The 57671-nt window shown below is 38.1% G+C and carries 47 protein-coding genes and 1 tRNA gene (1 of these 48 only partly in view); 30 read left to right on the plus strand and 18 right to left on the minus strand.

The window, feature by feature from the left end; all coding sequences use genetic code 11:
• Positions 1-408 precede the first annotated feature (408 nt).
• The 3 genes from H7R46_RS05140 to H7R46_RS05150 all read left to right on the plus strand — a co-directional run bounded on the left by H7R46_RS05140 (position 409) and on the right by H7R46_RS05150 (position 5035).
• A complete protein-coding gene (locus H7R46_RS05140) occupies positions 409-1782 on the plus strand; it encodes a diaminobutyrate--2-oxoglutarate transaminase (protein WP_002118718.1) in 1374 nt (457 codons plus the stop codon).
• A gap of 2 nt (positions 1783-1784) precedes the next feature.
• The gene (locus H7R46_RS05145; RefSeq protein ID WP_005067945.1) at positions 1785-3317 is read left to right on the plus strand and encodes a pyridoxal phosphate-dependent decarboxylase family protein; all 1533 of its coding nucleotides are present in this window, start codon (positions 1785-1787) and stop codon (positions 3315-3317) included.
• Positions 3318-3604: 287 nt separating this feature from the next.
• Entirely contained in the window at positions 3605-5035 is a 1431-nt protein-coding gene (locus H7R46_RS05150; RefSeq protein WP_005067947.1) for an aldehyde dehydrogenase family protein, read from the plus strand.
• Between the two features lie 71 nt (positions 5036-5106).
• Here H7R46_RS05150 and H7R46_RS05155 read toward each other — a convergent pair whose 3' ends face one another.
• Positions 5107-5592 (minus strand): Lrp/AsnC family transcriptional regulator, encoded by a 486-nt coding sequence (locus tag H7R46_RS05155; RefSeq protein WP_004700117.1) that lies wholly within the window; start codon positions 5590-5592, stop codon positions 5107-5109.
• Positions 5593-5726: 134 nt separating this feature from the next.
• On the opposite strand from H7R46_RS05155, the gene H7R46_RS05160 reads away from it, so the two are divergent.
• From H7R46_RS05160 to blp2, 8 genes are all read left to right on the plus strand, one after another.
• Complete coding sequence (locus H7R46_RS05160) at positions 5727-7448, plus strand: alpha-keto acid decarboxylase family protein (protein ID WP_005067948.1); 1722 nt, start codon at positions 5727-5729, stop codon at positions 7446-7448.
• Between the two features lie 141 nt (positions 7449-7589).
• A complete protein-coding gene (locus tag H7R46_RS05165; protein WP_005067949.1) occupies positions 7590-8969 on the plus strand; it encodes an amino acid permease in 1380 nt (459 codons plus the stop codon).
• Between the two features lie 477 nt (positions 8970-9446).
• Complete coding sequence (locus H7R46_RS05170; protein WP_002118975.1) at positions 9447-10478, plus strand: substrate-binding domain-containing protein; 1032 nt, start codon at positions 9447-9449, stop codon at positions 10476-10478.
• 99 nt (positions 10479-10577) lie between these two features.
• Positions 10578-11957, plus strand: coding sequence for a phosphate ABC transporter permease subunit PstC (gene pstC, locus H7R46_RS05175; protein ID WP_005067951.1), 1380 nt, complete (start codon positions 10578-10580; stop codon positions 11955-11957).
• On the plus strand, positions 11954-13351 hold the full coding sequence (gene pstA / locus H7R46_RS05180; protein WP_005067953.1) for a phosphate ABC transporter permease PstA: 1398 nt from the start codon (positions 11954-11956) through the stop codon (positions 13349-13351). The genes pstC and pstA overlap by 4 nt, the downstream gene beginning before the upstream one ends.
• A gap of 13 nt (positions 13352-13364) precedes the next feature.
• Complete coding sequence (gene pstB / locus H7R46_RS05185) at positions 13365-14267, plus strand: phosphate ABC transporter ATP-binding protein PstB (protein ID WP_005067963.1); 903 nt, start codon at positions 13365-13367, stop codon at positions 14265-14267.
• A gap of 148 nt (positions 14268-14415) precedes the next feature.
• Positions 14416-15378: a protease SohB gene (gene sohB, locus H7R46_RS05190; protein WP_005067965.1), complete on the plus strand. Its 963-nt coding sequence runs from the start codon at positions 14416-14418 to the stop codon at positions 15376-15378.
• Positions 15379-15632: 254 nt separating this feature from the next.
• The gene (gene blp2 / locus H7R46_RS05195) at positions 15633-17822 is read left to right on the plus strand and encodes an Ig-like repeat protein Blp2 (RefSeq protein ID WP_005067967.1); all 2190 of its coding nucleotides are present in this window, start codon (positions 15633-15635) and stop codon (positions 17820-17822) included.
• A gap of 39 nt (positions 17823-17861) precedes the next feature.
• Here the strand turns inward: blp2 and H7R46_RS05200 are convergent, their stop codons facing one another.
• From H7R46_RS05200 to H7R46_RS05245, 10 genes are all read right to left on the minus strand, one after another.
• Positions 17862-18500, minus strand: coding sequence for a DUF2238 domain-containing protein (locus H7R46_RS05200; RefSeq protein WP_005067969.1), 639 nt, complete (start codon positions 18498-18500; stop codon positions 17862-17864).
• A gap of 79 nt (positions 18501-18579) precedes the next feature.
• A complete protein-coding gene (gene purB / locus H7R46_RS05205) occupies positions 18580-19968 on the minus strand; it encodes an adenylosuccinate lyase (protein ID WP_002118712.1) in 1389 nt (462 codons plus the stop codon).
• A 55-nt stretch (positions 19969-20023) separates the two neighbouring features.
• Positions 20024-20755 (minus strand): high frequency lysogenization protein HflD, encoded by a 732-nt coding sequence (gene hflD, locus H7R46_RS05210; RefSeq protein WP_002118587.1) that lies wholly within the window; start codon positions 20753-20755, stop codon positions 20024-20026.
• Positions 20756-20768: 13 nt separating this feature from the next.
• Positions 20769-21902 carry a tRNA 2-thiouridine(34) synthase MnmA gene (gene mnmA / locus H7R46_RS05215; protein WP_005067972.1) on the minus strand — a complete coding sequence of 378 codons (1134 nt, stop codon included), beginning with the start codon at positions 21900-21902 and terminating at the stop codon, positions 20769-20771.
• 4 nt (positions 21903-21906) lie between these two features.
• The gene (locus H7R46_RS05220; protein WP_005067975.1) at positions 21907-22395 is read right to left on the minus strand and encodes an NUDIX hydrolase; all 489 of its coding nucleotides are present in this window, start codon (positions 22393-22395) and stop codon (positions 21907-21909) included.
• Between the two features lie 99 nt (positions 22396-22494).
• Complete coding sequence (locus tag H7R46_RS05225; protein WP_005067982.1) at positions 22495-23253, minus strand: DUF4262 domain-containing protein; 759 nt, start codon at positions 23251-23253, stop codon at positions 22495-22497.
• 71 nt (positions 23254-23324) lie between these two features.
• Positions 23325-23867 (minus strand): gamma carbonic anhydrase family protein, encoded by a 543-nt coding sequence (locus tag H7R46_RS05230; RefSeq protein WP_005067983.1) that lies wholly within the window; start codon positions 23865-23867, stop codon positions 23325-23327.
• A 90-nt stretch (positions 23868-23957) separates the two neighbouring features.
• Entirely contained in the window at positions 23958-25106 is a 1149-nt protein-coding gene (dacC, locus tag H7R46_RS05235; protein ID WP_002118558.1) for a D-alanyl-D-alanine carboxypeptidase PBP5/6, read from the minus strand.
• 126 nt (positions 25107-25232) lie between these two features.
• The gene (locus tag H7R46_RS05240; protein WP_002118406.1) at positions 25233-25655 is read right to left on the minus strand and encodes an MCR_0457 family protein; all 423 of its coding nucleotides are present in this window, start codon (positions 25653-25655) and stop codon (positions 25233-25235) included.
• Positions 25656-25809: 154 nt separating this feature from the next.
• A complete protein-coding gene (locus H7R46_RS05245) occupies positions 25810-26181 on the minus strand; it encodes an MCR_0457 family protein (RefSeq protein WP_005067984.1) in 372 nt (123 codons plus the stop codon).
• A gap of 101 nt (positions 26182-26282) precedes the next feature.
• Here H7R46_RS05245 and surE point away from each other — a divergent pair, with 101 nt between their 5' ends.
• From surE to H7R46_RS05260, 3 genes are all read left to right on the plus strand, one after another.
• Positions 26283-27053, plus strand: a complete 771-nt coding sequence (surE, locus tag H7R46_RS05250) for a 5'/3'-nucleotidase SurE (RefSeq protein ID WP_005067986.1) — start codon at positions 26283-26285, stop codon at positions 27051-27053.
• Positions 27054-27164: 111 nt separating this feature from the next.
• Positions 27165-27992, plus strand: coding sequence for a peptidoglycan DD-metalloendopeptidase family protein (locus H7R46_RS05255; protein ID WP_005067987.1), 828 nt, complete (start codon positions 27165-27167; stop codon positions 27990-27992).
• 102 nt (positions 27993-28094) lie between these two features.
• Positions 28095-29024, plus strand: coding sequence for a LysR family transcriptional regulator (locus tag H7R46_RS05260; RefSeq protein ID WP_005067988.1), 930 nt, complete (start codon positions 28095-28097; stop codon positions 29022-29024).
• A 52-nt stretch (positions 29025-29076) separates the two neighbouring features.
• Here H7R46_RS05260 and H7R46_RS05265 read toward each other — a convergent pair whose 3' ends face one another.
• On the minus strand, positions 29077-31695 hold the full coding sequence (locus H7R46_RS05265; protein WP_005067989.1) for a Lon protease family protein: 2619 nt from the start codon (positions 31693-31695) through the stop codon (positions 29077-29079).
• Between the two features lie 165 nt (positions 31696-31860).
• On the opposite strand from H7R46_RS05265, the gene H7R46_RS05270 reads away from it, so the two are divergent.
• The 4 genes from H7R46_RS05270 (at position 31861) to rpmE (ending at position 35986) form a co-directional block, all read left to right on the plus strand.
• On the plus strand, positions 31861-34035 hold the full coding sequence (locus H7R46_RS05270) for an AmpG family muropeptide MFS transporter (protein WP_005067990.1): 2175 nt from the start codon (positions 31861-31863) through the stop codon (positions 34033-34035).
• A gap of 22 nt (positions 34036-34057) precedes the next feature.
• Positions 34058-34459 (plus strand): lactoylglutathione lyase, encoded by a 402-nt coding sequence (gene gloA / locus H7R46_RS05275; protein WP_005067992.1) that lies wholly within the window; start codon positions 34058-34060, stop codon positions 34457-34459.
• A gap of 133 nt (positions 34460-34592) precedes the next feature.
• Entirely contained in the window at positions 34593-35564 is a 972-nt protein-coding gene (locus tag H7R46_RS05280) for a bile acid:sodium symporter family protein (protein ID WP_014207306.1), read from the plus strand.
• Between the two features lie 197 nt (positions 35565-35761).
• Complete coding sequence (rpmE, locus tag H7R46_RS05285) at positions 35762-35986, plus strand: 50S ribosomal protein L31 (RefSeq protein ID WP_001200845.1); 225 nt, start codon at positions 35762-35764, stop codon at positions 35984-35986.
• Between the two features lie 62 nt (positions 35987-36048).
• Here the strand turns inward: rpmE and H7R46_RS05290 are convergent, their stop codons facing one another.
• From H7R46_RS05290 to epmB, 3 genes are read right to left on the minus strand one after another with little or no spacing between them, the layout of a single operon-like run.
• Complete coding sequence (locus H7R46_RS05290; protein WP_005067996.1) at positions 36049-38160, minus strand: EAL domain-containing protein; 2112 nt, start codon at positions 38158-38160, stop codon at positions 36049-36051.
• A complete protein-coding gene (locus tag H7R46_RS05295) occupies positions 38157-39902 on the minus strand; it encodes a hypothetical protein (protein ID WP_005067998.1) in 1746 nt (581 codons plus the stop codon). Before H7R46_RS05295 ends, H7R46_RS05290 begins: the two co-directional genes overlap by 4 nt.
• A 15-nt stretch (positions 39903-39917) precedes the next feature.
• A complete protein-coding gene (epmB, locus tag H7R46_RS05300; RefSeq protein ID WP_005067999.1) occupies positions 39918-40934 on the minus strand; it encodes an EF-P beta-lysylation protein EpmB in 1017 nt (338 codons plus the stop codon).
• A gap of 73 nt (positions 40935-41007) precedes the next feature.
• Between epmB and efp the strand changes: the two genes are divergently transcribed.
• From efp to H7R46_RS19495, 8 genes are all read left to right on the plus strand, one after another.
• Positions 41008-41577 (plus strand): elongation factor P, encoded by a 570-nt coding sequence (gene efp / locus H7R46_RS05305; RefSeq protein ID WP_002118666.1) that lies wholly within the window; start codon positions 41008-41010, stop codon positions 41575-41577.
• A gap of 164 nt (positions 41578-41741) precedes the next feature.
• Positions 41742-43838 carry a carbon starvation CstA family protein gene (locus H7R46_RS05310; RefSeq protein WP_005068001.1) on the plus strand — a complete coding sequence of 699 codons (2097 nt, stop codon included), beginning with the start codon at positions 41742-41744 and terminating at the stop codon, positions 43836-43838.
• Complete coding sequence (locus H7R46_RS05315) at positions 43838-44143, plus strand: YbdD/YjiX family protein (RefSeq protein ID WP_000980869.1); 306 nt, start codon at positions 43838-43840, stop codon at positions 44141-44143. The genes H7R46_RS05310 and H7R46_RS05315 overlap by 1 nt, the downstream gene beginning before the upstream one ends.
• Before the next feature lie 167 nt (positions 44144-44310).
• Positions 44311-44387 (plus strand) — tRNA-Val (locus tag H7R46_RS05320).
• 470 nt (positions 44388-44857) lie between these two features.
• On the plus strand, positions 44858-45919 hold the full coding sequence (locus tag H7R46_RS05325; protein ID WP_005068002.1) for a NucA/NucB deoxyribonuclease domain-containing protein: 1062 nt from the start codon (positions 44858-44860) through the stop codon (positions 45917-45919).
• A gap of 54 nt (positions 45920-45973) precedes the next feature.
• Positions 45974-47380 (plus strand): hypothetical protein, encoded by a 1407-nt coding sequence (locus H7R46_RS05330; RefSeq protein ID WP_005068003.1) that lies wholly within the window; start codon positions 45974-45976, stop codon positions 47378-47380.
• 695 nt (positions 47381-48075) lie between these two features.
• Positions 48076-48630: a TetR/AcrR family transcriptional regulator gene (locus tag H7R46_RS05335; protein WP_005068004.1), complete on the plus strand. Its 555-nt coding sequence runs from the start codon at positions 48076-48078 to the stop codon at positions 48628-48630.
• Positions 48631-48735: 105 nt separating this feature from the next.
• Positions 48736-48981 carry a hypothetical protein gene (locus tag H7R46_RS19495; protein WP_078225176.1) on the plus strand — a complete coding sequence of 82 codons (246 nt, stop codon included), beginning with the start codon at positions 48736-48738 and terminating at the stop codon, positions 48979-48981.
• Between the two features lie 34 nt (positions 48982-49015).
• Here the strand turns inward: H7R46_RS19495 and H7R46_RS05340 are convergent, their stop codons facing one another.
• Together H7R46_RS05340 and H7R46_RS05345 are read right to left on the minus strand one after the other, a co-directional pair.
• Complete coding sequence (locus H7R46_RS05340) at positions 49016-49702, minus strand: pirin family protein (protein WP_005068005.1); 687 nt, start codon at positions 49700-49702, stop codon at positions 49016-49018.
• A 189-nt stretch (positions 49703-49891) separates the two neighbouring features.
• On the minus strand, positions 49892-50752 hold the full coding sequence (locus tag H7R46_RS05345; protein ID WP_025469793.1) for a siderophore-interacting protein: 861 nt from the start codon (positions 50750-50752) through the stop codon (positions 49892-49894).
• Between the two features lie 393 nt (positions 50753-51145).
• Here H7R46_RS05345 and H7R46_RS05350 point away from each other — a divergent pair, with 393 nt between their 5' ends.
• Complete coding sequence (locus H7R46_RS05350; protein WP_182924246.1) at positions 51146-52993, plus strand: AMP-binding protein; 1848 nt, start codon at positions 51146-51148, stop codon at positions 52991-52993.
• Positions 52994-53063: 70 nt separating this feature from the next.
• Here the strand turns inward: H7R46_RS05350 and basB are convergent, their stop codons facing one another.
• Entirely contained in the window at positions 53064-55094 is a 2031-nt protein-coding gene (basB, locus tag H7R46_RS05355) for an acinetobactin non-ribosomal peptide synthetase subunit BasB (protein ID WP_082247756.1), read from the minus strand.
• Positions 55095-55725: 631 nt separating this feature from the next.
• On the opposite strand from basB, the gene bauD reads away from it, so the two are divergent.
• The 3 genes in view from bauD to bauE are tightly spaced (each overlapping or abutting the next) and all read left to right on the plus strand, a layout consistent with a single transcriptional unit that may run on beyond the window.
• Complete coding sequence (gene bauD / locus H7R46_RS05360; RefSeq protein ID WP_005068019.1) at positions 55726-56667, plus strand: ferric acinetobactin ABC transporter permease subunit BauD; 942 nt, start codon at positions 55726-55728, stop codon at positions 56665-56667.
• Complete coding sequence (bauC, locus tag H7R46_RS05365; RefSeq protein WP_005068023.1) at positions 56667-57614, plus strand: ferric acinetobactin ABC transporter permease subunit BauC; 948 nt, start codon at positions 56667-56669, stop codon at positions 57612-57614. Before bauD ends, bauC begins: the two co-directional genes overlap by 1 nt.
• Positions 57611-57671, plus strand: partial view of a ferric acinetobactin ABC transporter ATP-binding protein BauE gene (gene bauE, locus H7R46_RS05370; protein ID WP_005068026.1) — the 5' end (the start) only. Its footprint extends 710 nt past the window's final position; 61 of the gene's 771 nt are visible here — the first part of the coding sequence; the start codon lies at positions 57611-57613; the stop codon falls past the right edge of the window. Before bauC ends, bauE begins: the two co-directional genes overlap by 4 nt.

A 57671-nucleotide genomic window follows, 5' to 3' on the forward strand; every position in this document is an offset into this window, starting at 1 on the left:
TAACTTATGCATAACTTTTGCAGATTTTGTGGCGTATTTGTAATATTCAGATCAGGTTTTTTTAAATTTTGGTAAATATAAAGTCTTTAAAAATTAAAAGCTTAAAATTAAAGTGTTTCAATGTAACTTAAAAAATCAAAGTAATATAAAAAAAGAATATTTTCTTTAGGTTGTCACATAGTATGATGATAATTCATCATAACTATTGGGATGATACATTTTTTCAATAAGATTAGATGAGTAAAGTACATAAAAGACGTTTTTTTTCTTGTAAAATTAGGTATCATCGCGCTCCTAGTTACAAGATATAAAATAAGTGTCTTTACTAGTTCTATAAAGCACCGAGTCAAAGGACCAATCGTCACCAGACTTATTTCTTTCTACCCCTATCAGAGATGGTAATCCGATATGAGCGTTACTTCCGTTAACCCTGCCACTAATGCTACTAACGAATATTATTTGACTCGCCAAAGTCAAATGGAATCAAATGTTCGTAGCTATCCACGTAAATTACCGTTAGCGATAGCGAAAGCACAAGGATGCTGGGTTACTGATGTTGAAGGTACACAGTACCTTGATTGTTTAGCTGGGGCAGGTACATTGGCTTTAGGTCATAATCATCCTGCGGTGATTCAAAGTATTCAAGATACATTGGCAAGTGGTTTGCCATTGCATACTTTAGACTTAACCACACCTTTAAAAGATGCATTCACTGAAGCATTGTTAGCATATTTACCTGGTGGTAAAGAAGAATATTGCTTGCAGTTCTGTGGTCCTGCTGGTGCAGACGCAACTGAAGCAGCAATTAAACTTGCTAAGACTTACACTGGCCGTAGTTCAGTGATCAGTTTCTCAGGCGGTTATCATGGTATGACCCATGGTGCGCTTGCTATGACTGGTAACCTAAGTGCAAAAAATGCAGTTAACGGTTTAATGCCAGGCGTACAATTCATGCCATATCCGCATGAATACCGCTGCCCACTTGGTTTAGGTGGTGAAGCTGGTGTTGACGCTTTAACTTACTACTTTGAAAACTTTATTGAAGATGTAGAAAGCGGTGTAACAAAACCGGCTGCTGTGATTCTTGAAGCGATTCAAGGTGAAGGCGGCGTAGTTACAGCTCCAGTAAAATGGTTGCAAAAAATCCGTGAAGTGACTGAAAAGCACAACATCGTTTTAATTTTAGACGAAGTTCAAGCTGGCTTTGCACGTTCAGGCAAAATGTTTGCATTTGAACATGCAGGTATTGAACCTGATGTTGTTGTAATGTCTAAAGCAGTAGGTGGTGGTTTACCACTTGCAGTATTAGGTATTAAACGTAAATTTGATGCTTGGCAGCCTGCTGGTCACACGGGTACTTTCCGTGGTAACCAACTTGCTATGGGTACTGGTCTTGTCGTATTAAAAACGATTAGCGAACAAAATCTTGCTCAAAATGCGCAAGAGCGTGGTGACTTCTTACAAGCTGAATTTAAAAAATTAGCTCAAGAATTCCCATGTATCGGTAACGTACGTGGTCGCGGTTTAATGATCGGTGTTGAGATCGTTGACGAGCGTAAACCAGCTGATCGTATTGGTTCGCATCCTGCTGACTCACAATTAGCTGCTGCAATTCAAACTGCTTGTTTCAACAATAAATTATTGCTTGAAAAAGGTGGTCGTAACGGTACAGTAATTCGTTTACTTTGCCCGCTTATCATCACTCAAGACGAGTGTGTTGAAGTAGTTGCTCGCTTTAAGAAAGCAATTGCAGAAGCATTGGTTGCAGTACGAGGCGCATAAGTATGGTGGATTTTGCAGAACATCGTAAAGCGTTACTCTGCAATGATGCACAATCCATTGCTGACTATGAGTCAGCAATGGGCGAAGCGGTAAAAGCCGTTTCAGCATGGTTGCAAAACGAAAAGATGTACACTGGTGGTAGCATTAAAGAATTGCGTTCAGCAATTTCTTTCCAACCTTCAAAAGAAGGTATGGGTGTACAAGAATCTCTTCAACGTATGATTGAGCTTTTCTTGAATAAAAGCTTGAAAGTACATCATCCACATTCATTAGCACATTTACACTGCCCAACCATGGTGATGAGCCAGATTGCGGAAGTGTTAATCAATGCAACTAACCAATCTATGGACTCATGGGATCAAAGCCCGGCAGGTTCATTAATGGAAGTTCAGCTCATTGATTGGTTGCGTCAAAAAGTAGGTTATGGTTCTGGTCAGGCTGGTGTTTTCACTTCTGGCGGTACTCAATCTAACTTGATGGGTGTGTTACTTGCTCGTGACTGGTGCATCTCGAAAAACTGGAAAGACGAAAATGGTAACCCATGGTCTGTACAGCGTGATGGTATTCCTGCCGATGCAATGAAAAATGTCAAAGTCATTTGTTCTGAAAATGCACATTTTTCTGTGCAAAAGAACATGGCAATGATGGGCATGGGTTTCCAGTCAGTTGTGACTGTTCCTGTGAATGAAAATGCACAGATGGATGTAGATGCTCTCGAAAAAACGATGGCGTATCTTCAGTCTGAAGGTAAAGTTGTTGCTTGTGTCGTTGCGACAGCAGGTACGACTGATGCCGGTGCAATTGACCCATTGAAGGAAATCCGTGAAATTACCAATAAATATGGTTCATGGATGCATATCGATGCGGCATGGGGCGGTGCATTAATTCTGTCAAATGACTATCGTGCAATGCTTGATGGTATTGAGTTGTCTGACTCAATTACTCTCGACTTCCATAAGCATTATTTCCAAAGCATTAGCTGTGGCGCGTTCTTGTTGAAAGATGAAGCGAACTATCGTTTCATGCACTACGAAGCTGAATACTTGAACTCTGCTTATGACGAAGAGCATGGTGTACCAAACCTTGTGTCTAAGTCGTTACAAACGACTCGTCGTTTTGATGCATTGAAATTGTGGATGACAATCGAATCACTAGGTGAAGAACTTTATGGTTCAATGATTGACCATGGTGTAAAACTGACTCGTGAAGTTGCAGATTACATCAAGGCAACTGACGGTTTAGAACTTTTAGTTGAACCACAGTTTGCTTCGGTATTGTTCCGCGTTGTTCCACAAGGCTACCCAGCTGAGTTTATCGATAGCTTGAACCAAAACGTAGCAGACGAATTGTTTGCACGTGGTGAGGCAAATATCGGTGTAACAAAAGTTGGTAATGTACAGTCATTGAAAATGACAACATTAAGCCCTGTTGTGACATTCGAAAACGTTAAAAACCTTTTAGGTCAAGTATTGGCTGAAGCTGACCGTATTAAAGATGCAATTGCTTCTGGTAACTATGTACCACCAATCGACTAATTGAGTTGATAACAAAAAAAGCTCGGTTTATTACCGGGCTTTTTTATTGCAGATTGTTTTTATTTGAATTGTGTATGAAGAAAAGAATACATGCACAAATCATGCATATTTTCACAAAACAAAAATAATTATGCATGATTTATGGGGAACAAATTTCTTATTGTATTGGTATGTCCCCAATATTTTTGGTCACATTGATATATCAATATCGTACTTACTTTAAATAATCCCGCTTTAACTGAAAAAAAGTAAGTGGCTGTAATTACAATTAAGACAAGGAAGAAGAAATGCAACAAGCGAATATGCTCAATGAATTTAAACTCATTATTGGCGGTCAACTTTGTTCAGGTGAGCAAGGCGAGCTAGAAATTCTTAACCCCGCTACAGGTTTAACTGCTGCACGTTGTACAAAAGCATCGGTTGCGCAAGTAAATCAGGCTGTGAGTGCTGCTAAACAAGCATCTAAAGCTTGGCAACAAGTTTCACACGAAGAGCGTAAGTCAATCTTGAACAAGATTGCAGATGGCATTGAAAAGCACGCTGAAATGCTTGCAGAGTTGGTTGTGCTTGAACAGGGTAAGCCACTGGCACTTGCTCAAATGGAAGTGCAGGGCGCAATTGGCTGGACGCGTTACGCGGCTACTATGGATTTACCCGTAGAAGTAATTGAAGACAGTGAAACCAAGCGTATTGAGCGCCATCGCCAACCATTGGGTGTAGTGGCTTCAATTACTCCTTGGAACTGGCCACTGATGATTGCGGTTTGGCACATCATGCCTGCCTTACGAGCGGGTAACGTTGTGATTAGCAAACCTTCTGAATACACGCCACTCTCAACTTTGCGTTTATGTGAAATCATTCAGCAAGAAGTTCCTGCTGGCGTAATTTCAATTTTAGTTGGTGCTGGTGAGATTGGTGAAGCATTATCTTCTCATCCAGATGTGCAAAAAGTCGTGTTTACGGGATCAACGCGAACTGGTCAACACATTATGGCTGGTGCAGCTCAGCAGCTAAAACACTTAACTTTAGAACTTGGGGGTAATGACGCTGGTATTGTATTACCAGATGCAAATATTGATGAAATTGCAGCTAAGATTTTTAATATGGCGTTCTTGAACGCTGGTCAAACATGTGCAGCCTTAAAGCGCTTATACGTGCATGAAAGCCAATATGAAGCTTTATCTCAAAAGTTAGCTGATATTGCCAATGCTCAAGTTGTGGGTGACGGAATGACGTCTTCTACAACATTTGGTCCAGTACAAAACCAAATGCAATATAACAAAGTGAAAGCACTTATTGCCGATGCCATTTCTCAAGGGGCAAAAGCACTTTCTGGGCAACAGCAGTTACCAGAGCAGGGCTACTTTATTGCACCAACTATTTTGACTGAAATTTCTGATTCTTGCCGCGTGGTGCAAGAGGAGCAATTTGGCCCTGTGTTACCTGTTTTAAAATATACCGATATCAACGATGCTATTGCTCGTGCCAATGATAGTGAGTTTGGTTTAGGTGGCTCAATTTGGTCTTCTGATATTAAAACCGCTCAGACTTACGCTAGTCAGCTTCAATGTGGAACTGTTTGGATTAATACCCATGCAGAAGTTCTTCCTCATGCGCCTTTTGGTGGCTGGAAAATGTCTGGCCTAGGTGCTGAATTTGGTCTGGAGGGCTTGCTTGAAAATACGATTGGGCAAACAGTTCATATTAGTAAAGTCTAAATATTAACTTTAAGGCGGATCTAGTATCCGCCTTTTTATTTTTATCTATATGGAAGAAAAGCTTCGCTTGCTTATTGGGAGTGATGGTAGCTCATGCTTTTAGGTTTGATTAAAAAATGATTCTGTTCTTTAATTTTTTTAAGAACAATGTAAGACTTTATATGGCCAATAAAATTATAAGAAAGCAATCTTTCAGTCACAAATTGAGAAAGCTGTTCTAAATTTTCAGCAACGACTTTTAAAATAAAATCAGCATCACCACTAATTGAGAATGCATCCTGAATGTTGTCTTCAGCTTCAATGAGCTCTTGAAAAGCCTGCTGTGATTTTGCCTCGTGTGTCCTTAAATTAATATGAATCATTGCTGTAACTTCCAATCCTAGCGCCTGCTGCTGGATGCGTGCAGTGTATCCTAGAATAATACCTTTTTGCTCAAGTAGCTGCCTTCTTCTTGAACATTGTGAAGCAGATAAACCAATTAAATCTCCTATTTCCTGATTGGTGAGCCGTCCATTCTTTTGTAGTGCCTGAATGATTTGCCAGTCGAACTTATCCATTGCATAAAATCCTTTTATGATACACAAATCATGTATTTTTATTAAAATGCGTTTTCATTATGCACGAAATCTAAAAGATAGATGAAATATTATTTTTCTATGGAATAAAAATTGGTCTCAAAGGATATAGAGCAATGTTCATAGAAATCGGTGACTTTTTAAATCTTCGTTTAAAACAAATGGGTATCCAACATCTCTTTGGTGTACCTGGTGATTTTAACCTCTCATATCTAGAACAAGTTGAAGCAGACCCACAACTCGAATTTATTGGAAATTGTAATGAATTAAATGCTGCCTATGCAGCAGATGGCTATGCACGAATTAACGGTTTTTCTGCCTTGGCAACCACTTATGGTGTAGGTGACTTAAGTGCGATTAATGGTATTGCAGGCGCTTATGCAGAAAATGTACCTCTTATTCATATCTCAGGTATTCCGCCTTTACATGCGGTTCAAAAGGGCACACTAATACACCACACGCTTGTCGATGGCAACTACGACAATATTATGAACTGTATGAAAGAGTTCACAGTTGCCCAAACACGTTTAACTCCAGCAAATGCAGCTTTTGAAATTGACCGTGTATTACGCCAGTGTTTCCTTGAACGCCGTCCTGTACACATTCAACTACCAGGCGATATTACTCACGTTAAAATTGAAGTATCTGAGCGTCCGCTTGACTTAAGCTACCCAGCTGTTGAACCTGAATTATTACAAACTGTGGTAAGCAAACTCTGTGACATTATTGAGAATGCTCAAAGTCCTGCACTTCTTATTGATAATGAAGCTTCAGTTTTTGGTGTAACTTCACTTTTAAATGATTTATCTCAAAAATGCTCAATTCCATTTGCAGGTATGAATACTGCAAAAAATATTATGGATGAAGGCTCACCTCGTTACATTGGAACTTATGTGGGTGGGGCAAGCCAACCTCATGTAAAAAATATCATTGAGCAATCTGACTGTTTAATTGGTATTGGCGCACGCTTTACCGATGTAGGCTCAGCTGTATTTACTCATCAAATTGAGACCAAGAACTACATCGAAATTAAATCTTATGGCCTAAATATTTTTGGTCAGGATTTTCCGGGTATTGAAATTGGACAATTACTTGTCGAGTTAAATAAAAAAGTTGCTCCACGTAAATCAACAACACCTCTTCTTGAAAAACAACCTCAGAAAGTAATTGAAGCTCCAGCTCAACAAAAGTTAAGCCAAGATGTGCTTTGGAACTACATTTCAGGGTTTTTAAAAGAAGATGATGTGATTATTGGTGAAGTAGGAACATCAAACTCTGCTTTGTCAGGTATCAAACTTCCTGCCACAGCTAAATATATTGCTCAGCCGCTTTGGGGTTCTATTGGTTACACCTTACCGGCTTTGCTTGGTAGTTTGTTGGCTGCTCCTGAGCGTCGTCAAATTCTATTTATTGGTGATGGTTCATTCCAGCTTACGGTACAAGAGCTTTCTACGATTATCCGTCACGGTTTAAAACCAATCATTTTCTTGCTGAACAATGGCGGCTACACCATTGAGCGCCTAATTATGGGTGAAAACGCGGCCTATAACGACGTGCAAAACTGGAAATACACTGAAATTCCTGCGGTATTTAACGGAAAAAAAGGCCATACAACTTATGTTGTTGAAACCGCTGGACAGCTTAAGAGTGTTTTAGACAACGTTCAGCAAAATGATCAGTTAACTTTCATTGAATTAAAACTACCAGCAATGGATGCGCCGGTAAGTTTGAAAAAATTTGCTTCTGTGATTGCTCGTTTTGACTACGGTGATCGCGGTTACGAAATTTTAAAGGAGCGTTCCCAACCGATTAGATGTAAGGATGCAATCTCTTTTTAAATAGAAGACAGGACAAGTCTTCTCAAAAATTAAATGGACTCACATTACAGCAAACTTATGTCCGAAGATCGGTTCCTGATCTTCGGATGTGGTGCTGAATAAAGGTGTACAGGAAGTGACACCAACATTGGAGATAATGTTATGGATGCAAACAATAAGCACGAGTTAAAACAAGGCTTATCCAATCGGCATATTCAACTCATCGCACTCGGAGGGGCGATTGGTACAGGATTATTCTTAGGTCTTTCACAAACAATTAAATTGGCTGGTCCTTCAATTTTATTAGGATATGCAATTGCAGGAATTATTGCCTTTTTAATTATGCGCCATTTAGGTGAAATGGTTGTTGAAGAGCCGGTCAGTGGTTCTTTTAGTTATTTTGCGAACAAGTATTGGGGCAAAATGGCGGGTTTTATGTCTGGCTGGAACTATTGGGTATTGTATGTACTCGTCAGTATGGCTGAATTGAGTGCGATTGGGACATTTATGCAGTTTTGGTGGCCTGAAATTCCGACATGGCTGACTGCTTTATTTTTCTTTATTTTAATTAACGGCATTAACTTGGTAAATGTCCGCTTTTTTGGGGAATCCGAGTTCTTATTTTCCTGCATTAAAATTGTTGCGATTTTAAGCATGATTGGTTTCGGTGCTTATCTTTTACTTTCAGGCTCAGCAGGTCCGCAAGCGGGTGTTGCAAATTTATGGCAACACGGTGGTTTCTTCCCGCACGGGATTCACGGTTTTGTCATGGCTTTAGCTGTCATTATGTTTGCATTTGGCGGATTGGAATTAATTGGTATTGCAGCAGCTGAAACGAAGAAACCTGAAACGACTATTCCTAAAGCAGTAAATCAGATTGTGTACCGTATTTTAATTTTTTATATCGGTGCGATCGGTATCCTTTTATGTCTTTATCCATGGAACATGGTGGCAGAAGGCGGCAGTCCATTTGTTATGATTTTCCAGTCACTCAATAGTAACGGTGTTGCGAACGTTCTGAACTTTGTGGTCTTGATTGCTGCTATTTCAGTTTATAACAGCTGTATCTATTGTAATAGCCGGATGTTGCATGGTTTGGCAGAGCAGGGTAATGCTCCTGCAATTTTGAAAAAAGTAAATAGTCGCGGTATTCCGGTTCCAGCAGCAGTTGTTTCTGCATCTATCACAGCAATATGTGTGGTCGTGAATTATCTGATTCCTGGTCAAGCTTTTCAGCTATTTATGATGTTAGTTGTGGCTGCACTTGTTATTAACTGGCTCATGATTTCAGTGACGCATTTGAAATTTACTAAAGCAATGAAATTGCAAAGACGCCAAACTAAGTTCCAAAGTATTATGAGTCCTTGGAGTAATTATTTAACCATTAGCTTTGTATGCTTTATTCTTATTATTATGGCAATGACTCCAGATATGAGATTGGCAGTTATTTTAGGGCCAATCTGGCTTGCTGTTTTAGCTGTGATGTACTTCTTAAAATATCGTAAAAAAATGGTTGTTCTGCCAGAAGTACAATCGAATTAATCCTCTAAATTGACAATGATATTGCGGTTATCAGCCTTAGGGTCGGTAACCCTTTATCTTTTGTCATATTATTTTCATGTTACAAAGAAATTGTTTTTTTCTAGAAATTTTTAATAATAATTTTAATGACAGAAAATATTTAAATAATAAAATTAATAAATCACTAAATTACCGTTTTTTAATATATTTATAATACCTTTTGTTTTTATATTTTATAAAAAATAAAAATTTAATATTTTTAGTTAATGTCATAATATAGATTGATAGAGAGGGTAAAATAATCTCTATATTTAAAATAACTAATTGATAGTACATAAAAAATATTAATGTGACAGTTAACAATATCGAAATCATTAAAGCGTCATCATACTGTAACTTAATTGTCATATTTTCTATTCACAATGCAGCTATCGAAGAGCGTACAAGCACTCAACAAAAAGTGACGTACAACCTATTGCATTAATGAGAGAGAACAGAATGCGCTTAAATCCACGTCAAATCGCAATTGCGTTAGCAGTAACTGGGGCAGCTGTAACAACGACTGCAAATGCAGCTCGTGATACGATTCAAATTGCTGGTTCTTCAACTGTATTACCGTTTGCCAGCGTTGTAGCTGAAGAGTTTGGTAATACTTTCCCTCAATTTAAAACTCCTGTAGTGGGTTCTGGCGGTTCTTCTGCTGGTTTGAAACAATTCTGTCAAGGTGTTGGCGATAACACGATCGACGTTGCTAACGCTTCTCGTAAAATTAAAAGCACTGAAATCGAAGCTTGTAACAAAGCTGGTGTAAAACAAATTCAAGAAATCAAAATCGGTTACGACGGTATTGTATTCGCGTCTAACTCACACAAAGCAGCTTATAAATTAAAACCTTACCATGTGTTTGCTGCTTTAGCTGCACAGTTACCATCAAAAGGTAAATTGGTTCCAAACCCATATACAAACTGGAATCAAATTGATAAAACACTTCCAAATGAACCGATTACTCTTGTAATCCCTGCATCTAACCACGGTACTCGTGAAGTTTTCCAAGAGAAAATGGTTGAAGCTGGTTGTGAAGCATATGAATACTTCAAGAGCTTAGATAAAGATGCTCAGAAGAAAGCATGTTCTACTTTCCGTAAAGATGGCCGTGTAATTGAAATCGCTGGCGACTATACAGAAACATTGGCTCGCTTAAAGACTTCTCCAAGCGCAGTAGGCGTGTTTGGTTTAAGTTTCTATGACATGAACCGTGACAAGTTACGTGTGGCAACAGTAAACAACGTTGTTCCATCTGAGAAGACAGTATTGAATGGTACATATCCTGTATCTCGCCCATTGTACTTCTACGTGAAAGGCGAACACTTAAAATCAGTTAAAGGCTTACCGCAATATGTAGAATATTTCGTAAGCAAGAAAGCAACTGGTAAAGGTTCTAAAGCTGAACGTGATGGTTTAATCGCGATGTCTGATGCTGAACGTGCAAAAGTTTTGGCTGACTTTAAAGCAGGTAAAACTGTTAAATAAGTTAGTTTGAATGAAGGCTGGTGATCTTAAGAGTTCATCAGCCTTTTTGTCTAACTTGTTTTTCCAAATTATGACAATTGAGAAAACAGTGGAGAGTACATGAATCTGCTACTTATCGGTGTGTTGTTAGCCCTCGTGGCAATTGCATATCAACTTGGGCTGAGAAAGAGCCGTAACATAGCAGGTAAGGGAAGCAACTCGGCGACGTTACATTCTCGTCCTGGTTATTATGGCGCACTGGTTGGTCTTTGGTGCGGTATCCCTGCTTTTTTAATTTTGATCATTTGGAACTTGGTTGAACCAAGTATTTTAAATCATATTATTTTTAATAATATTCCGGCGTCTGTAAGTGCTTCTCTTGATGAAGCGGGTAGAAGTGTATTGGTTGATCGTGTTCAATCAATTGCTTCAGGTTTTGGGGTGAGCGATAAACCGGCAGCCTACGAATTAGCTGCTGCTCAACAGTTTGCAAAATTTCAAACCATTGGCTCTTTTGCCAAATTTGCTGTTGTAATTTGTGCTGCTTTATTGGGGGTGGTTTGGGCAAAGAAAAAAATCAGCCAACAATATCGTGCTCGTAACCAAGTTGAACGTGCCATTAATGTTGGTTTGATTTTATGTTCTGGTGTTGCGATTTTGACAACCATCGGTATCGTTATGTCGATGTTTGGCGAAGCAATGCACTTCTTCCGTTTTGTCAGTCCAATGGACTTTTTCTTTGGTACAGAATGGAATCCGGGCTTTAGTACTTCTGGTAATGCTGAAGGCAGTTATGGTTTATTACCATTGCTATGGGGTACGCTCATGGTCAGTGGTATCGCTCTACTCGTTGCTGTACCAGTTGGATTAATGATCGCAATTTATTTAGCTGAATATGCTTCACCATGGTTCCGCTCATGGGCAAAACCGACAATTGAAGTCTTAGCTGGTATTCCAACAATTGTTTATGGTGTATTTGCCATGATGATTATTGGACCATTCTTTAAAGCAGCGGGTGCATATGTTGGTTTAGAGATTAATGCGACGAGTGCTTTAACTGCTGGCTTTGTAATGGGAATTATGATTATCCCGTTTGTTTCATCTTTGTCAGATGACATTATTACTCAAGTCCCGCGTGCACTACGTGACGGTTCTTTAGGACTTGGTGCGACTAAGTCTGAAACAATTCGTCAAGTCGTATTACCAGCAGCTTTACCGGGTATTACAGGCGCTTTCTTATTGGCAGTCTCTCGCGCTGTTGGGGAAACCATGATTGTGGTTTTAGCAGCAGGGAACAGTCCACTTTTACACGCAAATCCATTTGAAGCTGTTTCGACAGTGACAGTAACTATTGTAAAACAGTTGACTGGAGATACAGACTTCTCAAGTCCACAAGCATTGGTTGCATTCGCGCTAGGTTTAACACTATTTGTTATTACCTTGGGATTAAATATTGTAGCACTGTACATTGTGCGTAAATACCGTGAGCAATACGAATGAGTACATCAAATACATCGTCTCCTATGGATCAGAACGTATTTGATCCGAAAACTGCTGCCGAAACACGTGAACGACGTAAACAGGTTATTGAAAAATCTTTGGCTAAACGTCATCGCAAAGAAAAAGCTTTCCGTTTTGCGGGTTTCTCGGCAGTCATTATTGGTCTTGCATTCGTTGCTCTCTTGTTCGGTAGTATTTTGGCAAAAGGTTTACCTGCTTTTTGGCAAACCAGTATGAATGTTCCAATTTACTTTGACCCTAAAGTGATTGATGCAGGACCAGTACCAGTGCGTACTCAAGGTGAAACACCTGCGCATTACCAAGAACGTTATGTTGATTGGCAAACTAAAATGGGTATGGTCGATTGGGATGGCATCATTGTAAATGGAATGATTGCTAAAGATCCTGCACTTGCATCACAACGTGACTACCTAAGCAGCTTATATGCAAGCTCGGAAGCTTATCGTCTACGTGATATGGTTTTTGCAGATCCATCACTCATTGGTAAAAAAGAAAATATTACCTTCTTAGGTGATGCGAACGTCGATGTTTGGTTAAAAGGTAATATTGACCGTTCATTACCAGATGATCAGCAACAACTTGATCCAGAAGTGCGTAAGCTTGCCGATGACTTAAAAGCAAAAGGCGTTCTTGAAAGTACTTTTAACTTGAACTTATTTAAGAACCCTGACTCACGTAGTTCACCAGCAATTAGTGGTCTTGCAGGTGCATTCATGGGTTCATTATTCATGATGCTCATCGTGATCATCATTGCGATTCCAATCGGTGTTGCCAGCGCAATTTATCTCGAAGAGTTTGCTCCAAAAAATGTTCTTACCGACATTATTGAAGTTAACATCAATAACCTTGCTGCTGTTCCTTCTATCGTATTTGGTTTACTCGGTGCTGCAATTTTCATTGGTTGGATGCATTTGCCTTTATCAGCTCCGTTGGTGGGTGGTTTGGTTTTAAGCTTAATGACACTGCCAACAGTGATTATTACCACGCGTGCTTCATTAAAAGCAGTGCCACCTTCTATTCGACAAGCGGCACTTGGTTTGGGAGCTTCTAAGTTCCAAACGATTTTCCACCATGTTTTACCGTTGGCATTACCGGGCATTATGACAGGTGCAATTATTGGTGTTGCGCATGCGCTTGGTGAAACCGCACCTTTACTTTTAATCGGGATGAGTGCATTCGTTGCAAGTATTCCAACAACACCATTTGATCAAGCAACTGCTTTACCTGTACAGGTTTATTTATGGCAGGGTAATGAGTTGCGTAACTTCTTCGAAGGCCGTACTGCTGCTGCGATTATCGTACTACTTGCATTAATGATTGGTTTAAACAGTCTTGCAATTTGGTTACGTAAAAAGTTCGAAGTGCGTTGGTAATAGAGGATAAATCATGAATACTATTGATATTACGAATTCCTTAGAAAAGGATAAGTTAGTGAATACTGAACAATCTCAATTTACAGATAAATCGCTGAATCATGGCACTTCGTATGTTTCTCATTTTGAACCACATACTTCAAAAAAGCAGAACTCAAACGAAATCAAAATTAGTGCACAAGATGCCCATGTTTACTATGGTGATTTTGAAGCTATCAAAGGTATTGACCTAGATATTTATCAAAATGAAGTGATCGCATTTATTGGTCCTTCAGGCTGTGGTAAATCAACGTTTCTTCGTACGTTAAACCGTATGAACGATACGATTGATGGTTGCCGCGTAACAGGTAAAATTACCCTTGATAACCACAATATTTATGACCCAAATCTAGACGTTGTATTATTGCGTGCTCAGGTTGGTATGGTGTTCCAAAAGCCAAACCCATTCCCTAAATCTATTTTTGACAACGTGGCTTATGGTCCTAAACTTCACGGATTAGCGCGTGATAAATATGACCTAGAAGAAATTGTTGAAAATAGCTTACGTAAAGCTGGTTTGTGGGATGAGGTTAAAGACCGTTTGAATCAGCCAGGTACAGGTTTATCAGGTGGTCAGCAACAACGTTTATGTATTGCACGTACCATTGCTGTTAGTCCTGAAGTGATTTTAATGGATGAGCCGTGTTCTGCACTCGATCCAATTGCAACAGCAAAAGTAGAAGAACTCATTTCTGAATTGTCAAATCAATACACAATTGTGATTGTGACTCACTCAATGCAACAAGCGGCACGTGTTTCTGATCGGACTGCTTATTTCCATTTAGGTGATTTGATTGAAGTCAACTCAACTGAAAAAGTCTTTACTCAGCCTGACCATCAGTTAACGGAAGCGTATATTACTGGTCGCTTCGGTTGATTAATAAACAATAAAAGAAAAAGAGCCATGTGCTCTTTTTTTTATTTTATAAATGAAAATGACTCTATTTTGCAAAATCGCTATTGAATTTTAATCAAAAGGACCACATCTTAAGGCTATAAAGATAAACTTATGAGCTTAGAATTTTATGTTATTCCATTTGCCTAAACTCCCTGCGGAAATACGTGTCAGCCATTTAAATGCACGTGTCAATGAACAGAGAAAAAAAATTGCGCAAACTACGGCAAGCCGTTTAGAACTTTTACAATTAGCTCAACAACTTGCTAAAGAAGCTAAAATTCGCCGTAAAAATAATCAGAAGATTTTTGTTTTAGATTTCAAAGGTGATATTCAAGCTTCAGCAGTTGAAAACTTGCGTGAAGAAATTACCCTGATTTTAGCAACTGCTAAAGCTGGACGTGATCGTATTGTAGTTCGTCTTGAAAGCCCAGGTGGTATGGTCCATGGTTATGGTCTAGCAGCAGCTCAGTTAGTGCGTTTACGCGATGCAGGTTTTCATTTAACGATTTGTGTGGATAAAGTCGCTGCAAGTGGCGGCTATATGATGGCATGTATTGCAAATGAAATTATTGCAGCACCGTTTGCTATTGTGGGTTCAATTGGCGTGGTTGCTCAAGTTCCAAACTTTAATCGTCTTTTAAAAGAACACAATGTGGATTTTGAGCTTTACACAGCAGGGCAGTATAAGCGTACAGTCACCATGTTTGGTGAAAATACGCCTGAAGGTAAAGCGAAGTTCGAAGAAGAGTTGCAACAAACTCATGTGTTATTTAAGCACTTTGTAGAAAAATATCGCCCACAGCTTAATGTCGATAAAGTGGCGACAGGTGAACATTGGTATGGTGAAGATGCGCTAGATCTGAACCTTGTTGATAAATTACAAACATCTGATGAGTATTTATTAGCTTTATTGCCGCAACATGATGTGTATGTGATTAATACACGTAAGAAAGCAACCTTAGGTGAAAAGCTAGGTTTACAAGCAGCGCAAATGGCAGATAGTTTGATTCCTACTGTAATCGGCAAAGTTATGGAAAGCCTAGCAAAAGCGAACACGACGCTTGTACAAGTACGTGATCCAAAACTATAATTTTATCTAATTCAAATGTTATAAAAAGACCAGCTTAAATGCTGGTTTTTTTATAAAGTTAATATTCAAATTTGTCTTATTAAATAGGTTTAGATTTTTAATGGAAAGTAAAAAATAAATGTTGATAAATATAATTTTTAAATTGTGATAAACACATGGTTTTGATATTTTAAACAGCAATAAAATAGCTTTTAAATGAAATATTTAAAAAGTTAGACATTTAAAAATATAACTGAAATTTAGGACAGGAAATAATGACAAGAATAATTGTAGCATCCAAAGAGGGTTTGGACGTTCTGCAAGATGGTCAGCTCAATAAGGTCGTGTTAAGTAAACCTTCTATTATTCAAATTGGCGTAAGTCAAAAAGATATAGCATCGGTGGAAAAACAAGGTGGAAATCTAGTCGTCCATTTAAAAAATGGAGAGACTATTGTTTTAGAAAATTTCTTTAATGGAGCAACGAATACAACAGAACATTCACTTGTTCTTCCGACTGAACATGGAAAATTTGTTGAAGCACAATTTGACGCTCAGGGTAAGGTGATCGACTATACAGGTTTAAACCATGTCACAGATTTAGCCTATACCAGCACGAGCCAACCAGCTTCAACAATGGCGGTTGATGATTCCCCAACTTTTTCGATGGGTAACGTGCTAAAAGCAGGTTTGGCTGTTTTAGCTGCTGAAGGTTTATATCTTTGGGCTTTTGATAATGATGACAAAGATGATTCTTCAGGACCTGTAGATATCTTAGCTCCTGCTGCACCGACTGCTACTGTTGCGGATGATACCGTTACGGTTACTGGTAAAGCAGAAGCAAATGCAAAAATTTATATTAAAGATGCTGCTGGTAATACGGTCGCAAAGGGAGTTGCAGATGCAAGTGGAAATTTTACAATTAAACTCGATAAGCCTTTAGCAAATGGGAATAAATTAAATGTTTTAGCTGAGGATGCTGCTGGTAATATTTCTAAACCAGGTGTTGTGACTGGTAGTAAAGACACAATTGCTCCAGATGCTCCCCAAACTCAGCTGAGTGATGATGGCTCATTGGTAACTGGTAAAACTGAAGCAAATGCAAAAATCACTGTTTATGATGCTAGTGGTAATGTACTAGGCACTGTAACTGCGAATAAAGATGGTATTTTTTCTTTAAAACTTACTCCTCCATTGACGAGTGACGCGGGTGGAAAAGTTATAGCTGAAGATACAGCGGGTAATAAATCTGAACCAACTAAAATTATTGCCGGAAAGGATACTTTCGCTCCAGATGTTCCTTTAGTTGAAGTCAATAAAGAAGGTACCACGGTTGAAGGACAAACTGAGCCTAATGCAAAAGTTCAGATAAAAGATGCTGATGGTAAAGTAATTGGTACGGGTACCGCAAACGCTCAAGGCGAATTTCAGATTACGCTTTCTCCAGCATTAAAAGAGTCACAAAAGGCAACAGTTGTTGTTGAAGATGCAGCAGGTAATACCTCTAAACCTTTAGAAGTTTCTCCAAGTTATGACTCTATTGCACCTGATAAACCTGTTGCTCAAATTAATGCTGATGGAACAACCGTAACAGGTACAACCGAAGCAAATGCAAAAGTTGAAATTAAAGATACGACAGGTAAGGTCATTGGTACGGGAACGGCAGATGCAAATGGAAAATTTACAATTACGATTTCGCCTGCTTTAACTGATAACAAACATGCTTCAGTTTCGGCTATTGATAGTGCAGGAAATAAATCTGATGTTCTTGATATTATTGGTACTAAGGACACAACACCACCTGCAAAACCTGTTTTAAACAGTGTGGATGATGATGTTGGTGCTCTAAAAGGTGCGATTACTGCTGGTTCAGAAACTGACGATGCAAGACCAAAGCTCACAGGTTCAGGTGAGGCAAATGCAACTTTAACCATTTATGATAATGGTGTTGCTATTGGGATTGTAAATGTAAGTAGTAGTCGATCATGGAGCTTTACACTCGATAAAGACTTAGCAATTGGTAAACATACTATTACTTTAACTCAAACAGATGCAGCAGGCCTTACAAGTGAAGTGAGTTCACCATTTACGTTTTATGTGGTCGCTCCAAAGGCTGCCAGTTTAAGTGAGGTAGCTGTTGATACTGCTCATACAGAAACTGTGTCTGTTGCTGATAGCGTTGGGTTAAATACATTAAAGTTAGTACAAAGCACAACAAATGAAACGGATAGCCAGCAGCTGAAATCTGTGCCATTAGATGATTTGTTAAAAAGCTCTACGTCTAGTGAACCAGACCCAATTGAAACTCTTTTGTCTTCAGCAGCAGTAAAGCCTACGCAAGTAAATGATCAAAGTGATGTAACTACGAACGCTAGTAATATCACAGGCAATCTTGAGCATGTTTTACCTGATACGACTTCTTCGGTTTTACAAAGCCTTTTAGAACAAACCTATCCTGTTGTCTAAAGTGATCTTAAAAAAAGCGCTCATTGAGCGCTTTTTTATTTATGAGTTATTTGTTTTAGATGGAAGTATCAGTGCAAGAAGTCCATAGAAAATTGCCCCAATAGTTGCTAACAGCATATCTTTATGGGCATCCCACATATCGCCTTGTTGCCCATTATAATTTTCGGCTTCTTCGGGAGATAATCCAATAGCAATTGCCCATTCAATAAGTTCATATAAAACACTTGATGCCATTACAAATTGAACTACTAATAAAAAAAGACTGAATGGCTTTACTGATGGTAACCACACTTGAAACACGCGATAAGTAAGAGGGTAGAGAAAAATACCATAGGCAAGATGAACCAAACGATCATACATATTACGGGACCAACCCATGTATTGATCTAAATTAAAATTGAATACCTGTTGTATCCAATCATTGTATGGAACGTATGAATACAGGTAATGTGCGCCAACAATATGGATGAGCAAAAACAGCAGATAGAAAGTAAAACTTAAAAAATCGAGTCCAATCTTCTTAAAAATAACAAAGAGCAAAATCAACATAAACACTGTGCCCGCTTGATGAAGTAAATAGGCTTCAAATTCAAGAGGCTGAATAGCTGAAATGACAATCGCAATCAAAAGCAAGCCAAGAGCAATATAGTGTTTAAGTTTGAATTGTTTTTCGATCATTTTATGAAGTCTTTATTGTGATTTATATGAGTGTAATAAAAAAGCGAAGCCTAAGCTCCGCTTTTTGTAAACTTTTTAATTAGATTTTGCTAATTAAATCGTTAATTTGTTTCGCTTGTTCAGCTGCATTACCTGTGTAAGTTGCAGGCGTAAGTTCAGCTAAGCGCGCGCGTTCTTCGCTTGGTACTTGAGAAAGTTCATCACCATTTACGAAATTAACCATCATGTCACGCGTCATTGCTTGACCACGAGTTAATGCTTTTAATTTTTCGTATGGTTTTTCAATGTTGTAGCGACGCATTACAGTTTGAATTGGTTCAGCTAAAACTTCTTGAGCTTGGTCTAAATCTTCATTTAAACGGTTTGCATTTAACTCAAGTTTACCAACACCTTTTAAGCACGCATCGAAAGCAATTAAGCTTTGTGCAAAACCAACACCCATATTACGTAATACAGTTGAGTCAGTTAAGTCACGCTGCCAGCGAGAAATTGGTAATTTTTCACCTAAGTGAGCTAATACTGCATTTGCAATACCTAAGTTACCTTCAGAGTTTTCAAAGTCAATTGGGTTAACTTTGTGTGGCATTGTTGATGAACCAACTTCGCCTTCTTTCAATTTTTGTTTGAAGTAACCTAAAGAGATGTAACCCCATACGTCACGGTTAAAGTCGATTAAAATCGTATTGAAACGACGTAACGCATCAAACAACTCTGCCATGTAGTCATGTGGTTCGATTTGAGTTGTATAAGGGTTGAATGTTAAACCTAAAGATTCAACAAAAGCTTGTGCGTGAGCAGCCCAATCAACATCTGGATAAGCAGAAAGGTGAGCATTGTAGTTACCTACAGCACCATTGATTTTGCCAAGTAACTCAACGTTTTCAAATTGTTTGATTTGACGAGCTAAACGGTATGCCACGTTCGCCATTTCTTTACCCAAAGTTGTTGGGCTAGCAGTTTGACCGTGTGTACGAGACAACATTGGTTGTTCTGCGTGAGTCGTTGCCAAAGCAGAGATCGCATTAAGGATTTGCTTCATGCTTGATACTAAAACTTCACGACCGTTTTTAAGCATAAGCGCGTGAGACAAATTGTTGATGTCTTCAGAAGTACATGCAAAGTGAATGAATTCACCCGCATTTTGTAATTCAGCGATACCGGCAATTTTCTCTTTTAAGAAATACTCAACTGCTTTAACGTCATGGTTAGTCGTACGTTCAATCTCTTTAATACGATTTGCATCTTCTTCAGAGAAGTTGCTAACAATTGCATCTAAAGCTGCATTTGTTTCGTTTGAAAAAGGTGCAACTTCAACAATTTCCGGACGGTTAGAAAGTGCTTGTAACCAACGCACTTCTACAGTGACACGAGCATGGATTAAACCAAACTCAGAAAGAAAAGGGCGTAGCGCATCACATTTGCTGGCATAACGTCCATCTAATGGTGATAGTGCGGTTAAAGCGTTCATAACGATTCCTTAATGTTGGAATAAACATAAAACTAAAAAAATCTCGTTTATAGTCTTAAACGACTTGGTACTGTAAACGAGCAAGTGCTTGAATATCCTGTAGCAATTTACGTTTGCTAAAAATCATGTTCCATGAACTACCGCCGAGTTGTCGCCATAAATGGGCCATTTGCAAGCCAGTAAACAGACAAGCACGGATGCGGTTAGTATGGTTGGTATCTTTAAATGCTTCTGCATTACCACGAACTAAAATGCGTGGATTAATCTGGCCAGCCGTATCAACATAAGTTTGCGCCAAATTAGCTAAAATGCTCGGGTGTAAGTAGTTATTATCAAAAAAAGACAGCTGTTTTAAAATTTTCTGCTGAGCTTTTTCAATGATTGCGACATATTCAGGGTTGCTATAAACCTTTTTTTCTAGCTGCAAAAGCGACATCGCGTAGGACATTGGCAATTTGGCCGTTCCCATTTTTGGAAGGCGAGACTTAGGCATGTTCGAAAAAGGTTGAGTAATACAATTTTCGAGTGTTTTAAGCCCTAAAGAGATATCTGCTAATTGATTAAAAAAATCTAAGGTTTGAACACCATTGTTGGCTGTAGGGCGAATATTTAAACTTGCTTTGATTAATAGTTCAAAATAGAAGTTACCACTTTCACCAATACTTTGCTGACCCGTCATGGCTGTCATATGGGTGAGCTGAGTGGCCTGAAATACCCCAGCCAAGGCAAGGGCACGGTTTTGGCGAACATTCAAGGCTTGTGATTGTTGAAATGGTAACTCCACCATGCCATTCATTCCCTTAAATAAAATTTGGTGTAGGGGCATTTGTATGGTGAATGACACCCCCGCCTAAGCAAACTTCATCTGAATAAAATACAACGCTTTGACCCGGTGTAACAGCACGCTGCGGTTCATCGAACTCAACGCGAACACCGTGTTCAGTGTTTTCATCAATAAAAATTGTACATGCCTGATCAGGTTGGCGATAACGCGTTTTAGCTGTACAGCGTAATCCTTCAACTGGAATATTTTGTTCACCAGCTACCCAGTCAATTGACTCACTCCACAGTTGAGTACTTTGCATGAGTGGGTGTTCATGTCCCTGACCAACAACGAGGCGATTATTATCAAGATCTTTATGTAGTACGAACCATGCACCTTCAGCTGCACCTTTCAAACCACCTAGACCAATTCCGCCACGTTGACCGAGCGTATAGTACATCAGACCGTGATGTTCACCAACTTCTTTACCTGTATCAAGTACAATTTTCCCAGGCTGAGCGGGTAAATATTGTTTAAGGAAGTCATTAAAACGACGTTCCCCAATAAAACAGATTCCTGTTGAGTCCTTTTTCTTGGCTGTAGCAAGATCAAGTTCTTCAGCAATTCTGCGAACTTCAGGTTTTTCGATTTCACCTACTGGGAATAATGTTTTATTAATTTCTCTACCATGAACGGCATGTAAGAAATAGGTTTGGTCTTTATTGTTATCTACACCACGTAATAATGGTGCGTATGCTTCGCCTTTAGAGTTATATGCGGTTTCACCACGGCGTGCATAATGACCAGTCGCAATAAAGTCTGCACCTAAAGTCATGGCATGATCTAAAAATGCGCGGAATTTAATTTCTTTATTACATAAAATATCTGGGTTTGGCGTGCGACCAGCAGCATATTCAGCTAGGAAAAGTTCAAACACTCGATCCCAATATTCCATAGCAAAGTTTGCTGTATGCAGCTTAATACCGATTTTATCAGCTACTGCTTGGGCATCGGCTAAGTCTTCCATTGCCGTACAGTATTCCGTGCCGTCGTCTTCCTCCCAGTTCTTCATGAAAAGACCTTCAACTTGATAACCCTGTTGAAGTAAAAGTGCTGCAGAAACAGAAGAGTCTACACCACCAGACATACCGACGATGACACGTTGTTGCATAGGACTAAGCATCCAAGTGAGAAGTTAATGAGGGAGAGAAGGGGTGCTCATAAATAAGCGATAAAGGATAATGGTGGCCTTTCATAGCATCTTCAACTGCTTTTAGCACAAGAGGACTACGGGCACGGGCAGATTCTTTGAGTTCATCTGGTGTCATCCACACAGCAGCGATAATACCTGTGTCGAGTTGAGGATCACTTTCAATCTGAGTTACATGTGCGAGAAAACAGAAACGGTAATAAGTGCGATCTGGAAACATTGGCGGGGTATAAGTATAAATACCAAGCAAGGCATCAATTTCAACATGATGACCTGTTTCTTCAAGTGTTTCTCGAATGGCAGCTTCTGTTAATGACTCTCCACATTCCACATGACCAGCAGGTTGGTTAAATACTGTGTGTACAAAACCTTCGCTATGCTCTTCTACAAACAGATAGCGTCCGTCTTTTTCTACGACTGTAGCAACAGTGACATGAGGAGTCCATGCGGCCATAAAAAAGCACCATGATTTAAAAGACGTATAATACGAAATTTAGGAGTTTTTGGCTACGATAAGATTTTTATAGATTAGAGTATTATTTTATAAATCTTTTTACTCATCAAGATTTGTTATTTGCCATGAATTATTAATGGAGTCTCTCTCAGCAGTTTGGCCGTAGTCAAGATCAAAAACTTCATTTAAGCTCGAATCTATTAATATCATTTGTTCTAAGGCGACAAGACGAATATCTTCAGGTTCTTGATTACCTGTCAAAAATTGCCAATCTCCATCATGATCATGTACAACTCTTAAAATAGGTTGATTGAACTCCAGACACTGTCGAGTGGTGAAAACCCCTAAATTTTTGGCCTCTCTAAATTTAAAATCAGCATTTCGATCTAGTAAAGGCTGATCATAAATAAACTCTTCTTGATAGCCATCTTCCCAAGGAAACTTGTCATTGCGATCAGTCCAGACTAATTGTAAAGCCGAGAATTTATTATGTTGGTAATAATTTAACGCCCCACCAAAATAATCATCAATATTCCTGAAGTCTACAGGTAAAAACTGAGCACGACTTTCTTTAAAAAACTGATCATCATAATCTTGATAGGAGATAATTTTTTCGCCATTTTTAATTAGGTTTGCTACATCATTAATAATGAGATGAGCTAGATCCGTAGGTAATCCAAAACAAATAATTTCAGGATGCTGATAACTCTCATATAAACCCACACTGTAACTGAAAGAAGGTAAATAGTTCGTTGCACTAATTCCCATAACTTGTAATCCATATTTTTCAATATTGATTTTGATTTGGTTTATTAGCTCATGTTCAGTAGGGCAATTATGGGTATTATCTAAGCTCATTATTTATTTCTCAAAGGTTTCTTATTTTTGTAAGTGCAATATACGTATCAATTAAACTAAAAATAGCAAAGTTAGACTTCACTATTTTTATGATTATTTTGCACTTTTACATAATGTCTTGCTGAATAAGGAAGAAACGCCAGTTCTTTTTCAGTCAATGGCCGCACTTGTTGTACAGGGCTTCCTACATAGAGATAACCGCTTTTTAAGACTTTGCGTGGTGGAACTAAACTTCCTGCACCAATCATCACATCATCTTCAATAATTACGTCATCTAGAATAACGGTGTTGATTCCGACTAAAACACGGTTGCCAATGGTACAGCCATGCAAAGTCACATGGTGTCCAACCGTTACATCTTCACCAATAATCAGAGGTGAGCCATTCGGTTTGGCATCATTTTTATGGCTTACATGCAACATACAATGGTCTTGTACGTTACTGTTTTTGCCAATTTGAATACTATTTACGTCACCACGGATGACTGCAAAAGGCCAGACAGAAACATTTTCAGCTAAGCTAACGTCACCAACCACAACAGCCATTTCATCGATATAACAGGTTGTATCTACTTGAGGGTGGTGTTCAAGATAAGGACGAATGTTCTTTGCCATAAGAAGTATCAAAATAAAATTTAGTCGAATTATAAAATAAAAAAGCACTCAGGCTAAATAGCATGAGTGCTTAATTCAACTATTCAAAAATTAGAATAAGTTGCTGAAGAATTGTTTGATATGATCGATTAAACGAGCAAAGAAACCTGCTTCTTCAACTGGCTTTAATGCAACTAACGGCTTTTCAGCAATTACTTTGCCGTCTAGGCTAGCAACAAGTTTACCGACAACTTGACCTTTTTGAAGTGGTGCATTTAAGTTAGGTTGAACGACTAACTGAGTTTTAATGCCATCAGCTTTACCTTTAGGCATAGTCACACTAAAGTTTTCAGCTAAACCAACTTGAACTTCATCTTCTTTGCCAAACCAAACTTTTGCTTTTGCAAGAACCTGATTGGCTGGTTGAACATTTGCAGTTTCAAAGTTTGCAAAGCCCCAAGCCAGCAATGTACGCGTTTGATCGGCACGTTCAGACATGCTTGGAGTACCAAAAATCACTGAAATTAAACGCATTGGACCGCGTTTACTTGAAGTAGTTAAGCAGTAACCAGCTTCATCTGTATGACCTGTTTTTAAACCATCTACACTTGGGTCGGTGTAAAGCAAGGCATTACGGTTACCTTGTTTAATACCATTAAAAGTAAATTCTTTTTCAGAGTAAATTGGGTAGTATTTTGAGCTGTCTTTAATAATATGTTGTGCTAACACAGCCATATCTTTTGCAGTTGAATAGTGGCCTTCAGCTGGCATACCAGTCGAGTTAATAAACTGGGTGTTTACCATGCCGATACGTTTTGCTTCCTGATTCATCATATGAGCAAACGTGCCTTCATTTCCAGCAATATGTTCAGCCATTGCTTTTGATGCATCATTACCTGACTGGATAATAATACCGCGGAGCATTTCTAGAACTGTCGCTGTACCGTTTAAAGGAACATACATACATGATTCAGAGCTACTTCCTTTACACCATGCAGACTCGTTCATACGAACCTGCTCATTTTCAGTCAGTTCACCTTTTAATAATTTTTGTTCAATGATGTAACTGGTCATCATTTTTGTCATAGACGCAGGTGCAAGCTTTTCGTTTTCATTTTTAGAAGCGAGAATTTGGCCTGTCTCATAATCCATTAATACATAAGACTTATTATTTAATTCTGGCGGAGCTGATAAGACAGTTGCTGCATAAGAAAAACTTGGTAAGAGGAGTAGTGCAGCAATAGCGCTTTTTCGAGTCATTCTAGGTAATTCCAATATCTTGTATGAAGCAGAAGAGCCTAGCATTTTAGGATAAAGCAAAGCCGACTTCTACGGGAGAAGTCGGCTTTTTCAAACAGTATTGTAACTCAAGAGTTTTTTACTAATTTAGTTTTGCGATTGATATGCTTTCACGTCTTGGCAAACTAATGTGTTTTGTTCATCACCAGCAGCTTTCGCATCGCTACGTGCTTCTTTTAAGTATTTCTTGAAAGCTTTGTCTTTACTACGTTTTTCTAATGCAGAAACAGCATCGGTTTCATTTGGTAGGTAGTCTTTAACTAAACGTTCATAGCCTTGAGCAAAATCAGCGTCTTTTTTACCAATCAAACTTGGACAAATTTCAGAAAGCACTTGAATTGCAGCTAATTCTTCAGGAGTTGTGCCTTGTTGCGGAGTGACTTCAACAACATTTTCATTTTCGGTTTTCTTTTCAGTTGTTTTCTTCTTATCAGCAGCAAAACCAGCTGTTGCCATGCTCATAAGTAAAACCAAAGAGAGCGATTGAACTAAGCTTTTCTTCATAAACATCGATAACCCAAAATAAAATTTCTAAATATGCCGTTAGCTTAACCAATTTAGAATTTAAAAAAATGGAAAAAATGTATTGTTATGTTGGTTTTCTGCTTAATGGCAAACAGAAAACCCAAAATGAATAAGTTTCTAGATCACAAAAGAGTAAGATCTATTCTTTATAATTAACGATCTCTTCACAGAGCTCATGTTGTTCATGATGGTCCATTTGTTTTGCCGCAAGACGTGCTTCATTTAATAAAGTTTTAAATTCAGCATCATTTTGTAGAGTCGCTAAGGTCATTGATTTATTTGAATAACCACTTAAATACATCGCAATAATCTTTTGAGCGTTTGACTCAAGTTTTTTATTTGTTCCGACAAAAGCTGGGCAGATTTCCTGCAAAACTTGCGTTGCGGCAATGTCATCTTTAATTAAGCTATCAGCCTCTTGTGTTGAGATATCCTCATCTGCAAGAACCGCTTGCGTACACAATGTGATACTGATCCCCAATACCTGAAAAAAAGGAGCGAAAGTTTTCATTTTTTCACAATTTTATAATGCTATGGAGGCATAAATATATATAATTCAACAAATAATTCAATTGTGAAAACCTTTAGGTTTATTTGTAGAGAAAGATTTTAGTGAATATTTTAATTGCGAATGATGACGGTGTTTTTGCGCCAGGTATACAGGCTTTAGCTGAAGCATTAAGACCACTTGGACGCGTGGTTGTGGTTGCACCAGAAAGTGAAAGAAGTGGTTTCTCAAGTGCATTAACATTGGATCGACCATTACGCCCCATTCAAATTGCCGAAGATGTTTGGGCAGTGAATGGTACACCAGCAGATTGTGTTTATTTATCCATGAATGGATTGTTTGATTTTGAGTTTGACTTGGTCGTGAGCGGAATCAATAGTGGCGCGAACTTAGGTGATGATGTTTTATATTCGGGAACGGTAGGGGCCGCATTTGAAGGTCGTTTAATGAAACAACCTGCAATCGCTGTGTCTTTAGCGGGTCCTGATGTGCGTGCCTATAACAATAAAGAAGATTATGCTCAGGCTGCTAAATGGGTACATGATTTTATTGCAAGCGGATTACCAGCTTTGCCTCCGCGACATATCTTTAATATCAACATTCCTGATGTACCGCAGTTAAAAGGGGCGCAGATTACATATCAAGGTCGCCGTGCTCAATCTAAGCCTATTACCAGTCATGTCGATCCACGAGGCCGTCAGGTTTACTGGATTGGATTAGCAGGTGAGGCGGTTACAGATCCGCAGCGTGTTTCAAGCCAGATTCAATCTGATTTCTTTGCGGTTGCAAATGGCTATGTAAGCGTTACACCGATTCAAATGGATGCAACAAATTACGCCGTTTTAGAAGATTTACAGCTCAGTTTGAGTCAATAATCTGCTTCGAATGTTATAACTTTGTGAATAAAGAAAAAGAGGAACGTGTTTCCTCTTACTTTTTTGGTACTCTTAGCCGAAATGATTTGTAGCATTTAGTGAGGGAGATCAATGCATTTAATTGGGCAACAAAGCAGAGTGCATATCCAAAAAGACAAAATAATGAAAATTATGATGTTGTCTGTAGCAGTAGGCTTTACTGCGGTTATGGCTGGATGTGCTTCTAAACCACAAATTAATAATAGTTCTCGCTATGCAATGGCCCCTAACTATTACACAGTTCGTTCAGGTGATACTTTAAGTGGTATCGCAATGCGTTATGGCCTCGACTATATTAGTATTGCCGAAATGAATGATATTGCTCCGCCATATCGTATTTATGTTAATCAGTCTTTGCGTTTGAAGAAAGGTTCTTCACCAAGAACAGTATCTACGCAAGTCATGGCACAACCTGAGCAAATCAAACGTCAAACAATTGCTCTACCAACCACACAACCTGTTACGCCAGTAACTCAGCCTACAACGACCGCGCCGTCAACGAATACGACAGTGACTTCGGTTGCACCAAATTCTAGTTTACGCTGGATAAAACCGAATAATGGGCCAGTGATTCAAGGGTTTAATTTGGCAAATAATGTCAAAGGAATCCGTTATGGTGGAAATCAGGGTGACCCTATTTATGCTGCAGCAGATGGTCAAGTTGTTTACGCGGCAGATGGCTTAAAAGAATACGGCAATTTGGTTTTAATTAAGCATATTGACGGTTATATCAGTGCCTATGCCCACAATAGCAAGATGTTGGTGAAAAGCGGTGACAATGTAACTGCTGGACAAAAAATTGCCGAAATGGGCTCTACAGGAGCATCTCAGGTTATGCTTGAGTTCCAGATCCGTTTGGATGGCAAACCAATTAATCCTGTAAATCTTTTACCAAAATAGCTAATGCATAAAACTTAGGTTTCCTCGTATAATATAATTGGTTGCTTTCATTACAACAATAAGCATTTTTTTATAAATTTAGAATTAGATTTGAGGAAACCTATGTTAGATCAGCTTCGTGCGATGGGTGTTTTTGCTTGTGTGGTTGAAAAAAGTTCATTCAGTGGTGCGGCACGTGAATTAGGAATTACAACAAGTGCAGTGAGCCAGCAGATTCGCTCCCTCGAGTATGAAATGGATGTAATTCTATTACATCGCTCCACTCGTAAACTTAGTTTGACAGAAGCCGGACAGGCTTTTTTTTCAAGCTGTCAAGAGATGTTGGCGGCGGCTGAAAGGGGAAAAATCAGAATTAATGAGTTGAGGGATGACTTAATTGGGGATTTGCGTATAGCAACAACTCCTGATTTAGCAGTTCAGCACATTATTCCTGCATTATCTCACTGGATGTCAGCTCATCGCGGTTTATCTGTGCATTTTGAGGTTGGACATCGTTATATCGATTTGATTGAAGAGCGAATAGATATTGCAGTACGTATGAGCTCTACTCCAGTAGAAGAGAGTAGCTCTGTCATTCCAATGGCTTTTGTAGATCAAATTTTAGTAGCTTCTCCAAGTTATCTAAATCAGTCTAGTCCAATTGTGCATCCTAATGATTTAAGAGATCATGAGTTATTGTCGATCAATGTCATGAATGACGCACATCATTTCCATTTTCACCATGTAAAAACAGGTGAAACACTTAATGTTGAAATGCAGAGCCGTTTGCAGAGCAATAATTTACAAGTTGCAAAGGCGTTATGTCAGCAAGGGCATGGTATTGCACGAATTCTATATTTAGATGCTCAAAAAGAGTTAAAAAATGGTTCTTTGATTGAACTCATGCCAGATTGGAAATTACCAACATTTACTTTGTATGCAGAAGTTGCCAAACATGATCAACAACCAATGAAAATTCAGCGCTGTGTTGAAGCACTTAAACAATATTTTAGTCAGTTAGCAGGAGGACGAGCGATCCAAATCGTTCGCTAATTTTGCCACTCTAAAAGTAAAAAGGGCCTGTATTTGACAGGCCCTTTTTTTATTATTTCTGTTTTAAGGTTGCAACTTCTTCTACACTTTCTTGCGGCAGATCTTCCGCCGTAAGCTCTTCATGCTTCTTAATTTTTTTCTTATTTTTCTTTTTCTTCTTTGGCTCCTCTTCAATTTCTGCGCCATCTTCAATGGCTTGCCAATATTCGAGTTGCTCCATTACAGCAGCATAAATAGAGTGTTTACTGTACTTACCTTTTTTGTCGAGTGTACCGACAGGGCGGGCCATTAAAATCTCAAGCGCTTGATCAATGGTATCAATCGCATGGATATGGAATTGACCACTTTGTACTGCATCAATTACATCTTGGCGTAACATCAAATGCTGCATGTTTTGACGAGGAATAATGACACCTTGTTTGCCAGTTAAACCTTGTAATTTACAAGCATCATAGAAGCCTTCAATTTTTGCATTTACACCACCAATTGGTTGAACTTGGCCTAACTGGTTCATAGAACCTGTAATTGCCCATGATTGATCAATTGGTATTTGGCTAATTGCAGAAATTAATGCAGAAAGCTCGGCAACTGTTGCACTGTCGCCATCTACTTGCCCATAACTTTGTTCAAATGCAAGCGCAGCAGAGAAATGTAAAATCTGTTCACGACCAAAGTGAGCTTTTAAGAAGCTCGACATAAGTAATACGCCTTTGGCATGTAGTGAACCACCAAGCTCTACACTACGTTCAATATCAAGAATATCGCCGCCACCTTGATAGACTGATGCAGTCAAACGTGAAGGTAAACCAAACTCAACATCTGCATAGTGAATAACAGAGAGGGCATTAATTTGACCTAAACGATGACCAGAAGTTTCGATTAACTGAGTTCCACGTGACAGATCTTGCCAGTAAAGTTCTCTTAAATAGCCTAAGCGATACTGTCTGTGTTGTAGTGCCAAGTTAATGTGCTGGTCAGTTACAAGCTTTTCATTGGCTTTAAAAGCATGGTGATGTGCTTCTCGAATGAGGTCGCCCAAAGTTGAAGCATGTAATGACAGTGAGCTTTGGTCTTCTGCCTGACGACTTGAGTCGGTAAGTAAAGCTGCTAAAGCACTGCGGTCAAACGGAAGTAATTTATCCGCTTGTACATAATCAGCAATTAGCTGCATGTAGGCTTGTTCATTTTCGTCATTACGTTGTAATGTATCGGTAAAATCTGCACGAATTTTAAAGACACTACCAAGCTCTGGTTCTACTTCTAAAATTTCATAATAAATTTCAGGTTCTGCCATAAGAACCACTTTAATATCAAGCGGAACAGCAGCAGGTTCAATCGAGATAGAGCCTGTTAACGTCAGCATATGTTCAAGAGAAGAAAGCTTGAGTTGGCCTGATTTTAAGGCGCGCTTTAAGCCTTGCCATGCATAAGGCTGTTCGAGTAATTGCTCTGCCTCAAGCATTAAAAAGCCACCATTCGCTTGATGTAGGGCACCTGGACGAATGAGCGTGAAATCTGTGGTAATTGTACCGTTGTGAGTAAGTTGTTCAACATGACCAAGCAAGTTGTAGTGCGTTGGGAAATCTTCAAAAATAACCGGTGCACCACTGTTTGGTTTGTTTGAGACAATTACATTGGCCTGATAACGTGCTGGCACACGATTAAACATTGCCGGAGCAAAGTCATCTTCTTCTTGCTCTAAAATGAGTTCAACATTATCAATTACATCTTGAGCATATTGTTTTAAATAATCTTCAAGGCCTTTGACTTGACCGTATTTATTTAAAATCAAATCCATGCGTGGCTTAACCACTTGGGTCGCGATGTCTCGATTCAACACAGAGACTTTGTCACGTGCGTCATCTTCTAAATCACCTAAATGCAAACCAAGACGCTCGAGCTTTTTATCCATGTAGCGAACATTCGCTGCAATTTCAGCACGTTGCTTAGTATTTAAAGCATCAATTTCTGTTTGAGTCAGTTCTTGCACCTGATCATCTTTTACTTGCACAGGTACAAAGCCATGCTTTTCATTGCGAGAGATGAGTTTTAAGTCGAGCTCTTCGCCTTCTTTGGTTAACTCGACAAGCGCTTGTTGCTGCTCATCTCCAGTTTCCTCACGGATACGCTCAATACGGTTATGATAGGTCTCGGCACTAAAACGGCGTTCAAGCTGTTTTAAAATAATTTGCCAAGTTTGATGAAGGGCATGTTGAAACTTTGTCCCTTGTCCAGCAGGGAAGCGTAGAGCAAGTGGTTGGCGTGCCTGCTTAAAATTATAGACATATACCCAGTCATCTGGAGTAGGCATTGTTTTCGCATGTTGTTGGAGTAAACGCTTAATCATGGTGCGTTTACCCAAGCCTGCTGTTCCTACCGCAAAAATGTTATAGCCAGAGTAGGGTAAAGAAATCCCTGCTTCTACCGATGCTTTGGCACGATCTTGCCCTAAAAAGTTATTAAGCGGTTTTATACGTTTTGTAGAAGCTGGAATTTTTTCAAAATCTGGAATATGTGTTAGTTGTTCGGGTTTTAAGGCTGTTTTATCCAAAGTCATTTTTATATCAGGTTGCTCAAAAGCTGAAGGAAATGCATTTATTGTGACGTTTGTGGTGTTTGTTTTAGCGAGTGATAAAGTTGAGATGGTCACTTGATCAAGTTTTTGTGTCACTGTTGATATCCAGCAAAAGAAAACGAAGGTTGAAGCTTAAAGGTATACAGGTTTAGCATAAAATATCAAGCAAACTTGCCGTTTTTATCGCCAAAACAAAATTGATTGCATAAAGAATCTTGAAAGGAATTGTAAGAAGGGTTTGAATAGGCACATTTATAATTTATGGAAAATAAAAAACGAATGAGTGCTGAATCAAAAGGGTGGAAAAGTTCCTTTATGGCCTTCTTGGATCGCCGAGCAATTATTATGTTGTTTTTAGGCTTTTCATCAGGAATTCCCATATTTCTAATTTTTTCAACCTTATCATTTTGGTTGACTGAAGCTGGAATTAACAGAAGTACTATCACCATGTTCTCTTGGGCAGCTTTGGCTTATTCGTTCAAGTTTATTTGGGCACCTTTGATAGATAAATTACCACTTCCTTATTTAACAAGAAAAATGGGGTTAAGACGTAGTTGGCTATTAGTTGCACAAATTTTGGTTATCTGTGCAATTTGCTTAATGGCATTTACAAATCCCTTACCGAATACTTCTGATTTTGGCTCATTTTCAAATCTGACCATTATGGCAGCTGCTGCTATTTTCCTTGGCTTCTCTTCAGCTACTCAAGATATTATTGTTGATGCTTATCGTATTGAATTAACTGAAGATCCTAATGTGCAAACTGTTTTAGCTTCAACGTATAATGCTGGATATCGTACTGCTACAATCATTACACAATTAGGTGCGTTATTATTTGCGGCTTCACTGGGTACAGCTGTTGGTAATTATATATATGAAGCTTGGCGAACTACATATTTATTAATGGCAGGCCTCATGGGTATAGGAATAATTACAACATTATTTATTCATGAGCCTGAAGTTAAACGTATTCAACATCACTATCAAGCTAAAGACTATTTTCAGTTATTCTCGGTTTTTGTTATTTCAACCATCGTTTTTGGGATTAGCTTTTACCAAATTGGTTTAATTTTTGATTCGCTTTCTATCGAAGATGCTTTTTTAAACTTTCTACTTTTAGTCATTAAATTTTTAATTAGTATATCAATTGCGGTTATTGTAATTTTTGGGTTAATTAAGTTTGGTCTAATTAATAAGAAAATTGTTGTAGAAACATGGTTGTCACCTTTACTAGATTTTTTTAAGCGATATGGATTAAAAGTTGCTTTAGCAATTTTATTGCTAATAGGTTTTTATCGTATTTCAGATGTCGTTGCTGGTGTAATGGCTAATTTATTCTATTTAGACTTAAATTTTGATAAAGAGGAAATTGCTTGGTTTAATAAGTTTTTTGCAATCTTCTTTGTCATATTGGGTGGTTTTCTCGGAGGAATGTTAGCGCAACGCTATAATGTAATGAAAATGATGTTGTTAGGAGCAATTTTAGCAAGCACTACCAACTTGATTTTTGTTGGATTAGTTAAATCTGGCGCTACTATGCAAAATGTTCAAGTTCATATAGGGGATCACACTTATATTACAAGCCCTGATGAAGTGGGAAATTGGTCACTAAAATTTCCGAGTAATACTTTGACGTCAGCTCAGAATGAAGTCTCAATTAATTCTCAGCCTGTAGGATATGCTGAACCTTTAAAGATAAACCTTCCATTAAAAGTATTTAACTCAGAATCCCAACCAGATATTTATGTTCAAGCAATTGGTGGAGATAATCTTTTATATAAAGATGAGCTGAAAAAAGATGTAATTCTTCATGGTAGTTTATTGAATCTACCTAAAAATGGTGAGCTAAAGTCCGTTAGTATTTTATTGAATTCACAAAATAAAATAGAAGGTAAGATTAAAGGTAGTGATTGGAATGTTATTATTCCTGGAAATGATCTTGCTAAACTTAATTCAATACAAGTAGAAGCAAATTATGAAGCCAATAAGCAAATACATACTTTAACTTTAAACCATTCTTATCAAAAACAGCTAGAAGAGAATCAACCTCGTTATCGTATGAGTTTATCCGATATTCCAGCGATTCCGATTGATAAAAATATGGATATCGAATTGAAAGGAAAAGTAGTTGTTCCTTATAGCAAAGTTTGGTTAGTAATGGGCATCATATTTGATAACTTAGCCTCTGGATTAGCTGGGGCAGTTTTTATTGCATTTCTTTCTAGTTTAACAAGTGTGTCATTTACTGCTATGCAATATGCTATTTTTAGCTCGCTAATGCTGTTGTTACCAAAAACGATTGGTGGTTACTCAGGTACAATAGTGAATCATATCGGTTATTCAGGCTTTTTTACGGCTACATTTTTGATGGGATTACCAATTTTATTACTCGTGATTTGGGTGGGTAAGTTGTTGGCTAATCAATCATCAAAATGAAAGTTTCCTAGGAGATAAATATATGCGAATGCTTCATACAATGTTGCGAGTAGGCAATTTAGAACAATCTTTAAAGTTCTATACTGAAGTATTAGGGATGAAGTTACTTCGTAAGCGTGATTATGAAGAAGGGCGCTTTACACTAGCATTTGTTGGCTATGGTGATGAAGAAACCAATACCGTGCTTGAGCTTACCCATAACTGGGATACATCAAGTTATGATTTAGGCAATGCCTATGGTCACATTGCCATTGGTGTTGACGATGCCTATAAAGCGTGTGAAGAAATTAAAGCACGTGGTGGCAAAGTTGTGCGTGAAGCGGGGCCAATGAAAGGTGGTGTTACTGTTATCGCATTTGTTGAAGATCCAGACGGCTATAAAGTCGAATTGATTCAACAAGATGCTAATGCGACAAATAACTAAAAATTGACTGTGATGCTTTAAGAATTAGTTCTTAAAAGCCTAGCTTTATTTTTTTAGCCCAGTATGATGAACGCTTGACCAAATGGTCAATTTATCAACTGGGTTTTTTATTTATCTAGAATAATCATAGGATATGGCTATGCTGAAGTTATTGGCTCTTGATCGATTTACAGTTTTGTTAGTTGGAATGGTACTACTAGCAACATTTTTTCCAGTCAGTGGTCAAGCAGCTCAATATTTCAATACACTGACCACAGTCGCGATTGCAATCTTATTCTTTTTGCATGGCGCGAAACTATCACGTGAGGCTGTAATTGAAGGTATTTTGCATTGGAAAATGCATTTACTGGTCTTCGCATTTACTTTCTTTATTTTCCCTGTGATTGGTCTGTTGGCTAAGCCAATTTTATTACCTCTGTTAGGTCAACAGCTGTACTGGGGTTTTTTATTTATGTGCTTTTTACCCTCTACAGTTCAATCTTCTATTGCATTTACGTCGGTTGCAAAAGGGAACGTGGCGGGAGCGGTGTGCAGTGCATCTTTTTCAAACTTGATTGGTATGTTTATTACACCAGTCTTGGTGAGCTTCTTTATTTTAGGCCAAAGCCAACATGGATTTGACCCGACGACTTCAATTATACAAATTACATTATTACTGTTAGTGCCATTTATTTTAGGTCAATTATTACGTCCTTATATTTTCCCTTATATGGCAAAAGTTCCGAGTATTGTTAAAGCATTTGATCAAGGCTCGATTTTGATGGTGGTGTATGGCGCATTTAGTGGAGCAGTAGTGGCAGGGCTCTGGCATCAAGTAAGTTGGAAAACTTTACTCATTCTAACAATTGCGTGTTCAGTACTTTTAACGATCATTATGCTGTTAGCACTTTACCTACCGCGTGCTTTAGGTTTTAACCGAGCAGATCAAATTACAGTTTTCTTTTGTGGCTCCAAAAAGACCTTGGCAAGTGGTGTTCCGATGGCGCAAATCTTATTTATTGGCCAACCTTTAGGCATGATCGTGTTACCTATTATGATTTTTCACCAAATACAGTTAATGGTGTGTGGGGTGATCGCAAATTACTTGGCTAAATCCCAAGATTAATTCGCAAAAGAAAATTATTTGACGTATAATGTTGCCCACTTGTTGTGCTTAGCTCTAACCCTAGAGGTTTCGGTGGGCCAAAAGAATGGTCTGTTGTGGTGTTGATCTGCTCATTTTGAGCCTGTCCTCAACTTAAGTTGAGAGTGATCAATTGCGATGACAGCTTAAGCCTTTCTTCCAATTAGGAGTAATCGACGATGCGCGCCGATATTCACCCAAAATATGAAAAATTAGTTGCAACTTGTTCTTGCGGTAACGTAATCGAAACTCGTTCTGCTTTAGGTAAAGAAACTATCTACCTTGACGTATGTTCAGCTTGCCACCCATTCTACACTGGTAAGCAAAAGAATGTAGACACTGGTGGTCGTATCGACAAATTCAAACAACGTTTTGCTGGTATGTCTCGCTCTATCAAGCGTTAATACTGCAACACGAAACAAAAAACGGGCTTTATGCCCGTTTTTTGTTTTTCAGCACAAGACCATTATTGGTCTTGTACGTCTGTTAATCGATCAAGTTTTTTCTGGAAATAGCGACCTTGCAAGAAACGCGTTTCCACATTCCATGCGTTAGCAAATAAGTTCATATCATCTAGATCACTCAGTAAAATCCCTACAGGTTTTACAGTTAAATAGTTCAAAACCTTTTCTTGTAAGCGTGCTAAACCATCATCTGAGTTTAATAGCTCAGTTTTCTTCGATTGCAGTTTTAAATATTGAACGTCTAGTTGCTGCAATATTGATTCGCTATACATAGAAGAGCTGAAATCCCGAATCGAAATTTCTGCGCCGTGTTGACGCAGGCGAGCTATGTGTTGCTGAGCAATTGCAAGATGAGGCTGAATTGCTTGTTCTGAAAATTGTAAAACCAGTGGGCTTTCAAGCTTACTACCAATAATGGTGAGTAGTTTTGAAATTAGCTCGGGGAAGGATTTATCTTTGAGTAAGATATCAATATTCAGGTTAATAATCAGTTTAGCTTTCGGGTACTGAGTAATAAAGTTATGTAGTTGCTTACATGCCTCAACCAAAATCCAGCGATCTAATTGAATAGAAAGGTCACTGTCTTCTCTTAATTCAGCCAAGTCATTTATGTCATACCATTGTTCATCGCTAATAAAACCGCTAGTCACCTCATAGTTATGGGTTTCTTGATCGTGTTTATCGTAGATCTGTTGATATTTTAAATGAATTTCACTTCGAGCTAGCTGCTGCTTTAATTGCTGCAATAATGAAGATTGCAAAGGAGCATCGACTTGCTCAAGACTTAGATCAAGCGATATAGAGGATTTGACAGGCTCAGGAGCGATAATGTCGATAGTTGGTGCCAACTCAATTTCTGCCTGCGCCTTAGGTAACTCTTGTTGACTTGTTTGGGCCAGTAAGCTTGTAAAGCTATCTTCATTTAAAGGTTCAGTAATTGGGGCATAGCTAAGCTTAAATTGGATCGAGTAATTAAGCTCATTAATCTTTAATAAATGCTCTTTTTGCAAACTTTGCAGACTAGTCAGTTGGGAGTTAAGGACTGTGCTGTTTTCAGCTTGTAAAATGCCAACATATGCACCAAGTTCAATATTAAAAATCGGCATTTGCGCGTGTTCTTTTAAGAAACTGTGCAGCTGATTAAAATATTGTGCAGGAGTTTGCCATTCTTGTTGAAATACTCGCTCTGGGCACTGATTTACTTTAAATAAAATTAATGCGTTGGCTTGAGCAGGGTAGGTCGATAGTTGTCGATTAATTTGTTGCCAAGGCGTTTGTACACCATAACTCTTTTCTGAAAAAAGTGTATTTGCAGATGTTTTAAAATCCAGTTGATAGTCAATGGTTAGCTGTACTGCATCTTCTTCCTGACTAGGAATAAACTCTAGTTTTAGAGCATTGTTACCTGCGATTGCTGCATGTTGACTCTGAATTTCAAAACGTGCCTGATCGAATTGGCCTAATGAAATTTTCTTAAATCTTTGTTTAAAAACATTTAAATCATCAGGTTGTAAAACATCTAAGATTGGCAGGCCAATAATCTCGTCTTCTTGCTTAAATCCAAAAAGGTTGAGGTATTCTGTATTTGCCTTAACATGCATCCCTTCTTGAAAAAGGGCAACAGCTTTATGGCTATTGTTGACCAATGTTTGTGTATGGGAGTGAATTGTTTCTAACTCATTTGTCAGGCGTTGTTCAGTCTGCAATAAGTGGCTATACGACAAGGTCCGAATAAGAGTGATATAAAAATAATCTAATGGTTCTAATGGAACTACATCATAAATACCTTTTTGAATATAAGCCTGATATTGCTGAGGCTGATAATCGTCGGGCTGTAATAATAAAACAGGTAAATTTGGCTGTTCAGATGCTTGAATGAGGGAGAGAGTTTGTTCAATTTTTAGGTCATAAGCACGACCAAAAATAATAGCATCCCACGGCGTATTTAACTGTTTTTCAAAACTTTTTAAATCATCAAGTAATAATGCCTGAACTTGATAATCATTCCCCAATAATAAATTTAAAATCTGGTTATAACGTAGCTGGTTGTCATCAATAATGAGTAAACGTGTTTCAGTACGTTTTAACTTTTTAGATAATAAAGAGTTTCTCACTTTAGTGCTTCCCATAAATCTTGAGTGCTAGAGTTATTACCCTTTTTCATCATGAACTGATCAAGCAGACCTTGTTGCTGCTCATTCAAAAGCTCGAAATGAAATTGAATAAAACTTTGCGTAATGAGCTGTGCTTTGAGTAGATACACTTTGATTTCTTCTGTCCCCAATCGTAAATGAATTGTTTGTTGCTCTCTAAAAATTTGAGAGCCCGGTAAAATAAGCGTATTTTGTATTTCTTCTAGATTTTGTGTTTGTAGTAGTAGTGCGGGATGATAATTGCGAGTATGGCGCTCAGCTTGAATATGCACTGAACAAGGGAACATGGCTTGCGACAAAATCTCTAAACCTAACTCTAGGGATTTTTCGGTCGATTGCTTAATCCAGCGAATTACACCGCCGCGCCATTGCCCATGCAAAGTTTCTTTAACTAAAATGTATTCACCAGTTCTTAAGTTTTTCGGTGCTTCGCCAGACCATTTAATACGATATCCATTGACACTAATATCGAGAACGGTGGTTTGATAAATGGTTTTGCTTTCACGACTCAAGCGTTGATAAGAGCTTGTTTGTTGTTCTTTTTTCTCTAAGTTGGATAAAACTTTAGATTCGCTTTGTAAGTTATAGTTATGGTTAAGCTGTAGCGTTTCTTCAAAGTTTTTTGCTTTTGATAAATAGAAATGAGCTGTGCTTAAACCAAAACAAATTTGAAGCTCTGCATTGTACTCATAACGTTCATGACGACGTTGAGCCGTGGTTCCTAAAATCGTTTGAACATGAAATTTTAAAGCTGGGCTTAAATAAAACTTTTCATTCTTAGAAATATATTGAGCATTTTTATGCATGGTTGCAGTGACATGCTCAAGTAAAGCTTGCGTACCGATGAAGATGCTAGGGTTAAAGTTAGAGCTACGCTTTGTATTATAAACAGGCGGATGGTCCTTATTTGGATCGACCACATATTTCGTTAAAGCAGTATCTTTCGGCAAAATATGAATCATTCTTGCCCAGTCAAAACTACATTGAAACAATGCCTGAATTTCTGACTGACGAATCTGGTTCGTATTTAAAATATCCAGCAAAATCAACTGAGCATAAGCTTGTGTAATATTCGCTAAAGGGTGTTGTATGCCCTGAATATGGTTAATATTGATGAGATGGTATTTGTATTGAACTGCGGTTTCATACAGCTGATGCGCTATTAACCATTGACCTTTAAGAGGCTCGCTATAAAGCATATGCTGCTGATAAAGCAGACTCGTTAATTGTTGTAGCGCATGAAACGTCGATAAAGTACGCGCCGTTTGCAGATTCTTTTTTTGCTTATAGGCAAAGAGTGAAAACTTTTGATGCTGTAGTTGCTCATGACTATTTTGCGCAATATTTAAATAAATACTGGCGAAATAGCAGCGGAGCAACATCGCTAATTCAATAATGTGCTCATTACGATCTGTACTAATCACGCCTTGGTTAAAGAAGTTTTTCTCTAGGCTGGCGAGTACATTGTTAATGGTCGGATGAAGCGTTTGTATGAGGTCGAAACGTAAGGTTTCACTACATTTTAATTCATTGAGCTCTAAAATAGCTGTGAATAATGCTTTTGACGTATCACCGAGTTGCATAATAGAAAGGGTAGTGACCCATTCATTAAGATCTTTAATATTGGCTTCACAAAAGCTTAACCGTTCACGAGAGAGTTCGGTTTGATTGTGAAAAATGTCCGACAGCGCATTATTCATCATCACTTATTATATAACTCAAAAAGTTGTAGCCCCAAAAAGCGGTGTTTTATTCTTTTCGCCCGCAATTTCCCTGACGAGTTTAGGAACCAAATACCCCGGTAGGTTCGCTAACACGTCACGATAGATATCATCTATCTTGGATGATTCTAAATCAAAATGTTGTGCACCTTTTACTTTATCTAAAACATGTAAGTAATAAGGCATAACGCGAGCTTCAAATAAACGATAACTTAAATCAATTAACGTCTGTGCAGAGTCATTGACACCTTTCAGCAATACTGCCTGATTTAGTACAGTAATGTGATGGTCAGATAACTGCAACAATTTTGAACAAGTAAAGTCATCGAGTTCAGAAGCATGGTTTGAGTGTACCACCAGAACTATACGCAGCCTACTGTTTTTTAATAAAGAAATCAGCTGTTCGTCGATCCGGTTAGGAATAACAATTGGGACCCGTGAGTGAATTCTCAGAATCTGGATTTGTTTGAGAGATGATAGGCGTTCTAACCAAAGTGCTAATTTACGGTTAGAAAGCGTAAGCGGGTCACCACCACTTAAAATGATCTCGTTAATGTTCGGGTTTGCTTCAATATAGTTTTTAATATTTAGCCAATCTTCATTTTTTGGCAAATTTTCTTGATAGGGGAAATGTCGACGGAAGCAATAACGGCAATGAACGGCGCAAGCACCCGTCAAGGTTAATAAAAAACGCGATTTATATTTATGCAATACACCTGGTAATTGATTTGCTGCTTCTTCGCCTAATGGGTCAGTAACAAACTCAGGATGTTCTTCGAGTTCTAAATGATGGGGTAATACTTGTAGCAAAAGCGGGTCAAGCGGGTTTTTAGCGTTCATTTTTCCGACGAACGCACGAGGAACACGCAATTTAAACTTTTCAGAAGCCAGAATCGCACCCGATAATAGCTGTTCTGAGGATAACTCGAGTAGGCTTAGCAATTCCGAAGGATCAGTAATAAGGTCACTCAGTTGAGATTGCCAGTTTTGCTCTTGGTATAAATAGTTTATCATTTGACACGATTAAGATAATGCAACAACGCATTATATCGCATAGTTGACTTGTTAAGTTTGGAGTGTGCCTTTCATGGCCTATTATTCTACAAATGATTTCAAAGCAGGCCTTAAGGTTATGCTTGATGGTAACCCATGTTCAATCATGGAAAACGAATATGTAAAACCAGGTAAAGGTCAAGCGTTCAACCGTGTAAAATTACGTAACCTTAAAACCGGTAAAGTATTAGAAAAAACTTTCAAATCAGGTGACTCTTTAGAAGCAGCTGACATCGTTGAAGTTGAAATGGAATACCTATACAACGATGGTGAAATGTGGAACTTCATGGATCCTGTATCTTTTGAGCAAATCGCGGCAGACAAAATTGCTATGGGCGATGCTGCTAAATGGTTAAAAGACGATTCAAATGAAAAATGTACAATTATGTTGTTCAACGGCGTACCTTTAACAGTAAGCCCACCGAACTTCGTTGTATTGAAAATTGTTGAAACTGATCCGGGTGTACGTGGTGATACATCTGGCGGTGGCGGTAAACCAGCTAAGCTTGAAACAGGTGCGGTTGTTCGTGTTCCGTTATTTGTTCAGCAAGAAGAAAGCGTTCGTGTAGATACTCGTACTGGCGATTATTTAGAGCGTGCATAATAGTTAAAAAATACACTATTATCGAAGGGATGATGTAAATCATCCCTTTTTTTATGCGAAAGTATAAGAGGAAAAAAGAAAAAGGAGGAGTAGAGTCACAGGGATTAAGAGAAACAGTACATAACAATATAAAAATGCTGTAGTTATTTATTGAGAGGTTAAGAATGGACACAATGCAAGCGAAATCTACGCTTCCCTCCAAGCTGGTCTGGAGCCTAGTGGCAATAATAGGTGCAATTTCTTTTGGGATGCTGGCACTCAGTCGTGGTGAACATGTCAATGCGGTTTGGCTTGTACTTGCTGCAGCATGTGTATATAGCATCGCATATCGATTTTATAGTCTATTTATTGCAACTAAAGTATTTGAATTAAACCCAAGACGTTTAACCCCAGCACATCGCTTGGCCGATGGTCTGGATTATGTTCCCACCAATAAATACGTGCTTTTCGGTCACCACTTTGCTGCAATTGCAGGAGCGGGGCCATTAGTCGGACCAATTTTGGCTGCACAAATGGGCTTTTTACCAGGAACGATCTGGTTATTGGTCGGTGTGGTTCTGGCGGGTGCGGTACAAGACTTTTTAGTTTTATTTATTTCAACACGTCGAGACGGTCGCTCACTTGGTGAAATGGCAAAACAAGAACTCGGTTCTTTTGCCGGTATTGTGGTCATGCTTGGTGCGCTTGGGGTAATGATTATTATCCTTGCGGTACTGGCATTAGTTGTGGTGAAAGCACTTGCCCATAGTCCATGGGGTGTTTTCAGTATTGCAGCGACGATTCCAATTGCATTGTTTATGGGCGTTTACATGCGTTTTATTCGCCCGGGACGTATTGCCGAAGTTTCTATTATCGGCTTCGTTTTAATGATGCTTGCCATTGTTTATGGTGGACAGGTTGCAGCAGATCCTTACTGGGGTGAATTTTTCACTTTAACAGGAACACAGCTTACATGGTGCTTAATCATTTATGGATTTATCGCATCAGTTTTACCAGTCTGGTTATTGTTAGCACCACGTGATTATCTATCAACCTTCCTTAAAATTGGCGTCATTCTTGGCTTGGCCGTTGGTATTGTGATTGCATTACCTGAACTAAAAATGCCAGCAGTGACTCATTTTATTGACGGTACTGGCCCTGTATTCTCAGGTAGCTTATTTCCATTCCTATTTATTACTATTGCCTGTGGTGCCATTTCTGGTTTCCATGCGCTTGTATCAAGTGGTACAACACCAAAACTCGTTGATAACGAAGCTGACATTCGTGTGATTGGCTACGGCGGCATGCTCATGGAATCTTTCGTCGGTATTATGGCGATGATCTGTGCAACTGTCTTAGACCCAGGTGTGTACTTTGCAATTAATGCGCCTGCGGCTGTACTCGGTACAACTGTAGAATCTGCGGCAGAAGCCGTGCGTAATTTAGGCTTTGTCGTTACGCCTGAAATGCTAACCGTATTGGCTCAAGAAGTAGGTGAAAGCTCGATTCTTTCACGTACAGGTGGTGCGCCTACCTTTGCGATTGGTATGGCACATATCATTTCTGAAATTTTCAATAGCCGCCAAATGATGGCGTTCTGGTACCACTTTGCGATTTTATTCGAAGCATTATTCATTTTAACTGCTGTCGATGCGGGTACTCGTGCTTGTCGTTTCATGGTACAAGACACTGTGGGTATTGTTATTCCTGCGGTTAAATCTTCAAGCTCATTCTTTGGTAATTTGCTAGGTACTGCTGTTGCTGTAGGTGGATGGGGCTTCTTCGTCTATCAAGGTGTGATTGATCCGTTAGGTGGTGTCAATTCACTCTGGCCTTTATTTGGTGTGGGTAACCAGATGTTGGCTTCAATGGCACTCATTTTGGGTACAGTTATTCTGTTTAAAATGAAAAAAGAAAAATATGTATGGGTAACGATTTTCCCAACAATTTTCTTGTTCATTACCTGTATGACTGCGGGCTGGCAAAAGATTTTCCACGAAAATCCAAAGATTGGTTTCTTAGCACAAGCGAATAGATTTTCAGATGCGATTGCGCGTGGTGAAATTCTTAAACCAGCAAAAACACTTGAAGAAATGCAGACGATTGTGATGTCAAACCAAATCAACGCTGCGCTTTGTGGCTTCTTCATGATCGTTGCGATTGTGATGGTAATTGCTGCAATTGGTATTGTGCGCCGTGCATTAGCAAGCCCGACACCAACTGCTCATGAAGCACCAGCTGTATATGCTGATCCGAAAGTGGTCACCCCACGAGGAGAGTAATGATGAATTTTAAATTTGCAAAAAATGGAACTGTTATTATTGCGAAAATCATCAAAATGACAGTGCTCTCGCAAAAAGAGCTATTACTTTCTCCAAAGAACTGGTCGCGTATTGCAACCTTATGGCAGCGTTTGCAGCAAAGCTTTCGACTGATGGTTGGGGTTCCAGACTATCAAACTTATCTGGAGCACATGAAAGCGCATCATCCTGATTTAACCCCAATGGATGCGACGACTTTCTACCGTCATTGTGTTGATTCGAGATATCCATCGGCAGGTGGGAATTTAAAGAAATGCCCTTGTTAAGTTGAGATTAATAGTCAACTAAAGAAACGGTATGTGGTTAAACCATGTACCGTTTTTCTTTTTTGGAAAAGGAAAAAGAGTTTGCTTAAAGTCTGCTCATTTGTATTTTTTTCGATGGTAAATCACTTGTTTTGCTTTTGAAAAATGAATATTATGCTTTCCATTCTAGGTGTATAGCTCAGTTGGTTAGAGCGCTACGTTGACATCGTAGAGGTCTCCAGTTCGAGTCTGGATATACCTACCAAGATTTAAAGTCATATAAACTCGAATAGCTTTATATGACTTAAAAAGCCCTAAACTATAATGGTTTAGGGCTTTTTTTTATTGGTTTAATAAATTTCTTAACCGAGATTGCTTCTAAAAAAATAATAATTAAAAAGTAAATCCTTCTTTTTGTAAGACCAAGCTAAGGGAGTTAAAAATAATGATATCTAAGCTTTTGAATATAATTTCTTATTTGAATACATTGAAATAAAGCTTAATAAAATAGTTGAAATAAAATGTTTTAGTAAAATTTTTGACCAGTAATTACGTGAATAGTATTTTAAATTTTTTATTGGTCATAATTTAAAAAATACCAATTGGTAAATGTAAGCTATCAATTATAATCAATAAATTTACTTATTTTTTAATTATGTTATTATGCGCCCTCATTTTGGTAAGCCAAAATGGCTTATTAGAATGATTTTTTAAATTTATAAAATTGGAAACTTCATGTTAAATATAACTAAATATATAATAGCTTTAGCTTCAATATTCATGGTAACAACTAGTTATGCTGCTAGTGCTTTGGATGTATCGCCAATTTGTAAAAAAGTTGGTAAAGATCTAGATAGCTATATAAATAGAGGGGCGCATTGTTTAGAGTCAGAACCATTTGAAATTCCATTGACTGATGCAAAAGGATTAAATGTAGGTACTGCGAAAGTAGTTGCATATGTTTATTCTGATAATCCAAAAAATGCATTAACTTGGACATTCAAGTATAAACTGCGCACAAAAATTATAGGGCAAACTGGTGATTCTCTAAAAGTACGACCTGAGTTGTACTGTTATAACTGTACAACAAAGACTGTCTACGGCAATCCAATTAATTTAGTAAATGGTTTATCTTTAGAATCTACCACTACTTTCACCCCATCTAGCACTGAATTGGCTTCTTCAAATCCCTTATTTTTATCTCCAAGTGTATCTTTTCAAGTTGTCAAAGCGAACGCTTCATTTAATGATGCGGCAAGTTATGAACCAGGGATTTATAGTCCAGGTGTTCGCTGTGACATAGGTAAAGCTAAGGCAAATACGAAAGGATGTGTATATCCAGATGTACCTCCTGTTCTTACTACAATTAAAATTACTGATCCAGATGTAGATGAGTCTGCAAAGCATATTAAAGAAGCATTTGCGGCTGGACAGCCAGGTAAATTTATTGCAGGTTCAACCAATTCAGTTTTTCCTAGTTCAAGTGCATCTGCCTTAACTCGGTTACGAGATGCTCAAACTCGTAAAGATAATCGTGCCGAATCTGTAAAAATGTGCAAAGTCAAATATGGACCAACGGTCGGTTCAAAATGTTTCTTTACAGGTGATTCTGATGAAGTTGCAACTGATTGCGATTGTGATGAGTTCCCGTTTGCAGCTACTCATCAAGGCGGCACAGGTGCCTCAGTGAAAAAAATTGATGCATCTGATAACCGTAGAGCAGGTAGCCGCTTAGGGTCTTTCTTTAATACCGAACGCGTTTTAGATGGTGATAAGTTCTTTATTAATGTTGATTAATAATTAAAATTAGTGAAGTACCTCCTATTTGAGGTACTTCTAGGATCTATATTTATGCAAAAAAAACTTCCAATACCAGATAACTTACCAAATCATTTAACGGACATTTTTTATCATATCAATATAAATTTGCCTAAAGGTGATTTAAAAGAAACTGTAAAATTAGATGAAGCTGTAAATCAAGTTAACGCAAGTGATATATATGCTTTACAGGATTATCCTCTGCATAATTTATCTGAATATGCGGGTTGGGCTCTTAACTCAGAAACAACTCAATCTGCAAGTAAAGATAGCCCTGTATTAATTACTCATTGGTACTATTGGGGACAACAGCTTTATAGATCTATTAATCCGTATAAATTAGATCTAAAAACTCCAAGTTTGTTAGAAATTCCTGCCTATACAAAATTACCAGAGTCTTTAGATTCAGTGATTGCTCAACAAGATGAAAGATTAGATCTTTCTGATACTGAGGCTAAAAAGATTACTGGTTCTATTCCTGCCATGCATGGTGTTATCCCAAAGGGCAGTATATTTAAACAAGGCGATGTGATTCTAAAAAAAGATGAGAAACTGACTCCTGAAAAATTAATTGTTTTAAGACGAGCGGGAATCAAAGAATTATCTATATATAAAAACCCCAAAATTCTCATTGTAAGTATGCATTCTTTTGATAAAGAAGAAATGAGTGAGGAAAGTTTGTATGTTAAAGATGTCTTGAAAACATGGGGCTATGAGCAAGTAGAAATCAAATCACTCAAACCTGAACGTTTTGATGCTGCATTTAATAATCTTAAAAAAGATAATGACCCAGCTTTAGATGACTCATTAACGACGAGCAGGGACGATTATATAAAATTCTTTGAACAACAAACTTCAAACTTTGATGTCATTATTTGCTGCACATATCAAAATAATCGTTCTTCTTTATTCCAGCTTGAAAAACTTCCAATCTTTGATCAAAGCAGCATGTCATCAGCCTTGAATACACGTTGTATGCCAGCTAATGAAATTAAAATTCTTAAAGGACAAGATAGGACTCCACCTAGTCGTGAGACTGTGCAGATATATGATGAAAGCGGTAATCATAAAGGTATGCGTGTAGTCGTTACAGAAGACAAAGCGACTATTATTAATTTACCGGGTGACATCCAAGATATTGCGATTCTAATGCATGCTTTTGTGAAATATATTTTGAATAAGCACATCTCAGACTTTTTTGATCATGCTTACTTTAAAGGTAAAACTGACATAGAAATTGTTCCTAATGTGACAAATAGAAAGTTGTTATGGGGGTGTTATAAGGCTCAAGAAAATGGGGAATATGTATTGGAAATTATTGAGCAACAACAGTCATATCAGATAGAGCCATTTGTTAAAGCGAATTGTATTGTGATAGTACCTTTTCAAGAGCAGACAATTGCAAAAGGCACTGATTTATATTTTATGAAAATAGGTTAAGTCTAATTTCTATTTATAATTTAATTGAGCGGTGTAACCTTTAAACTTGTTAAAAGGTTACAACCTATAAAGTTATAGCTGCCAAAACCTCACCTTTATAAACCCCACTTTAACAATAACTATCTCATTATTTATCCTTACTTTTTAATGATCTAATTTAAAACAAATGTCATTTTGTGTGCTTGACTGCTAAAGGGCAGAGCACTATCCTTTGCCTGCTGGCCACATTGCCAGCCGGCTTTGACAGGCTGAATAATAACTCCCGCATCAGAGCTTTTCTTTCTGAGGAATAGTCTTGTGTGGTAGCTACTCGTTCCTTTCCCGTAGCGGTAGGACGGGAGAGGGACACCCTCGGGTGTGCTAGTTTGAGTTATTACTAGTCTGTCAACCTTCTTCCGTTCTGCCACCATAATTCTATAAATGTCTGGCAGAACTCCCAATAAAAAGGAGTTGGCTTTGCACATTCATAATTTCTTGGCAGCGGCTGCCAAAAGCTATAACGACACAACTTAAAAATTTAAAGCAGCTTGATGCCCTTTAGGGTTTTCAGGCTTTAAGTCATTACGGCTCAAAAAACTTGCATTAACTATAAAACTTGAGATGTGCCAAGCACAGTCTTACGGCTTTGCTATGCCTTTTTTTCTCCCAAAAAAGTATCTCGTTTAGAAACAACAAGAATTTATAACGGTAAAAATATGCGAAATTTAGTTCTCTCAACACGTGCGATCCAAATCATTAATACATCGATTCATTTGTTTCACCATCACGGATTTCACACAGTGGGCATCGACCGAATCGTGAAAGAGTCTCACACTCCAAAAGCAACTTTTTATAACTACTTTCATTCTAAAGAGCGATTTATAGAAATCTGTCTGATCGTGCAAAAAGAACGCTTAAAAGAAAAAGTAGTCTCAATTGTTGAGTACGATCAAACTACAAACGTGAAGGAAAAACTTAAGAAACTTTATTTTTTACATAGCGATGTAGAAGGGCCGTACTATTTATTATTTAAAGCAATTTTTGAAACCAAACTCACCTATCCAAAAGCATATATCATCGCAGTGAGATATAGAATGTGGCTCATCAATGAAATCTATAGCCAACTTAGAATACTTAAAAACGATACGACTTTTCAGGATGCCAAATTATTTTTATATATGATTGAAGGCGCAATTATTCAGCTTTTAAGCTCGGGTGCGGCAATCGAGCGAGAAAAAGTGCTGGATTGTTTTTTGGTGGGGTTGGTTTAATGCAACTTTTATTTATCAAAAAAACAACTTGTTTATTAAACATGACTCATATAATAAATGGGAACACAACAAGCATCTCTATAGCTTGATCTAGGAGGTCGTTATTTGAAGTTATTTATTATTATATTCATAGTCATTTTTTCTAGTATTGGGCTCATTTGTTTAATCGCACTACTCAGAAATTTAAAAAATTATTCACCATCGGGTGAGCATGATCATTCATCTGCTTCAACACATCATTTTCACGATAATAGTCCCAGTCATCATCATAGCTCTAGTTATTCAAATGACTGTTCATCATCATCTTCAGATTCAGGTGGATGTGATGGCGGCGGTGGCGGGGGAGATTAAAAAAAGCCCTTTTATGCAAAGGGCTTTTGATGATTTAAGGTAAATCGAACCAGATAAATTGACTGTCTTCAGTTGCGTGAATTGTCGCTTTATCTTCAAAAACTAAAGCATCGCCTGCTTTAACTTCTTGATCGCCAATGCGGACTACACCTGAAATTACGTGCACATAGTTCACTTTTTTAACCGTATCAACCGTTAACTCATGTCCTTTTTCCAATACGGCAGATTTTACTTCTGCATTTTGGCGAATATGCATTGGTGCATTTGCATCAGGACCTGCAATTAAATGCCATTTGTTTGGATCTTTGCGTGGGTCAAGATTAATTTGCTGGTAATTTGGCTCTGCATCTCTTTCATCAGGAATAATCCAGATTTGTAGTAAATGTACAGGCGTGTCAGTGTTGTTGATCTCACTGTGGGCAACACCTGTGCCGGCACTCATGAGTTGCCATTCACCCGCTTTAATCTGGCCTTCATTTCCCATGGTGTCGCGATGTGAAATTGCACCATCTAGCACACAAGTTAAGATTTCCATGTTGTCATGGGAGTGCGTACCAAAACCATTATGTGCATCAATCTGGTCGTCATTAATTACACGTAGAGCGCTTACACCCATATATTTAGGGTCGTACCAACTACCAAATGAAAAGCTATGATAAGACTCTAACCAGCCTGCTTTTACATGACCTCGATCTTCACTACGATGTAGATAAGCATTCATGATCTAATCTCCCAAATTTTTATTTATCTCTTGAGAAATATAGTAATGTTCTATGTAGAGCTAAAAAATAGGTTAACTGCAACATGTCGTTGCATAATTGATATGGTCGTATAGCTTTATATTTATAGATGTATGCTGACCCATAAAAAAACCTGCACAAAGCAGGTTTTATTCAAATGATTGCTGATCTTAATTCGCTAGATCAAGATCATCATATTCATTCAACGTCTTACCTTGCTGAATATGTTTTTGATAATGTTGAGCACGTAATATGTCTAGTTCTGAACTTGATACGCCATCTCTCCAATAGCCAGCAATACGCACGTCATTTTTATTAAACTGTTTGTCTTCTAGAAAAAACTGGCGTAAAGCTCTGGCTTCTTTGCGTTCGCAAGCCGCCCAAATCGTAATATTGTCATAAGTTTTTAGTGCAAATGCTGCTTTTAAAAGAAGACCTTTTTGTGGCGTGTGATGTTCTTTATAGAACGAATGAATTTTGACATGGTCATGACGAGGTAATTGGCTAGCAATATCTTTTTCAAAACTTTCAATAAAAATATCCGCACTTACGCCATTTTCCCATTCATTCAGTATCGAATATAACGCAGGTACAGCCGTATCGTCGGCAAACATGACCACATGTTTTTTATGTATGAAATTGGGAATGAAATGAGGGCGGGGGCCAATAAGCCCGATTTTTGTACCCACTTGAGCCGAATTAAGCCATTCCATTGCTGGGCTTAAATCTTCATGTTTAACAAAATCAATTTCGATTTGAGCATTTACAGGGTTGAACGAACGGACCGTATAGACGCGTGAAATGGGTTGTCCTTCTGGCGGATTGCTCACAATTAACCGAATTGCCAAATTGGGAGCTTGCCAAAGCTCTGGCTGTAATGTGTTGATTTTTCCTTGAATTCTTACAATGGACGGATACGGCGTATGGATCGAGACGATGGTCATCTCAAGCTGTTCCATATCTTGTAAATGGTCTTTTTCTTTTAGTAAGTCGCCATATTCTTGTTTCGATTTTTCTGCAATTTTTGTCATACATATAACCCAAGCTTCATGATTACTATAGAGCGTAATAATTGATATAGATGTAGTCTCTCTATTCATTACGATAACCAACTTGGCTCTAAATGTAAATAATAATCATTATTAATTGTGGTTTTTAGATCATAAATATTGACCTCTAAACGATTAGACCTAAGGTTAAAGATTATCTTATTATTTTGATATTTATAATTTTTTATAAATGACTCTTAAAAGGGAGAAATTGATATTTCTCACAATATTAATTGTAAATGATTATCATTTGTATTATTGTGCTGGGATATCTATTATTTGAACAAACAGCGATAAAGACGACATTTTTATAACTTTGTTTTGAATATTAGGTGAGGTGGTATTGCATAAAGAATAGGGTGAGGACCAACATAAATGCTAAAAGATTTGAGTCAAAATTTAGGGCAAACAAATGATAAAAATAACAACGTAGAAAATTTCTTAAAGCGAATTTATGAAAATATTTTTGATCAAAATTCCAATCGAACAGCGCTCATTTTTGAAGACCGTAGCATTAGTTATGCTGAGGTAGGGGCTCAGGTCGACAAAGTCATGTATGCGCTAAAAAAGCAAGATTTGGCGACAGGATCTGTGGTTGCAATTTGCTTGAGAAAAAGTCCTGAGCATATTTATACCGCTTTGGCATGTGCGCTTACAGGCATCATTTGGCTACCTGTAGATATGGATTCTCCGCCATCAAGACTGAACTATTTATTGATGAATAGTCGGGCAGATGTTGTGGTGAGTGACTCATCCATTGCAGGTGTTCAAAATCTAAATATTAATGAAATTTTATCGGCTACAACTGAGTATGAACCGAGCTTTAATGCCGAAATTAACCGACTTCCGGCATATTATTTATATACTTCGGGAAGTACAGGGACTCCGAAATGTGTGGTCCTAAATAATCAAGCCACTGAAAACACGCTACAACAGACGATCTCGGAATGGCGAATTACTGCGGATGATGTGATTATGGCGGTAACACCATTTCATCATGATATGTCGGTATTTGATGTTTTTGCTTCAATGGCAGTGGGTGCAACTTTGGTGGTGCCATCCTTTGAGCAAAGTAAAAATGCTGTTGTCTGGGCCAATTTAGTAGATCGTTACAAGGTTACGCTTTGGAGCAGTGTGCCTGCCATTGTCGATATGTTGTTCAGTATAGCTCAAAAAGAACAATTACAGTCTTTGCGCTTAATTGCCCAAGGCGGCGACTATATCAAACCTTCATTTATAGCAAAGTTAAGAGAACAATTGCCTAACGCTCGTTTATTTTCATTAGGTGGACCTACCGAAACCACAATTTGGAGTATATGGCATGAAATAAATGAGCAAGATCAGGAAATTATTCCGTATGGAAAAGCTTTAGAAAATAACAATTATTTTATTTTGGATGAAAATCTGAAGCCTTGCCAAATGGGCGAGGTCGGTACGATGTATATGACTGGTTTGAATTTATCAAATGGTTATTTACTTGATGGGGAAATTAATTACAAAGATTTCGTTGAAATTCAAGTGAGTGAAAATGAAACTCAAACTGCTTTTCGCATGAGTGATCAAGGATATTTTAGGGAAGATGGAAATATTATTTTTGCTGGACGTGAGGAAGGTTATTTAAAGATAAAAGGCGTGAGAATCTCTGCGGCCGAGGTTGAAAATGCTTTAACGAAGAATCCGTATATTCATAAATGTGTGGTGGTAAGTTGTGTACATCCAACGACTGAAACTCAAGAGTTAGTCGCCGTTTATACTCTAGAAAATAAATATAAAACTACTCGCTTAAATAGCCCAGAATTAAAGAACTTTTTAAAAGTGCATTTGCCAAGTTCTCATATTCCTTCGAAATATTTGAGCATTGAAACCATACCTCTGACTCGAAATGGAAAAATTGATCGTAAAGCTGTGCAAGAAATCGCTCAGGGGAAAATTTACGTATCTTCTACGTTATCTACAAATTCCACTAAAACACAGTCATCAATCGCTGAGGTGGGAGATTCGGTGTTATCGGTTTTCCGTGAATGCATAGCTGACAGCCAAGCTGAAAGAATGGATATTTTTTATAGAAGTGAAATATTAGCGATAGGAATTCGTCCGAAACAACTCATGAGTATTGCTCAGAAACTTTCTCAAAAGCTCAATACAGAAATTGATTTTTATACACTCATTAGCTGTAAAACAATTCAGGATGTGGTGAATAAAGTAGAGCAGCAAATAAAATAGAAAAATTGAAATGTGCTTAAAAGCAGAGTCGAGATGTTTGCTTTTAAGCACATGGTTGGTTTTAGGGCAACTAGATTTGAGCTAAGGTTGCCTTAATTTTTTCACAGATACTTTGCACTGTTGCAGTCGGGAAGCGATGGGCTTGATACGTAATGATCATGCTTAACTGATGTTGTCCATCAATCACATTTTCCATAATTTCAAAATGTAATCCGAACATCGATTCATCACGTTCCGGCAAGATTTGACGATAAGGAAGGTTTTGTCCTTGAGGTGTTTTGAGCGCGCCGTTTAAAGCGTTATTTGAATGGATATGAATAAACACATCAAATAACAGTCCTTCATCGGCGCTCATTCCTAATGCATTTTGTATATGGTTGATAGGAATATCTGCATAGGCCATCGAGGTATTAATCATTGTGCTGATATTGTGGAGCAACGATTGGAATGAATCTGAAGCGCTAAACTGTGTGCGATGCGCAACCATGGTCGTAAAGTAACCCACCGTATCAAAAAACTCAGGATCAGTTCGTCCAGATGCAGAAGTACCAATCACAATATCTTTTAAATCGCCTTGTTGCTGTAACGCATTGGCGATAGCAGTATAGAGAACCGCGAAAATAGAAGAGCTGTGTTGTCTCGAAAATGTTAGAAGCTTTTCATGCATTTCCGGTGCAAATTTAAGTTCGAGCCATTGGACTGGAGGTTTTTCCTTTTCAGCATTTAATTCATGTTCTGAAACAAGGAGACTTAGACCTTTGGTTGCTCCTGTTAGCAGGTTAGTCCAATAATTTAGATGGTCTTGATTGATACCTTGCTTTTGCTGGAGTAAAGAAAAATCAAGAATAGATTGGGCAGGTGCCTTCCAGTTCGGTGCTTGAGCATTTGAGCGATCAAGATAAGCATGCGCAAGGTCAGCCATAATGGTATTTAAAGACCATTCATCAATCACCATGTGGTGAACTAAGAATGATAGAGTTTGGCGGCCCTGAGCATTTCGAATTAAACGAATTCTTAATGGAAGTTCGCAGGTTAAATCAAATTTATATGAAGCTTCACTGGCAAGCGTTGCATCTTTACTTTCGGCACTGTTCCAAAACCATTTGAATTGTTGAAGTTCAGACGTAGGAACCACCTGCTGATAGGTTTGACCATTGGCGCTATTAAAAATTGTGCGTAAACCTGCATGGCGCTCAACAATATCTGTAAAGGCTTGAAAGAAAATATCTTCATTAATTTCTGCAAGGAATTCTACGGCAAATGGCAAGTTATAAATTGGGCTAAAATCGAACGCAGAATAAGCTTGCCACAGGAAATCTTGAGCTAAAGTAAGTGGGGCTTTATCGACACTTTGTAAGGTGGATTTTTCAGTTTTTGCAGATTTAACGAAAGCATATTGGGCTAAATCAGCAGCAGATGGAGATTTAAAGAAATCATTAAATTGAATCTCAATTCCATGTTTATTAAGTAGATTTCCAATAATTCGTGTTGCTAAGAGTGAATGGCCGCCAAAATCAAAAAAGTCATCATGTTGGCTCATTTCTGGTTCAGCGAGAGTATTTCGGAACTCTTCTAAAATAATTTCTGAAACATAAGTTTGGTTAGGTTGTTGTGGCGCTTTTGCGAAACTTGTATCTAGATGATGTGAGATATCAATTTCCGTCAGTACCAACGGCATATTATTGGGTGAATATTGTTGATATCGATTTTGTATAGCCTGAATGAAATCTGACTTTTGATAGCTTTCATCAAGAATAGGGTGGAGCGCTAAAATAAGAAAATAGTCTTGTTCAGTTTCTACAAGACTTGTAAAAAAAGGGGGATGAAATTCTGCATTCCATGATTGTGCTTTTAAGGTAGCTACCTGCTCAAATACTTGTTCTGTATTGCTCTTTTTTAATTCTAGGCAAGCTGAATGATCATCAAATGGATATTTGTATAAATCGCCTTCGTCACTAAATGTATAGCGGACATTTAAGTCAGGTGTAGTTTTAATAATGTCTTGAATTGCTTTAATCAGCAGTTGAATGTCTAAACCTTGATTAACTTTCCACAGATTAAAACGTCGATTAACTTGTTCAGGCTGCTGTAATTGCAACATCCAGATATGTTCTTCGTAATCAGTAACCGAAAGGAGAGAGGGCGATTTGGAAAATTGTTCCAACATAAATGAATCCTGGTTTATCAAATGGCTATTTTCATCAATTTTTATTTCGCAAATTTTTTACACTAGATTAAATTTCATATAATTCATAATGTTATAGATTTGCTTTTTTGCAAAAATTGACCTTTTTCTAATGAGTTGATGTCCACATGAACTGTACTGATGTAACAGTAGGGTTACATTTTACCTTTAAACATACTATAATTGATTCTCATTTACATCAAGATTATTATTTGCAAGAAGATGATGCCAATTGAGAATGACGAATTTTTAAAATAGAAAATAAATAATAAGTGATTGATTAATATTTATTTAATTCGAAATTGGTTCGGCAAAAATAATTTAAAGATGAAAAAAACGATCCTAAGAATAGGGCTGTGATTTTGCCTATTCAAAAGGAACTTATTTTGTTGTCTCGATAAAATTGAGGAATTTTCATGAGAATATTCAATCATGAAAGGTTAATAAGCCCATCAAATGTTGAACAAATTTTCCCTCGCTTTGTTTGGATGGGACTAAATTTGCAATTTGCATCGGCTTTATTACGCTCAAGTGGGGCACGCCACTGATGCGATTTAGCTTATTCTGTATTTTTATCATTTTATGTATTTGCTCGTTATTGCTCGGGGCTGAGCCAATACAGTGGTCTAACTTATTCTCTTTTTCTCATGAGAGTTGGCTCACTCTTACAGCCAGCCGTATCCCTCGTTTAATCACTATTGTGCTCACCGGAATCGGGTTGGCGGTCTGTGGTGTCATCTTGCAGCATATTGTGCGTAACAAGTTTGTTGAACCGGAAACTTCGGGCGGTTTAGATGCTGCCAAACTGGGAATTTTAGTGTCGTTAACTTTAGTTCCGGTAACCAGCACGCTGAGTAAGATGATATTTGCGATCATTTTTTGTTTTATTGCCAGCTTAATTTATATCGCAATTATTCGTCGGATCCGTTTTAGAAATACGGTTTTAGTACCGGTTATTGGCTTGATGTACGGCAGTGTACTGAGTGCCTTAGCTGAGTTTTATGCATATCGTTTTAATATTTTACAAAGTATGCAAGGGTGGCTTTTAGGAGATTTTTCAAAAATTGTCCAAGGTCACTATGAAGTTATTTACATTATTTTTCCGATAGTTGTCCTGACTTATCTTTTTGCACACCGCTTTACCGTGATTGGTATGGGTGAAGAGATGGCTTCTAGCTTGGGACTTAGTTATGCAGCTATAGCCGCGATTGGTTTAATACTGGTTGCCATTACAGTTTCAACCACAGTAATTACTGTTGGTGCCATTCCTTTTGTCGGGCTCGTGGTTCCCAATTTAGTCGCACTGAAATACGGAGAAAACTTAGCTAAAACCTTGCCCATTGTGGCTTTGGGTGGAGCATCTCTATTACTGGTTTGCGACATTCTTGGCCGCTCAATCATTTATCCATTTGAAGTGCCAATTGGACTTACCGCAGGTGGTGTGGGGGGAATTATTTTCCTCATCCTCATTTTGAGGGAGTTCAGATAATGCGTATTACAAAACTATGGATGATTTATCTAATTGTCATCTGCCTAGCAATAAGTTTTTTATTTTTAAACTCAGGGTTAGATTTTGATTACGTCATTCCTAATCGACTTCTGCGTCTTGCCACGATTGTGATAGCTGGTATTTGCGTTGCTTTTTCCTCGATTGTTTTTCAGACACTGGTTGGTAATCGTATTTTGACTCCCTCAATTATGGGCTATGAAGCGATTTATCTCTTATGGCAAGTTTTGTTGTTGTTTTTTTGGGGAACACATGGATTAAGCCAGTTAGGGGTAAACGGCAATTTCTTTATCTCAATCGTATTAATGCTGCTTTATTCGTGGGTAATCCATAAGTGGTTATTGCCATATGGTAGAAATGATGTCTTTCTCCTGTTGCTTTTAGGATTAGTCCTTACGATGGTCGTCGGGACGGTTACTCAATTTATTCAAATCAAAATTAACCCTGGTGAATTTTCTGTGTTCCAAGGCCTTAGCTATGCTTCGTTTAATCGCTCTCAACCAGAAACTTTATTTTATGCCAGCTTAGCTGTAGTCATTGTTCTATTCCTTGGTAGAAAAGCACTCCCTGTTCTGGATGTTCTGGTTTTAGGACGTGAGCAAGCCATTTCATTAGGCATTCATCATCACCGCTATGTCAGTTTCTATTTAGCCCTAATCGCTATTTTGGTTGCGGTATCTACCAGTCTGATTGGCCCGACAGTATTTATGGGCGTATTCATTGCCAATATTACTTATGCACTAGCAAGAAGTTATAAGCATAAATTAACGCTGCCCATGGGTTGTGCCATCACGATTGCCATATTTATTGCTGCTCAAATTTTAGTTGAGCACGTTTTTAATTACAAAACGACCGTCAGCATTCTGGTCAATCTCGTATGTGGCATTTATTTCCTTGCGCTGACGGTTCGTACCCGAGGTGTTGCATGATTCATGTCAAGAATATCAATAAGTCATATGGAAATAAGCCAATACTGACTGACGTAA

The sequence above is a fragment of the Acinetobacter sp. BEC1-S18-ESBL-01 genome (genome assembly GCF_014169935.1).
In the GTDB taxonomy this organism is placed as follows: Bacteria; Pseudomonadota; Gammaproteobacteria; order Pseudomonadales; family Moraxellaceae; genus Acinetobacter; species Acinetobacter pittii.

Excerpts from the sequence above, each read along its gene's own strand:
- H7R46_RS05140 (WP_002118718.1), top strand. The coding sequence starts at position 409 with ATGAGCGTTACTTCCGTTAACCCTGCCACTAATGCTACTAACGAATAT.
- H7R46_RS05145 (WP_005067945.1), top strand. The coding sequence starts at position 1,785 with ATGGTGGATTTTGCAGAACATCGTAAAGCGTTACTCTGCAATGATGCA.
- H7R46_RS05150 (WP_005067947.1), top strand. The coding sequence starts at position 3,605 with ATGCAACAAGCGAATATGCTCAATGAATTTAAACTCATTATTGGCGGT.
- H7R46_RS05155 (WP_004700117.1), bottom strand. The coding sequence starts at position 5,592 with ATGGATAAGTTCGACTGGCAAATCATTCAGGCACTACAAAAGAATGGA.
- H7R46_RS05160 (WP_005067948.1), top strand. The coding sequence starts at position 5,727 with ATGTTCATAGAAATCGGTGACTTTTTAAATCTTCGTTTAAAACAAATG.
- H7R46_RS05165 (WP_005067949.1), top strand. The coding sequence starts at position 7,590 with ATGGATGCAAACAATAAGCACGAGTTAAAACAAGGCTTATCCAATCGG.
- H7R46_RS05170 (WP_002118975.1), top strand. The coding sequence starts at position 9,447 with ATGCGCTTAAATCCACGTCAAATCGCAATTGCGTTAGCAGTAACTGGG.
- pstC (WP_005067951.1), top strand. The coding sequence starts at position 10,578 with ATGAATCTGCTACTTATCGGTGTGTTGTTAGCCCTCGTGGCAATTGCA.
- pstA (WP_005067953.1), top strand. The coding sequence starts at position 11,954 with ATGAGTACATCAAATACATCGTCTCCTATGGATCAGAACGTATTTGAT.
- pstB (WP_005067963.1), top strand. The coding sequence starts at position 13,365 with ATGAATACTATTGATATTACGAATTCCTTAGAAAAGGATAAGTTAGTG.
- sohB (WP_005067965.1), top strand. The coding sequence starts at position 14,416 with ATGTTATTCCATTTGCCTAAACTCCCTGCGGAAATACGTGTCAGCCAT.
- blp2 (WP_005067967.1), top strand. The coding sequence starts at position 15,633 with ATGACAAGAATAATTGTAGCATCCAAAGAGGGTTTGGACGTTCTGCAA.
- H7R46_RS05200 (WP_005067969.1), bottom strand. The coding sequence starts at position 18,500 with ATGATCGAAAAACAATTCAAACTTAAACACTATATTGCTCTTGGCTTG.
- purB (WP_002118712.1), bottom strand. The coding sequence starts at position 19,968 with ATGAACGCTTTAACCGCACTATCACCATTAGATGGACGTTATGCCAGC.
- hflD (WP_002118587.1), bottom strand. The coding sequence starts at position 20,755 with ATGGTGGAGTTACCATTTCAACAATCACAAGCCTTGAATGTTCGCCAA.
- mnmA (WP_005067972.1), bottom strand. The coding sequence starts at position 21,902 with ATGCAACAACGTGTCATCGTCGGTATGTCTGGTGGTGTAGACTCTTCT.
- H7R46_RS05220 (WP_005067975.1), bottom strand. The coding sequence starts at position 22,395 with ATGGCCGCATGGACTCCTCATGTCACTGTTGCTACAGTCGTAGAAAAA.
- H7R46_RS05225 (WP_005067982.1), bottom strand. The coding sequence starts at position 23,253 with ATGAGCTTAGATAATACCCATAATTGCCCTACTGAACATGAGCTAATA.
- H7R46_RS05230 (WP_005067983.1), bottom strand. The coding sequence starts at position 23,867 with ATGGCAAAGAACATTCGTCCTTATCTTGAACACCACCCTCAAGTAGAT.
- dacC (WP_002118558.1), bottom strand. The coding sequence starts at position 25,106 with ATGACTCGAAAAAGCGCTATTGCTGCACTACTCCTCTTACCAAGTTTT.
- H7R46_RS05240 (WP_002118406.1), bottom strand. The coding sequence starts at position 25,655 with ATGTTTATGAAGAAAAGCTTAGTTCAATCGCTCTCTTTGGTTTTACTT.
- H7R46_RS05245 (WP_005067984.1), bottom strand. The coding sequence starts at position 26,181 with ATGAAAACTTTCGCTCCTTTTTTTCAGGTATTGGGGATCAGTATCACA.
- H7R46_RS05255 (WP_005067987.1), top strand. The coding sequence starts at position 27,165 with ATGCATTTAATTGGGCAACAAAGCAGAGTGCATATCCAAAAAGACAAA.
- H7R46_RS05260 (WP_005067988.1), top strand. The coding sequence starts at position 28,095 with ATGTTAGATCAGCTTCGTGCGATGGGTGTTTTTGCTTGTGTGGTTGAA.
- H7R46_RS05270 (WP_005067990.1), top strand. The coding sequence starts at position 31,861 with ATGGAAAATAAAAAACGAATGAGTGCTGAATCAAAAGGGTGGAAAAGT.
- gloA (WP_005067992.1), top strand. The coding sequence starts at position 34,058 with ATGCGAATGCTTCATACAATGTTGCGAGTAGGCAATTTAGAACAATCT.
- H7R46_RS05280 (WP_014207306.1), top strand. The coding sequence starts at position 34,593 with ATGGCTATGCTGAAGTTATTGGCTCTTGATCGATTTACAGTTTTGTTA.
- rpmE (WP_001200845.1), top strand. The coding sequence starts at position 35,762 with ATGCGCGCCGATATTCACCCAAAATATGAAAAATTAGTTGCAACTTGT.
- H7R46_RS05295 (WP_005067998.1), bottom strand. The coding sequence starts at position 39,902 with ATGATGAATAATGCGCTGTCGGACATTTTTCACAATCAAACCGAACTC.
- epmB (WP_005067999.1), bottom strand. The coding sequence starts at position 40,934 with ATGATAAACTATTTATACCAAGAGCAAAACTGGCAATCTCAACTGAGT.
- efp (WP_002118666.1), top strand. The coding sequence starts at position 41,008 with ATGGCCTATTATTCTACAAATGATTTCAAAGCAGGCCTTAAGGTTATG.
- H7R46_RS05310 (WP_005068001.1), top strand. The coding sequence starts at position 41,742 with ATGGACACAATGCAAGCGAAATCTACGCTTCCCTCCAAGCTGGTCTGG.
- H7R46_RS05315 (WP_000980869.1), top strand. The coding sequence starts at position 43,838 with ATGATGAATTTTAAATTTGCAAAAAATGGAACTGTTATTATTGCGAAA.
- H7R46_RS05325 (WP_005068002.1), top strand. The coding sequence starts at position 44,858 with ATGTTAAATATAACTAAATATATAATAGCTTTAGCTTCAATATTCATG.
- H7R46_RS05330 (WP_005068003.1), top strand. The coding sequence starts at position 45,974 with ATGCAAAAAAAACTTCCAATACCAGATAACTTACCAAATCATTTAACG.
- H7R46_RS05335 (WP_005068004.1), top strand. The coding sequence starts at position 48,076 with ATGCGAAATTTAGTTCTCTCAACACGTGCGATCCAAATCATTAATACA.
- H7R46_RS05340 (WP_005068005.1), bottom strand. The coding sequence starts at position 49,702 with ATGAATGCTTATCTACATCGTAGTGAAGATCGAGGTCATGTAAAAGCA.
- H7R46_RS05345 (WP_025469793.1), bottom strand. The coding sequence starts at position 50,752 with ATGACAAAAATTGCAGAAAAATCGAAACAAGAATATGGCGACTTACTA.
- H7R46_RS05350 (WP_182924246.1), top strand. The coding sequence starts at position 51,146 with ATGCTAAAAGATTTGAGTCAAAATTTAGGGCAAACAAATGATAAAAAT.
- basB (WP_082247756.1), bottom strand. The coding sequence starts at position 55,094 with ATGTTGCAATTACAGCAGCCTGAACAAGTTAATCGACGTTTTAATCTG.
- bauD (WP_005068019.1), top strand. The coding sequence starts at position 55,726 with ATGCGATTTAGCTTATTCTGTATTTTTATCATTTTATGTATTTGCTCG.
- bauC (WP_005068023.1), top strand. The coding sequence starts at position 56,667 with ATGCGTATTACAAAACTATGGATGATTTATCTAATTGTCATCTGCCTA.